At 51.7% G+C, this 57,671-nt stretch carries 56 protein-coding genes and 1 tRNA gene (2 of these 57 running past the window's edge); 19 read left to right on the top strand and 38 right to left on the bottom strand.

From position 1 onward, the window contains the following. The 11 genes from AB8809_RS07265 to pdxB form a co-directional block, all read right to left on the bottom strand. A protein-coding gene (locus AB8809_RS07265) for a lysine/arginine/ornithine ABC transporter substrate-binding protein (RefSeq protein ID WP_015840982.1) crosses the window boundary here: on the bottom strand, window positions 1-745 show its 5' portion. 35 nt of this gene lie to the left of the window's left edge; 745 of the gene's 780 nt are visible here — the first part of the coding sequence; the start codon lies at window positions 743-745; its stop codon lies beyond the left edge, outside the window. Window positions 746-1,159: 414 nt separating this feature from the next. After that, complete coding sequence (locus tag AB8809_RS07260; protein WP_180777637.1) at window positions 1,160-1,732, bottom strand: UbiX family flavin prenyltransferase; 573 nt, start codon at window positions 1,730-1,732, stop codon at window positions 1,160-1,162. 214 nt (window positions 1,733-1,946) lie between these two features. Then, the gene (purF, locus tag AB8809_RS07255; protein WP_015840985.1) at window positions 1,947-3,464 is read right to left on the bottom strand and encodes an amidophosphoribosyltransferase; all 1,518 of its coding nucleotides are present in this window, start codon (window positions 3,462-3,464) and stop codon (window positions 1,947-1,949) included. A 21-nt stretch (window positions 3,465-3,485) separates the two neighbouring features. Beyond that, window positions 3,486-3,986, bottom strand: a complete 501-nt coding sequence (cvpA, locus tag AB8809_RS07250) for a colicin V production protein (protein ID WP_015840986.1) — start codon at window positions 3,984-3,986, stop codon at window positions 3,486-3,488. A 317-nt stretch (window positions 3,987-4,303) separates the two neighbouring features. Continuing rightward, window positions 4,304-5,059 carry a cell division protein DedD gene (gene dedD, locus AB8809_RS07245; RefSeq protein WP_349855775.1) on the bottom strand — a complete coding sequence of 252 codons (756 nt, stop codon included), beginning with the start codon at window positions 5,057-5,059 and terminating at the stop codon, window positions 4,304-4,306. Next, complete coding sequence (folC, locus tag AB8809_RS07240; RefSeq protein WP_349855777.1) at window positions 5,049-6,317, bottom strand: bifunctional tetrahydrofolate synthase/dihydrofolate synthase; 1,269 nt, start codon at window positions 6,315-6,317, stop codon at window positions 5,049-5,051. The genes dedD and folC overlap by 11 nt, the downstream gene beginning before the upstream one ends. Window positions 6,318-6,422: 105 nt before the next feature. Next, window positions 6,423-7,340 (bottom strand): acetyl-CoA carboxylase, carboxyltransferase subunit beta, encoded by a 918-nt coding sequence (accD, locus tag AB8809_RS07235; RefSeq protein WP_015840990.1) that lies wholly within the window; start codon window positions 7,338-7,340, stop codon window positions 6,423-6,425. A gap of 224 nt (window positions 7,341-7,564) precedes the next feature. Then, a complete protein-coding gene (locus AB8809_RS07230) occupies window positions 7,565-8,227 on the bottom strand; it encodes a DedA family protein (protein ID WP_015840991.1) in 663 nt (220 codons plus the stop codon). Window positions 8,228-8,423: 196 nt separating this feature from the next. Then, window positions 8,424-9,275: a tRNA pseudouridine(38-40) synthase TruA gene (truA, locus tag AB8809_RS07225; protein ID WP_349855779.1), complete on the bottom strand. Its 852-nt coding sequence runs from the start codon at window positions 9,273-9,275 to the stop codon at window positions 8,424-8,426. Continuing rightward, window positions 9,275-10,285, bottom strand: coding sequence for an aspartate-semialdehyde dehydrogenase (locus AB8809_RS07220; RefSeq protein ID WP_015840993.1), 1,011 nt, complete (start codon window positions 10,283-10,285; stop codon window positions 9,275-9,277). Before AB8809_RS07220 ends, truA begins: the two co-directional genes overlap by 1 nt. Window positions 10,286-10,398: 113 nt before the next feature. Continuing rightward, a complete protein-coding gene (gene pdxB / locus AB8809_RS07215) occupies window positions 10,399-11,535 on the bottom strand; it encodes a 4-phosphoerythronate dehydrogenase PdxB (protein WP_300993642.1) in 1,137 nt (378 codons plus the stop codon). A 298-nt stretch (window positions 11,536-11,833) separates the two neighbouring features. Here pdxB and AB8809_RS07210 point away from each other — a divergent pair, with 298 nt between their 5' ends. Together AB8809_RS07210 and flk are read left to right on the top strand one after the other, a co-directional pair. Beyond that, window positions 11,834-12,727, top strand: a complete 894-nt coding sequence (locus AB8809_RS07210; protein WP_349855781.1) for a DMT family transporter — start codon at window positions 11,834-11,836, stop codon at window positions 12,725-12,727. Window positions 12,728-12,832: 105 nt separating this feature from the next. After that, complete coding sequence (gene flk / locus AB8809_RS07205) at window positions 12,833-14,077, top strand: flagella biosynthesis regulator Flk (RefSeq protein WP_349855783.1); 1,245 nt, start codon at window positions 12,833-12,835, stop codon at window positions 14,075-14,077. 113 nt (window positions 14,078-14,190) lie between these two features. Here the strand turns inward: flk and fabB are convergent, their stop codons facing one another. Beyond that, the gene (gene fabB / locus AB8809_RS07200; protein WP_015840997.1) at window positions 14,191-15,408 is read right to left on the bottom strand and encodes a beta-ketoacyl-ACP synthase I; all 1,218 of its coding nucleotides are present in this window, start codon (window positions 15,406-15,408) and stop codon (window positions 14,191-14,193) included. A gap of 172 nt (window positions 15,409-15,580) precedes the next feature. Between fabB and mnmC the strand changes: the two genes are divergently transcribed. Next, window positions 15,581-17,608: a bifunctional tRNA (5-methylaminomethyl-2-thiouridine)(34)-methyltransferase MnmD/FAD-dependent 5-carboxymethylaminomethyl-2-thiouridine(34) oxidoreductase MnmC gene (gene mnmC, locus AB8809_RS07195; RefSeq protein ID WP_349855785.1), complete on the top strand. Its 2,028-nt coding sequence runs from the start codon at window positions 15,581-15,583 to the stop codon at window positions 17,606-17,608. Between the two features lie 66 nt (window positions 17,609-17,674). Here mnmC and AB8809_RS07190 read toward each other — a convergent pair whose 3' ends face one another. From AB8809_RS07190 to prmB, 6 genes are all read right to left on the bottom strand, one after another. After that, window positions 17,675-17,959 (bottom strand): YfcL family protein, encoded by a 285-nt coding sequence (locus AB8809_RS07190; RefSeq protein ID WP_010285074.1) that lies wholly within the window; start codon window positions 17,957-17,959, stop codon window positions 17,675-17,677. Between the two features lie 34 nt (window positions 17,960-17,993). Continuing rightward, entirely contained in the window at window positions 17,994-18,539 is a 546-nt protein-coding gene (locus tag AB8809_RS07185) for an elongation factor P hydroxylase (RefSeq protein ID WP_180777630.1), read from the bottom strand. Between the two features lie 28 nt (window positions 18,540-18,567). Then, on the bottom strand, window positions 18,568-19,368 hold the full coding sequence (locus tag AB8809_RS07180) for a sulfite exporter TauE/SafE family protein (RefSeq protein ID WP_015841000.1): 801 nt from the start codon (window positions 19,366-19,368) through the stop codon (window positions 18,568-18,570). Between the two features lie 9 nt (window positions 19,369-19,377). After that, window positions 19,378-20,223 carry a penicillin-insensitive murein endopeptidase gene (mepA, locus tag AB8809_RS07175; RefSeq protein WP_015841001.1) on the bottom strand — a complete coding sequence of 282 codons (846 nt, stop codon included), beginning with the start codon at window positions 20,221-20,223 and terminating at the stop codon, window positions 19,378-19,380. Window positions 20,224-20,229: 6 nt separating this feature from the next. Continuing rightward, window positions 20,230-21,315 carry a chorismate synthase gene (gene aroC / locus AB8809_RS07170; protein ID WP_015841002.1) on the bottom strand — a complete coding sequence of 362 codons (1,086 nt, stop codon included), beginning with the start codon at window positions 21,313-21,315 and terminating at the stop codon, window positions 20,230-20,232. A gap of 83 nt (window positions 21,316-21,398) precedes the next feature. Then, window positions 21,399-22,331: a 50S ribosomal protein L3 N(5)-glutamine methyltransferase gene (gene prmB / locus AB8809_RS07165; RefSeq protein WP_015841003.1), complete on the bottom strand. Its 933-nt coding sequence runs from the start codon at window positions 22,329-22,331 to the stop codon at window positions 21,399-21,401. 171 nt (window positions 22,332-22,502) lie between these two features. Here prmB and smrB point away from each other — a divergent pair, with 171 nt between their 5' ends. Next, window positions 22,503-23,045 carry an endonuclease SmrB gene (smrB, locus tag AB8809_RS07160; protein ID WP_014699114.1) on the top strand — a complete coding sequence of 181 codons (543 nt, stop codon included), beginning with the start codon at window positions 22,503-22,505 and terminating at the stop codon, window positions 23,043-23,045. Window positions 23,046-23,127: 82 nt separating this feature from the next. Here smrB and sixA read toward each other — a convergent pair whose 3' ends face one another. Further along, window positions 23,128-23,610 (bottom strand): phosphohistidine phosphatase SixA, encoded by a 483-nt coding sequence (sixA, locus tag AB8809_RS07155; protein ID WP_320703700.1) that lies wholly within the window; start codon window positions 23,608-23,610, stop codon window positions 23,128-23,130. 1,099 nt (window positions 23,611-24,709) lie between these two features. Between sixA and AB8809_RS07150 the strand changes: the two genes are divergently transcribed. The 5 genes from AB8809_RS07150 (at window position 24,710) to AB8809_RS07130 (ending at window position 30,227) form a co-directional block, all read left to right on the top strand. Beyond that, complete coding sequence (locus AB8809_RS07150; RefSeq protein ID WP_015841005.1) at window positions 24,710-25,258, top strand: spore coat U domain-containing protein; 549 nt, start codon at window positions 24,710-24,712, stop codon at window positions 25,256-25,258. A gap of 183 nt (window positions 25,259-25,441) precedes the next feature. Then, window positions 25,442-25,978, top strand: coding sequence for a spore coat U domain-containing protein (locus AB8809_RS07145; protein WP_181829012.1), 537 nt, complete (start codon window positions 25,442-25,444; stop codon window positions 25,976-25,978). A 35-nt stretch (window positions 25,979-26,013) separates the two neighbouring features. Beyond that, entirely contained in the window at window positions 26,014-26,787 is a 774-nt protein-coding gene (locus tag AB8809_RS07140) for a molecular chaperone (protein WP_015841008.1), read from the top strand. Window positions 26,788-26,845: 58 nt separating this feature from the next. After that, the gene (locus AB8809_RS07135) at window positions 26,846-29,212 is read left to right on the top strand and encodes a fimbria/pilus outer membrane usher protein (protein ID WP_349855790.1); all 2,367 of its coding nucleotides are present in this window, start codon (window positions 26,846-26,848) and stop codon (window positions 29,210-29,212) included. Between the two features lie 4 nt (window positions 29,213-29,216). Beyond that, window positions 29,217-30,227, top strand: coding sequence for a spore coat U domain-containing protein (locus AB8809_RS07130; RefSeq protein WP_180777625.1), 1,011 nt, complete (start codon window positions 29,217-29,219; stop codon window positions 30,225-30,227). On the opposite strand, the gene fadJ is transcribed toward AB8809_RS07130, so the two are convergent. From fadJ to AB8809_RS07095, 7 genes are all read right to left on the bottom strand, one after another. Beyond that, window positions 30,220-32,403, bottom strand: a complete 2,184-nt coding sequence (fadJ, locus tag AB8809_RS07125; protein WP_349855792.1) for a fatty acid oxidation complex subunit alpha FadJ — start codon at window positions 32,401-32,403, stop codon at window positions 30,220-30,222. The two genes, AB8809_RS07130 and fadJ, sit on opposite strands and share 8 nt — an antisense overlap. Beyond that, window positions 32,400-33,713 (bottom strand): acetyl-CoA C-acyltransferase FadI, encoded by a 1,314-nt coding sequence (gene fadI, locus AB8809_RS07120; RefSeq protein WP_349855794.1) that lies wholly within the window; start codon window positions 33,711-33,713, stop codon window positions 32,400-32,402. The genes fadJ and fadI overlap by 4 nt, the downstream gene beginning before the upstream one ends. 190 nt (window positions 33,714-33,903) lie before the next feature. Next, window positions 33,904-35,103 (bottom strand): M20 family metallopeptidase, encoded by a 1,200-nt coding sequence (locus AB8809_RS07115; RefSeq protein WP_182099871.1) that lies wholly within the window; start codon window positions 35,101-35,103, stop codon window positions 33,904-33,906. A gap of 61 nt (window positions 35,104-35,164) precedes the next feature. Next, complete coding sequence (locus AB8809_RS07110) at window positions 35,165-36,019, bottom strand: MetQ/NlpA family ABC transporter substrate-binding protein (protein ID WP_349855796.1); 855 nt, start codon at window positions 36,017-36,019, stop codon at window positions 35,165-35,167. A 70-nt stretch (window positions 36,020-36,089) separates the two neighbouring features. Beyond that, window positions 36,090-36,752 (bottom strand): methionine ABC transporter permease, encoded by a 663-nt coding sequence (locus tag AB8809_RS07105; RefSeq protein WP_129705454.1) that lies wholly within the window; start codon window positions 36,750-36,752, stop codon window positions 36,090-36,092. Continuing rightward, a complete protein-coding gene (locus AB8809_RS07100; RefSeq protein WP_349855798.1) occupies window positions 36,742-37,758 on the bottom strand; it encodes an ATP-binding cassette domain-containing protein in 1,017 nt (338 codons plus the stop codon). The genes AB8809_RS07105 and AB8809_RS07100 overlap by 11 nt, the downstream gene beginning before the upstream one ends. A gap of 254 nt (window positions 37,759-38,012) precedes the next feature. Next, window positions 38,013-38,309 carry a YfcZ/YiiS family protein gene (locus AB8809_RS07095; protein WP_015841013.1) on the bottom strand — a complete coding sequence of 99 codons (297 nt, stop codon included), beginning with the start codon at window positions 38,307-38,309 and terminating at the stop codon, window positions 38,013-38,015. A gap of 388 nt (window positions 38,310-38,697) precedes the next feature. On the opposite strand from AB8809_RS07095, the gene fadL reads away from it, so the two are divergent. Further along, complete coding sequence (gene fadL, locus AB8809_RS07090; protein WP_349855800.1) at window positions 38,698-39,984, top strand: long-chain fatty acid transporter FadL; 1,287 nt, start codon at window positions 38,698-38,700, stop codon at window positions 39,982-39,984. A 121-nt stretch (window positions 39,985-40,105) separates the two neighbouring features. Here fadL and mqo read toward each other — a convergent pair whose 3' ends face one another. Then, the gene (gene mqo, locus AB8809_RS07085) at window positions 40,106-41,689 is read right to left on the bottom strand and encodes a malate dehydrogenase (quinone) (RefSeq protein ID WP_180777622.1); all 1,584 of its coding nucleotides are present in this window, start codon (window positions 41,687-41,689) and stop codon (window positions 40,106-40,108) included. 362 nt (window positions 41,690-42,051) lie between these two features. Next, window positions 42,052-42,813 carry a phospholipid-binding lipoprotein MlaA gene (gene mlaA / locus AB8809_RS07080; RefSeq protein ID WP_015841016.1) on the bottom strand — a complete coding sequence of 254 codons (762 nt, stop codon included), beginning with the start codon at window positions 42,811-42,813 and terminating at the stop codon, window positions 42,052-42,054. A 615-nt stretch (window positions 42,814-43,428) separates the two neighbouring features. Here mlaA and AB8809_RS07075 point away from each other — a divergent pair. Then, window positions 43,429-44,349, top strand: a complete 921-nt coding sequence (locus AB8809_RS07075; RefSeq protein ID WP_349855802.1) for a formate/nitrite transporter family protein — start codon at window positions 43,429-43,431, stop codon at window positions 44,347-44,349. Between the two features lie 93 nt (window positions 44,350-44,442). After that, window positions 44,443-44,517 (top strand) — tRNA-Arg (locus AB8809_RS07070). A gap of 120 nt (window positions 44,518-44,637) precedes the next feature. Here AB8809_RS07070 and AB8809_RS07065 read toward each other — a convergent pair. Then, window positions 44,638-44,940: a hypothetical protein gene (locus AB8809_RS07065; protein ID WP_349855803.1), complete on the bottom strand. Its 303-nt coding sequence runs from the start codon at window positions 44,938-44,940 to the stop codon at window positions 44,638-44,640. 114 nt (window positions 44,941-45,054) lie between these two features. Between AB8809_RS07065 and AB8809_RS07060 the strand changes: the two genes are divergently transcribed. From AB8809_RS07060 to AB8809_RS07045, 4 genes are all read left to right on the top strand, one after another. Further along, on the top strand, window positions 45,055-45,516 hold the full coding sequence (locus tag AB8809_RS07060; protein WP_225182260.1) for an N-acetyltransferase: 462 nt from the start codon (window positions 45,055-45,057) through the stop codon (window positions 45,514-45,516). Between the two features lie 83 nt (window positions 45,517-45,599). Further along, complete coding sequence (locus tag AB8809_RS07055; protein ID WP_349855804.1) at window positions 45,600-46,226, top strand: hypothetical protein; 627 nt, start codon at window positions 45,600-45,602, stop codon at window positions 46,224-46,226. Window positions 46,227-46,248: 22 nt separating this feature from the next. Then, a complete protein-coding gene (locus tag AB8809_RS07050) occupies window positions 46,249-47,046 on the top strand; it encodes a lysozyme inhibitor LprI family protein (protein ID WP_349855805.1) in 798 nt (265 codons plus the stop codon). After that, complete coding sequence (locus AB8809_RS07045) at window positions 47,043-47,846, top strand: hypothetical protein (protein WP_349855806.1); 804 nt, start codon at window positions 47,043-47,045, stop codon at window positions 47,844-47,846. The genes AB8809_RS07050 and AB8809_RS07045 overlap by 4 nt, the downstream gene beginning before the upstream one ends. A gap of 90 nt (window positions 47,847-47,936) precedes the next feature. On the opposite strand, the gene AB8809_RS07040 is transcribed toward AB8809_RS07045, so the two are convergent. Then, window positions 47,937-48,434 (bottom strand): Lrp/AsnC family transcriptional regulator, encoded by a 498-nt coding sequence (locus AB8809_RS07040; protein ID WP_180777616.1) that lies wholly within the window; start codon window positions 48,432-48,434, stop codon window positions 47,937-47,939. Between the two features lie 82 nt (window positions 48,435-48,516). On the opposite strand from AB8809_RS07040, the gene AB8809_RS07035 reads away from it, so the two are divergent. Next, on the top strand, window positions 48,517-49,713 hold the full coding sequence (locus AB8809_RS07035; RefSeq protein ID WP_182099862.1) for an MFS transporter: 1,197 nt from the start codon (window positions 48,517-48,519) through the stop codon (window positions 49,711-49,713). A 103-nt stretch (window positions 49,714-49,816) separates the two neighbouring features. On the opposite strand, the gene AB8809_RS07030 is transcribed toward AB8809_RS07035, so the two are convergent. The 3 genes from AB8809_RS07030 to AB8809_RS07020 form a co-directional block, all read right to left on the bottom strand. After that, complete coding sequence (locus AB8809_RS07030) at window positions 49,817-50,608, bottom strand: NPP1 family protein (RefSeq protein ID WP_015841027.1); 792 nt, start codon at window positions 50,606-50,608, stop codon at window positions 49,817-49,819. Window positions 50,609-50,819: 211 nt separating this feature from the next. Next, window positions 50,820-51,575 carry a hypothetical protein gene (locus AB8809_RS07025; protein ID WP_015841028.1) on the bottom strand — a complete coding sequence of 252 codons (756 nt, stop codon included), beginning with the start codon at window positions 51,573-51,575 and terminating at the stop codon, window positions 50,820-50,822. A gap of 125 nt (window positions 51,576-51,700) precedes the next feature. Beyond that, window positions 51,701-51,967, bottom strand: coding sequence for a hypothetical protein (locus tag AB8809_RS07020; protein WP_181845358.1), 267 nt, complete (start codon window positions 51,965-51,967; stop codon window positions 51,701-51,703). 526 nt (window positions 51,968-52,493) lie between these two features. On the opposite strand from AB8809_RS07020, the gene AB8809_RS07015 reads away from it, so the two are divergent. Continuing rightward, the gene (locus AB8809_RS07015) at window positions 52,494-52,841 is read left to right on the top strand and encodes a hypothetical protein (RefSeq protein WP_349855807.1); all 348 of its coding nucleotides are present in this window, start codon (window positions 52,494-52,496) and stop codon (window positions 52,839-52,841) included. Between the two features lie 35 nt (window positions 52,842-52,876). Continuing rightward, a complete protein-coding gene (locus AB8809_RS07010; RefSeq protein ID WP_349855808.1) occupies window positions 52,877-53,071 on the top strand; it encodes a hypothetical protein in 195 nt (64 codons plus the stop codon). Window positions 53,072-53,176: 105 nt separating this feature from the next. On the opposite strand, the gene AB8809_RS07005 is transcribed toward AB8809_RS07010, so the two are convergent. The 5 genes from AB8809_RS07005 to AB8809_RS06985 all read right to left on the bottom strand — a co-directional run. Beyond that, a complete protein-coding gene (locus tag AB8809_RS07005; RefSeq protein WP_349855809.1) occupies window positions 53,177-53,749 on the bottom strand; it encodes an alpha/beta hydrolase in 573 nt (190 codons plus the stop codon). A gap of 66 nt (window positions 53,750-53,815) precedes the next feature. Next, window positions 53,816-55,198, bottom strand: a complete 1,383-nt coding sequence (gene dbpA / locus AB8809_RS07000; protein WP_015841032.1) for an ATP-dependent RNA helicase DbpA — start codon at window positions 55,196-55,198, stop codon at window positions 53,816-53,818. A gap of 120 nt (window positions 55,199-55,318) precedes the next feature. Then, on the bottom strand, window positions 55,319-56,053 hold the full coding sequence (locus AB8809_RS06995) for a molybdate ABC transporter substrate-binding protein (protein WP_349855810.1): 735 nt from the start codon (window positions 56,051-56,053) through the stop codon (window positions 55,319-55,321). Beyond that, on the bottom strand, window positions 56,050-56,820 hold the full coding sequence (locus AB8809_RS06990; RefSeq protein WP_349855811.1) for an ABC transporter ATP-binding protein: 771 nt from the start codon (window positions 56,818-56,820) through the stop codon (window positions 56,050-56,052). The genes AB8809_RS06995 and AB8809_RS06990 overlap by 4 nt, the downstream gene beginning before the upstream one ends. A 1-nt stretch (window position 56,821) precedes the next feature. Next, on the bottom strand, window positions 56,822-57,671 hold the 3' portion of the coding sequence (locus AB8809_RS06985; protein ID WP_349855812.1) for an iron ABC transporter permease. 188 nt of this gene lie beyond the right edge of the window; 850 of the gene's 1,038 nt are visible here — the last part of the coding sequence; its start codon lies off the right edge, out of view — the gene reads right to left on this strand; it ends in the stop codon at window positions 56,822-56,824.

Here is a 57,671-nt window from a genome sequence, read left to right as displayed (position 1 = left end):
TCGCGAAGGTATCGTAGGTACCGTCTTTACGCATCTCTTCAAAGGCTTTATCCAGCGCAGCTTTCAGCTCGGTATCCGCTTTACGCAGCCCCATCCCCGTCCCCACACCGAAGAATTTGTCATCTTTCACCGCTGGGCCAGCAAACGCGTAGTCTTTGCCCATATCAAGCTTCAGGAAACCTTCGCTTCCTGCGACTTCATCCTGAAAGGCGGCATCGATACGGCCTGCGGTCAGGTCTGCATAAATCAGATCCTGGTTTTGGTAAGCCACAACCTCAACGCCTTTTGGCTGCCAGTTCGCATTAGCAAATGCCTCCTGCGTTGATGCCTGCAAAACGCCGACACGCTTGCCGCCCAGAGACGCCAACGTTGGCTCGATGCTAGCGCCCTTCTTCGCAATCAGGCGCGCGTTGGCGGCATACAGCTTCTCAGTGAAGGCAATTTCCTGCTGGCGTTTTTCGGTGATGGACAGAGAAGAGATGATGGCATCAATTTTTTTAGCTTTAAGGGAAGGAATTAGCGCGTCAAAGTCACTTTCCACAAAGGTACAGTTAGCCTGAATACGTTTGCACAGCTCTTTCGCCAGATCGATATCAAACCCAACCAGTTCACCGCTGGCATTTTTGGATTCAAAAGGCGCATAGGTAGGATCGGTGCCGATTTTAATGTTCTTAGGAATCTCCGCCATCGCGCTGCCCGCAGCCAGAATGAGTGCCAACGGCAAAACTTTGATCAGTTTCTTCATATTGCTACCCTTATCATGAGTGATTGATGTCATGTGTCGTCAATGTCGGAACAGATATCGATTTATTGCTTTAAAAATGAACGATGTAAGTGCTATTTGTTTTATAACGCCGACTATTACCCTTTTCATAGCAGTTTTCATGCCACAATGAACGCAGGGGCATTGTAGAAACCCCATGATCAACACATAGGAAAGCAAATGAATAACTGTTTGATTATGAAATATTTTCCGAGAAACTTTTTGGCGTATAACAATAAGGATAGATAACATTGCCATGAATACAAAAACGCAAACGCACCATTTAAGTGCTTTTGCGATCAAAATTGGTGCAATGTGATAAAAAGGCACAAAAAAAGGGCAGTAACGCTTTACTGCCCGCAGAGAAGAAAATAGAACGAGTTAGCATCTAGCCTGCTATGACGCACCTTGCCAACGGGTAAAGAGATCTTTCGGCAGGTCGATATCAAACTGGTCCAGAATGCGGTTCACCGTCTGATCGACAATATCCTGCACACTTTCTGGGCGATGATAGAACGCAGGCACAGGCGGCATGATTATCGCCCCGAGTTCAACGGCGGTGGTCATCAGCCGTAAATGTCCTAAATGCAGCGGCGTTTCACGTACTCCCAGCACCAAAGGACGACGCTCCTTCAGCACCACATCGGCCGCGCGCGTTAATAAGTTATCGCTGTAACTGTGCACAATGCCAGACAGGGTTTTTATTGAACAAGGTAAAATCACCATCCCCGCCGTTTTAAACGACCCCGAAGAGACGCTGGCCGCGATATCACGCGTGTCATGCACCACATCGGCCAGTGCCTGTACATCACGCAGGCTAAAATCGGTTTCTAACGCCAGCGTCTGCCGGGCGGCCTGACTCATGATCAGGTGTGTTTCGATACCTTCCAGCGCCTGTAAAATCTGTAGCAGCCGGACGCCATAAATGACGCCGCTCGCGCCGGAAATCCCTACAATCAGTCGCTTCATTCGTACTGCCTCTGGCTGACCGCGTAAGCAAAAACGCGGAAAAATTATCTGCGCAAACTTTGCCGCATTGATTGGCGATAAGCAAGGAGAAGCGCCGAAACGGCGTTTTTATAAACAACCCAGTTTTCTATATACAACATGTTTTCTATATAAAAAGGGGGAAGACACTTTCGCGTCCTCCCCCTTCGATGAAGCGTTAACGAACAGCTAGCCGTTAACCTTCGTTATGCAATTCCAGATCTTCGACTTCATTCTGGCTACGCAGCGCTTTGGCATCGTCATTGCGTAATACTTCCAGATAATCCAGATAGCCTTGATCAACATCCTTCGTCACATAAATCCCGTTGAACACCGAGCATTCAAACTGAGCGATATCCGGGTTATCTTCACGCGCTGCGTCGATCAGATCGTCGAGATCCTGGAAAATAAGCGCATCAGCGCCAATAATCTTACAGATTTCGTCCACTTCGCGACCGTGAGCAATCAGCTCGTTGACGCTCGGCATGTCGATGCCATACACGTTAGGGAAGCGAATTTCCGGTGCCGCAGAGGCCAGATACACACGCTTGGCTCCTGCTTCACGCGCCATCTCCACAATCTGCTCCGACGTTGTACCACGTACAATGGAGTCATCCACCAGCAGCACGTTTTTGTCACGGAATTCAGCACGGTTGGCGTTCAGCTTACGGCGTACCGATTTCTTACGCGCCTGCTGTCCCGGCATGATAAAGGTACGGCCAACATAGCGGTTTTTCACAAACCCCTGACGATACGGTTTGTTAATGATACGCGCGATTTCCAGCGCGATATCACAAGAAGTCTCAGGAATCGGGATCACGACGTCAATATCGAGATCTTCCCACTGGCGCGCAATTTTTTCACCGAGCTTCTGACCCATGCGAACGCGTGCGCTGTAGACCGAGATTTTATCGATGAAAGAGTCCGGGCGCGCGAAGTAAACATATTCGAACAGGCACGGGTTGCTCTTCGGATTCTCTGCACACTGGCGGGTAAACAGCTGCCCTTTTTCCGTAATGTAGATCGCTTCTCCCGGCGCCACATCACGTAAAAATTCAAAGCCCAGCGTATCCAGCGCGACGCTTTCTGACGCCACCATGTATTCGCTGCGACCATCTTCCAGATCGCGCTTACCAATCACCAGCGGACGAATCCCGTTAGGATCGCGGAAAGCCACCATACCGTGTCCGATAATCATGCCAACACAGGCATAGGCACCGCGAATTTGCTGGTGCGTCGCGGCAACGGCCGCAAAAATATTATCGGCTTCCAGCGGATAATGCTGGAAACGGTCCAGCTCTCTGGCAAAAATGTTCAGCAGAATTTCAGAATCAGACGTGGTGTTAACGTGACGACGCTCCTGCTCGAACAGCTTTTTACGCAGTTCATGGGCGTTAGTCAGGTTACCGTTGTGGGCCAACGTGATACCGAACGGAGAGTTAACATAGAAAGGCTGTGCTTCCGAGGCGCTGGAGCTACCTGCGGTTGGATAACGCACATGGCCAAGCCCCATGTTTCCCTGTAGGCGTTGCATGTGCCGCGCTTCAAACACATCTTTCACCAGGCCATTGGCCTTACGCAGGCGAAAACAATTAAAGGCATCGATGGTTACAATACCCGCTGCATCCTGCCCACGGTGTTGCAACACCGTTAACGCGTCATAAATCGACTGGTTGACCGGTGTAAAACCGGCGATACCGACAATACCGCACATGGTGTCTTTTCCTCATCAGCGCTACCGCAGCGGTAAATGCTGCGGCAAGAAACTTGACGTGCTTTGCAGGTAGTCAAAAAACCACCTGATAATATAACTGAACTGCGGGATTAACTGGGACTGCTTCCAGTCATCACTTTGTGAAAAACCGGTGAAAGTATCCAGAAAGAATAGCAGTGCGGAAACGATCAGCACCCCGCGTAGCGCACCAAAACAGATGCCCAGAACGCGATCGGTGCCGGATAATCCGGTACGTTCAACCAGCGAACTAATCGCATAGTTGACGATAGCCCCCACAATCAGCGTTGCAATAAACAGAATGGCAATCGCAATGCCGTTACGCACCAACTCATCATCAAAACGGGTGAAGTAGACCGCGAGGTAAGCGTAGTAATGGCTGGCGACAAAAAACGCACATCCCCAGGTTACTAACGACAGCGCTTCACGAACAAACCCCCGGATCAGGCTAACCAGAGCCGAAAAACCGATGATGCCAATAATGACGTAATCAACCCAAACCATGAACGATCCTAATAATGAACGATGCTACCGATAAGCCGCTACGTCATCCTGTTCGCGGCGCATTCTAACAGAAAAAGAAAACGTTTGCGTAGCGTATTTCCGCCGATTTCATCAATAGATAATCAGGCGAAAAAACCAGCAACTCGCTATGCCTGATTCTATTCACTGTCGGCATAACAAAATCAACAACAGGCCACTCAAAACGAGTGCGGGGCGAAGCATCACGCATATGAGCCTCATCCCCGCAGCCTGCTTCTTCTACTATTACGCGGCAGACAACAGACAATCCACCCCGTTATTTTCACGCTTAACCAGCCTTAACGAACGGAATGTGCACGCACCTGCCCGCTGAGTCCGCTGAGCTGTTGCAGCTCACCCAGCGACGACTCCAGCTTCTGCTTCGAGGCATCCGGCCCCACGTAAATACGGGTGATTTGCCCTGAAACCGGCGTTGACGGTACGGTATACGCACGATAGCCAGAGAGACGCAATTTGGCGACAATCTCGTTCACCTTATCCGCGTTTTTCAGCGCACCGAGCTGAACAATATAAGCCTGTCCGACGGGCGCTTGCTGCGTCGGCTGTGTTTCAGGCTTCACTTCCGGTTTGGGTTCCGGTTTAGGCTCAGGCTTCGGTTTTACTTCCGGTTTCACCTCAGGTTTTGGCTGAGGCTTCGGCGTCTGAACCGGCGGACGTTCCACCACAACCGGCGGTGCCGTCATCGCTGGCGTATTCGCGCCAGAATGGGATGATGGCGGTGTCTGCGTCGTGGTTTCAGGTGCTGTCGCTGCCGATGAATTAGCTGTCGATGATCTCGCATCAGGCGCTTCGGCTTCCGGGCTGTTCTGCATCGCCGCCTCCGCCCCTTCCGGTGGCTGACTCGGCAGCGACGGGTTCAACGCAGGCAGCGATTCCATCTCATTACTATCACCCGGTTTAGGGATTAGCGGAATCGACGCAAACTCGTCCTCGTAGTGCTTTTTCTTACCATCCAGCAGGCCGGGTAAAATGATCACGCCCAGCGCGACCAGAATGACCGTACCCACCAGGCGGTTCTGAAATTTACTCGCCATTCGCCTTCTCCTCATCCAGCGCTTCCATTACATGCGCTACCGTATGAAAAGATCCACATACAATGACGATATCCTGCTGCTCCGCCTCGGACATCGCCTGCTGCCAGGCCGCCACGACATCAGGGAACGATTGGCTGCGCGTCAGGTGCTCGGCAATCTGCTGTGCGGTGGCACCACGCGGCCCTTCCAGCGGTGCGCAATACCACTCATCCACCAACGGTGTTAAGTAGGCCAGCGTACCGGCAATATCTTTATCCGACAGCATGCCGACGACAGCCCGTATTTTTCCGGTGGTCGGCAACGCGGCCAACCGATTTGCCAGATACACCGCCGCATGGGGATTGTGTGCAACATCAAGAATCAATCGCGGTGACTCCTGCACCGTCTGAAAACGCCCCGGTAATGTCGCGTGCTGTAACCCTTGCCTGATCGCGTCTTCGCTCACATTAAGTGACGAATAGTGCAATGCAGCCAGCGCCGTGGCGGCATTCGCCAACGGGACATTAGGTAATGGCAGCCGTGATAACTCACGCTGCTTATCCTGCCAGCTCCACGTTTCGCGCTGAACGGAATAGTCCCAGTCGCGACCACGGCGGCGCAGCTGCGCCCCTTTCTCAGCGGCAACATCGGCAATCGTTCCCGGCATATCCGGCTCGCCGACAACGGCAGGTCTACTCTGTCGGAATATCCCGGCTTTCTCACGACCGATGCTTTCCCGATCGTTACCTAACCAGTCGGTATGGTCGATAGCTATGCTGGTAACGACGGAGACATCCGCATCCACGATATTGGTGGCGTCCAGGCGCCCACCAAGCCCCACTTCCAGGATGACGACATCCAGGTTCGCCTGCTTAAAGAGTTGCAGCGCCGACAGCGTACCGAATTCAAAATAGGTGAGCGATACCGCCCCTCGTCCTGCTTCGATATCCGCAAATGCCTGAGTGTGTTGCGCTTCAGGCAATTCTTTGCCCTGAATACGCACCCGCTCGGTATAGCGAACAAGATGGGGAGAGCTGTAAACGCCAACCCGCAGCCCTGCGGCCAGCAGAATGGATTCCAGCGTACAGCAGGTGGTTCCCTTGCCGTTCGTCCCCGCGACGGTGAAAACCGTTGGGGCAGGCTGTAGCAAATGGAGATGTTCAGCAACCTGCTTAACGCGCTCCAGACCTAAATCAATGGCCTGAGCGTGCAGGTGCTCAAGATAATGAAGCCACGTGACCAAAGGTGACGTGGCTTGAGGTGTTTGAAGTGTATCCATGAGTCCCGTTCACTGGCTTACGGTTCATTGCGGGCAGAGCGTGCGCATTATTACCCCGTCGAGAACGACATGGTTGAGTGCCACACGCCCAGCCCATCATGTCAGTTATGCGTCATCCTGTGATGATTCCGACGGCGCATCGCTGCGGATTTCCACGTCATCATTGCCCGGTTCTGGATGATTCGTCAGTTTGGCAAGAATAGTGGCCAGCTTGTAGCGCATTTCCGGACGACGAACGATCATATCGATCGCCCCTTTCTCGATCAGGAATTCACTACGCTGGAAGCCCGGCGGCAGCTTTTCACGCACGGTTTGTTCGATAACGCGTGGACCGGCAAAACCGATCAGCGCTTTCGGCTCGGCAATATTCAGGTCACCCAGCATCGCCAGACTTGCGGAAACACCGCCCATCGTCGGGTCAGTCAGCACGGAGATATACGGCAAGCCGCGCTCACGCATTTTTGCCAATGCCGCACTGGTTTTCGCCATTTGCATCAGCGACATCAGCGCTTCCTGCATACGCGCACCGCCACTGGCAGAGAAGCACACCAGCGGACAGCCATCTTCCAATGCCTGCTCAACGGCACGCACAAAACGCGCACCGACAACAGAGGCCATTGAGCCTCCCATGAAAGAGAACTCAAAGGATGCAGCCACAATCGGCATGCCGTAGAGCGTGCCTTTCATGACGATAAGCGCATCTTTCTCATCGGACTGTTTCTGCGCAGAAACCAGACGATCTTTATATTTTTTGGAATCCCGGAATTTCAGGACATCCTTCGGTTCCAGTTCACTTCCCAGTTCGACAGTGTTTTCTTTATCCAGAAACGCCTGTAGACGGTTACGTGCGGAAAGACGCATATGGTGATCGCACTTCGGGCAGACCCCCAGATTGCGCTCCAGCTCAGCACGATAAAGAACCTGACCGCAGCTATCACATTTTGTCCAGACCCCTTCAGGGATGTTCGCTTTACGGGTCGGTGTGATGTTGCTTTTGTTAAGAATTCGTTCAATCCAGCTCATTGATAACCTTTCTGCTTGAACCTGGCAAATGCCAGTCCGCTGTTCATGTTATTCCCTGACAACATTGCCAATGAAAAAATGCCTGAGACGCACGACAATCGCGGTACAAAGGCATCGGCACTCAGGGTGTTCCCAAGAACAGACCATAAATGCTGCCCATTAAACCATAACGTTCCGGGACTGTGGATAAAAAACTGGTCAAACCGGATGTTAAAATACTTCACTTATTTCACATTGCCGCGCGCGGCTGCTCTACGATGGCGGACAATCTCAATAACGCCCGGCAGGATAGAGAGAAAAATAATCGCGACAATCAGTAATTTCAGATTTTCCTGCACTACCGGCAAATCGCCAAACAGGTAGCCCGCATAGGTGAACGATAGCACCCACAACAGCGCACCAATGACATTATAGGCCGCAAAATGCCGATAGCTCATGTGCCCCATCCCGGCGACAAACGGCGCAAATGTTCTCACAATCGGGACAAAGCGCGCCAGAATTATCGTCTTACCGCCGTGACGCTCGTAAAACGCGTGCGTTTTATCCAGATAGCTGCGGCGAAAAATCTTCGAGTTCGGGTTGCTAAACAACTTTTCACCGAACAGCCGTCCAATAGTGTAGTTCACTGCATCCCCCGTGATTGCAGCAACAATCATCAGGAACACCATTGTATGCACATTCAGATCGTTCGACGGTAACGCCGCCAGCGCCCCTGCAACAAACAGCAGTGAATCGCCCGGCAAAAACGGCGTCACCACCAGCCCGGTTTCACAGAACAAAATCAGGAACAAAATGGCATAAACCCAGACACCATATTGCGCCACCAGTTCCGCCAGATGAACGTCAATGTGCAGAATAAAATCAATAATAAACTGTATAAATTCCATCACAACTTCTTCTCCCCAAAGTGTATACCGATTGCACGCGGTCGATATACGCAAGGCAGCCGGAATTCCCGCGTTGCCTTGCGTATAGCACGCCAAACAGCATCGTCCTTAATACGCACCGCACACGGTCAGATGGCCATAGGTCAACAGGCCCCGTGCGATACGACAAAAAACGCACAACTCACACCAATAAGCACTAGTCCGCCAAAAAGAGTGGACCCATCGTGGGCTGTGGCAAAGCAAAACGCGCCGGGTAATCCACCGCCACTAAATACAGCCCTTCGGCTCTGGCCGTCGCTGCCGCCAGCGTACGATCCTTGGCCGCCAGCAGCTCTGCAATCCACGACTCCGGGCGATTGCCACAACCGACTTCCATCAGGCTACCAACAATGTTGCGCACCATATGATGAACGAACGCATTGGCCTTAATATCTACCACGATATAGTCACCGTGACGTGTAACCTTTAAATGATTTACATAGCGCAACGGCGTGCGCGACTGGCATTGCACCGCCCGAAAAGAGGTGAAATCATTCTCCCCCAACAGACACTGCCCGGCACGCTCCATCCGTTCCACATCCAGCGGATGATAAAAGTGCGTCATGCCATGTGAAAGCACAGCAGGACGATAGCGGTGATTATAGATGACATAGCGGTAGCGACGTGCCGTCGCGCTGAAGCGCGCATGGAAATCCTCCTCCACCGTTTTCACCCAGCGCACAGCGATATCTGGCGGTAAATTCGCATTCACCCCCATCGTCCAGGCGGCATCTTTTCTGATCGCCTGCGTGGTGAAGTGCACAACCTGTCCGGTACCGTGAACCCCAGCATCGGTTCGGCCGGCACAAAACACTTCTATCGGTTCATCCGCGACTTTGCTCAGCGCCTTTTCAAGACAAGCCTGCACGCTAGCGACATCACTCTGGCGCTGCCAGCCATAATACTGGCTACCGTCATACTCAATGCCCAACGCGATTTTCAGCGGGGCGCGTTCGTTTTCCGCAACGGCGTCGGCCTGAATCGCCTCCGCCTGAGTGGTTTCCGACATTACCCGAGATACTCCCTCACCAGACATTCTGCCGTTTCCACCGCCATCAGCGCACCGCCAAAACGAGCATTATCAGCAACCGACCAGAATTGCAGCAGTTCAGGAATCCCGTAATCGTTACGCAGACAGCCGACGCTCAGTTGTCCATTGCCGGACGCATCACCGACCTGCGTCGGGTAATCCTGTTCGTCACTAACTTCAATATTTCCAGCATTGAGCAGTTCATCGCGTGCCTCTTCCGCAGACAGCGGACGCAGCGATTCAAGATGGACAACCTGCGCGTGTCCATAGAACACAGGAGACTGGATGCAGGTCACTGAAATCGGCAATCCTTCGTCCTGCAAGACTTTACGCACCTGATCCACCAGACGACGTTCTTCACGTACGCTGCCGGCTTCATCCGGTAGTAAAGGCAACAGATTGAACGCCAGCTGTTTCGGGAAAATCCCGGCTTCTGGCGGAATACCGTTCAGCAAACGCGCACTTTGCCCAGCCAGATCGTCTACCGCCGCTTTGCCGAGGGCGGAAACCGCCAGCATATTGACGACATGCAGGCGTGAAAGCCCTGCCGCATCGGTCAGCGGTTTAATCGCCGTCAGCAGTTGGCTGGTCAGACTGTCGGCCACCGCAACAATATTACGGTTACGGTAATCTGCCAGCGTATGTGCATTAACGCCGGGCACGACCAGCGGGACATCCGGCTCCAGCGCAAACAGACCGCTGCTGTCGATAACCAGACAGCCTGCATTCCCTGCTTCTTCTGCATAGCGGGCGCTGACATCCTGACCAGCGACAAAAAACGCCAGCTGTGCCTGTGACCAGTCAAAATCAGCCACATCGGTGACCAGACAGGACTGGCCGTTAAAACGTATGGTTTCACCCGCGCTACGTTCGCTGGCCAGCAGATACAGTTCACCCACTGGGAATTCGCGTTCCTGCAATAATTCCAGTAACGCCGTGCCTACTGCGCCCGTGGCACCCAGCAGAGCAATATTCCAGCCGTCAGACATTTGGTTCTCTCCCAAATTTTGAATGAAACACAAATCATAAATGGAACCAACAGACGATCGCGACGCCGTCTGTTGGTTCATGAATAAAAAAGTGATGCTCGCGCGAAACGCCGTTAGCGTGCGCCCCGCACTGACGCCGTGAATCCCAGCGCGTTCAGGCAATCTGCGCTGTCAGCATCAGCGCAGATAACATGGAGTGACGACCATTCGCGTCGTTCCTGATAATGTTTGCGCAGGCGATCGAATTCGCCTTCCTGATGCGCAACGTGGCGCAACAACGCATCATCCCGGCGCACATCATACACCAGATGCACCAGACGTTTTAGCAGCGCCTCATCCAGCGGCACGGTCAGTGTCACTTCGGCATACTCTGGCTCAGGCAAAAGCGACGAAAGCGCCACCTTCTGGGGGGTTCCAATAAACTCGCTCCAGGCTTCAAAGACCTGCGTAGTACCGCGCGCCTTCCCTTCCAGCGTATAACCAGCGATATGCGCCGTGCCAATATCGACGCGTGCCAGCAGATCGGTTGATAATTCAGGCTCGGGTTCCCATACGTCAAGAATGACGCTGAGTTTTTTACCCCGTTGCAAGGTCTCAAGCAGTGCCGCATTATCTACCACCGGGCCACGGCAGGCGTTAATCAGAATACGTCCGTCGGCAAACGCGTCCAGCACGCTGGCATCAACCAAGTGATGGGTACGGTATGGACCATCGAGATACAGCGGCGTATGCAGCGTCAGAATGTCAGCATCGCGCACCAGCGTCTCTAGCGGCAGGAAATCCCCCGCATCACCGCGATCGGCACGCGGCGGATCGCACAGCAGCGTTTTAACGCCCCAGGCTTTCAGACGCGCATCCAGACGTCGGCCAACGTTTCCCACGCCGACAATCCCGACGGTTTTATCACGCAGTTGGAAGCCATCACGCTCGGCCAGCATCAGCAAAGAAGAAAACACGTACTCCACTACCGCGATGGCATTGCAGCCGGGCGCAGCAGAAAACGCGATACCGTTGGCGTTAAGCCAGGTATCATCAACATGGTCGGTGCCAGCCGTCGCGCTGCCGACGAATTTTACCGCCGAACCAGACAGCAGATCCGCATTCACCTTCGTGACCGAACGCACCATCAGCGCATCTGCGCCTGCCAGCAGATCGCGCGGTAAAGGACGTCCCGGCACAGCCTGCACGTCGCCCAGACGGCTAAAAAGTTCGCGGGCATACGGCATATTCTCATCAACCAGAATCTTCATTGTCTTCTCCGACATCGGTAGCCAGCCAAAAAAAGCGGGGAGATATTTTGCCACCGAATGGGGCAGAAACCCAAGGCAATTACGACGCGATGTCTTTCCTTCCTCTGCTCACATCAACATCACGCGGCTCCCATCCCCGCATGAGGCGGCCATTTACCGCAGCAAAACCAAACCGTGTTAAAGGACATCCCGAGTTGATAGTCGCCGTGTGGCTCTGCTATGTTGTTTGCCGTTGCGGCACTTGCCCTATCTTTACCTCCCAGCTCAGACAACCGATGCGTTCTCTGTCTGGTCTGTTATGAGAAATCCAACGTTGAACGCCTTATTCCCCACCATTGCCGTGCTGATCTGGTCAGTGAATGTCATTGTCAACAAGCTCTCCGCGAGCGTCATCGACCCGGCTGCTATCTCATTTTATCGCTGGCTACTGGCATTTCTCGTCATGACGCCATTCATGCTGCCAACCCTGCGTCAGCATGCAACGGCCATTCGTCAACACGCCTGGAAATTGCTGGTGCTGGGGTTACTCGGCATGGTGCTGTATCAAAGTTTGGCCTACTACGCAGCGCACTCGATCAGCGCGGTGATGATGGGCATTATGGGGTCGCTCATTCCACTCCTCACGGTCCTGCTCAGCATACCTCTGCTACGCATCGCCCCCACATTGGGCGTGCTGCTCGGCAGCATCCTGTCGCTGGCAGGCATTATCTGGCTGATTGGAGAAGGACATCCAGAACAGATTCTGGCGCAGGGCATCGGCCCCGGTGAATTCATGATGTTTTGTGCGTCGCTGTCCTATGCACTCTATGGCGTGTTAACCAAACGCTGGAGCATCCCGTTACCCAACTGGGTATCGCTCTATGTGCAAATTGCCTTTGGCGTGGTGGTACTGATTCCAAATTTCCTGCTGACGGACAACGTGCAGCTTAATGCCCAAAATCTGCCGCTGGTGATTTTCGCTGGCATCATGGCCTCAATCATCGCGCCTTTTTTGTGGATTCAGGGCGTTATGCGTCTGGGAGCCAGCAAAGCCGCCATCTTTATGAATCTGACTCCCATTTTTACAGCAATGATCGCGATTGGATTTTTGCACGAGCCTTTGCACCATTACCATCTGATTGGCGGTGGCATCACACTACTCGGTGTTATCCTCGCCCAGCGTCTGCGTACGCCGCTGGGACGCCCCTCATGAGACCCCGTCATGAGATTCGTGCCTTTTAAGCAGTGCATGACTATCGGCGGTCACAGGAGATTGCTATGATTCCTCTCAATCATAACGGCAGTGAGGATAACCGATATGCAACCTGTAAGTGGCCCGGGTGCCCCGCTGCCCGGCGAGCGCCCGGTTACGTCGACAACCACATCCTCAGCCTCGAATACCACAGGCTCCGCCAACGGCGATCGACCGCTCACGCTGGCACAGCGCACCACGCTGGAAAATCTGGTGCTTAAAGTTGCCGCACTGACAACATCAAAAGCAGCGGAAGTCTGGACGACGGTAAAAACAGGATTAGGTCTGGCAGAAAATAGCGAATTGCAGTCCCGCCACTACCAACCTGCCGAGCAGATACTCCAGACGCGTTTAACGCAGGCACAAGATAGCGGTGGACGCCAGCAACTGCTTCAGCGCCTGACGGATATGCTGTCTCAGGGAAATAATCGTCAGGCAGTCAGCGATTTTATCCAGCAACGGTTCGGCAGCACCACGCTAAGCGCATTGAATAAAACGCAGCTACAGCAGGTTGTGACGCTGCTGCAAAATGGGCAAATCCCACAGTCAACGACACCGGCCAGTGCGACACAAACCGCTCAGGCTGCCAACTCGCCCGATCGTCCCCTCAATCCTGCTGAACAGCGCGGCCTGAATCAGTTAGTCACCCGATTGGCGACCATGACCGGTGAACAACCAGCAAGAGTGCTGAGTAATCTGATGATGATGCAGAATCTTAATGCGGGTGACACCATCCCGTTAAAACACCTGCCGTTGCTCACGCAGTTCCTGCAAGCGCAGGTAGAGCTGCAACAAACACAGACGCTGCTGCGCGCCACCTCACCGGCATCGCAGGGGACACCGACAAATGCGGGAACCGCAGGCGCAGCACCAGAATCGCTGACAGCCAACACGGCTAATACGACAAACGCGAATCTGTCATCTACAGCGAACCTATCATCACAGCCGCTATCGGCACAGAACGCGCTGCTTTCCCCAAACCTCGCCCCGTTGCAGGCTTTGCTACAACAGCCAATGACCGCGCAGGAACAGCACCTATTGATGGATTACACGCAGAATCGCTTCAATATCGGCTTACAAACGCCGCTGACGCCGATGCAGGTCAGCGATCTGCTGACGTTCCTGTTTACACAGCGCATTCAGCGTGCGCAGGAAACGGACTGGACAACGACTTCACAATTGCTGCACCCGCTGTTCAACCCCCTGATTGCCTCACTGCCGCTCAGTTGGCAATCCCTGTTCCATAAGCCTATGTTTCTGGTGATTGTCAGCACCTGCGTGGCCGCATTTCTACTCTGGGTGTTGATCTAAGCACCGTTCTCATTACGGCCAAGGCGGCTCATAGTATTGCCCACAAAAAACCCCGCGGCTTGCGCCAGCGGGGTTTGATTACTTTTCATAATAATACGCGAATGAAAAACCGATTATTTATCGAGTTTTCTCATTACCAGCGTCGCATTCGTACCACCGAAGCCGAAGCTGTTAGACATCACCGTGGTCAGTTTACGCTCCGTCGGCGTCGTCACGATATTCAGGCCAGCAGCCTGCTCATCTAAATTTTCCACGTTAATGCTTGGCGCAACAAAGCCGTGTTCCAGCATCAGCAATGAGTAAATGGCTTCCTGAACGCCTGCGGCTCCCAGAGAGTGACCGGTCATTGCTTTCGTCGCGGAGATCGCTGGCGATTTGTCGCCAAACACTTCACGAATCGCACCCAGTTCCTTCACATCGCCAACCGGCGTAGAGGTACCGTGAGAGTTCAGGTAATCAATTGGCGTATCAACACCGTTCATCGCCATCTTCATGCAGCGAACGGCACCTTCACCCGATGGGGCAACCATATCTGCACCGTCAGACGTCGCACCGTAGCCGACGATTTCTGCGTAGATGTGCGCACCGCGCGCCAGCGCGTGTTCCAGCTCTTCGACAACGACCATACCGCCGCCGCCTGCAATCACGAAACCATCGCGATCGGCATCATAGGTACGGGACGCTTTTTCTGGTGTTTCATTGTATTTGGTCGACAGCGCGCCCATCGCATCAAATTCACAGGCCAATTCCCAGCACAGCTCTTCAGCTCCACCAGCGAATACGATGTCCTGTTTGCCCATCTGAATTTGCTCAACGGCGTTACCGATACAGTGTGCAGAGGTCGCACAGGCAGAACTGATGGAGTAGTTCACACCGTGGATTTTGAACGGCGTTGCCAGACAGGCAGATACCGCGGAACCCATGGATTTGGTCACAACATAAGGACCAACGGCTTTCAGGCCACGCGGGCTGCGCATCGCGTCAGCACCAAACACCTGATAGCGCGCAGAACCGCCGGAACCGGCAATCAGGCCAACGCGTGGGTTATTTTGATAAACTTCATCAGACAGGCCGGAATCCTGAATCGCCTGCTCCATGGATAAGTAGGCATAAATCGATGCATCACTCATAAAACGCACAATTTTGCGATCGATGAGGCCAGTGGTGTCCAGTTTGACATTCCCCCAGACGTGACTACGCATACCGGAATCTTTCAGCTCTTGAGAGAAAGTAATACCCGAGCGGCCTTCCCGCAATGATGCCAGAACTTCCTGCTGGTTATTACCGATGCTTGATACGATCCCCAGGCCAGTAATCACTGCACGTTTCATTTAATACCTCTTTTTCCACTTATAGAGTTTGGGATTTCGCTTCGCACTTTAGCGTACAGTTGTAAGCTGAACAAGTCCGATCAGCCGAACTATCGCGAAATTATTGCTAAATTTGCGCCACGATATTCCGCTCGTTAAAATCTCGCCATCACTTGAATAATGAGCTTTTGCCGTGACGAACCTCCCCATCCAACATGCGTCGTTAAGTTGGAACGCTCAGGGTACACCTGTATCGCAACAGTTTGATGACGTCTATTTTTCGAATCAGGATGGGTTAGCTGAAACCCGTTATGTGTTTTTAAAGGGCAATCAGTTTCCTGAGCGTTTCGCCACACATCCACGCACTGCCTGCGTGATAGCAGAAACCGGCTTTGGTACGGGTCTGAATTTTCTGACGCTGTGGCAGGCGTTTGCCGACTTTCGTCAACAGCAGCCGCAGGCGACCTTGCACCACTTGCATTTCATCAGCTTCGAGAAATTCCCTCTGCGTCGGCATGATTTAGCGGCCGCACATGCTCAGTGGCCGGAACTGGCCGCCTTTGCGGATGAACTGCGTGAGCAATGGCCGCTGCCGCTGCCGGGTTGCCACCGCTTGATTCTGGCGCAAGGCGCTATCACGCTCGATTTATGGTTTGGTGACGTCAACACGTTGCTGCCTGAGTTGGATGACACCCAGAATCATCAGGTCGACGCCTGGTTTCTGGACGGCTTCGCCCCCGCCAAAAACCCGGACATGTGGACAGATAATCTGTTTCAGGCAATGGCTCGTCTGTGCCGTCAAGGAGGCACGTTTGCCACCTTTACCGCTGCGGGCTTTGTACGTCGCGGTCTGCAACAGGCGGGGTTTCAGGTCAGTAAGGTCAAAGGATTCGGACAAAAACGCGAGATGCTGAGCGGCATCCTTCCCGAGACGCTTCCCATCACCTCACCGACACCGTGGTATGCGCGTCCTGCGGCCAGCACGACTGACGATATTGCGATTATCGGCGGCGGCATCGCCAGCGTGCTCACCGCACTGGCGCTGCAACGGCGCGGAGCAAAGGTCACGCTCTACTGTGCGGAAGCCCAGCCTGCCACGGGCGCCTCCGGCAATCGTCAAGGTGCGCTGTATCCTCTGCTGAATAATCGACACGATGCGGTATCCCGCTTTTTCTCCCTTGCTTTTGACTTTGCCCGCCGCAGTTACACGGCACTGGCGCAACAGGGTCTGGCATTTGAGCACCAGTGGTGCGGAGTTAGCCAGCTCGCCTGGGATGAAAAAAGCGCGCGTAAGATCGAACAGATTCTGCAAGGAGAATGGCCGGAAGAGTTAGTCATTAGCGTGGATGCACAACAACTGGAAAACCAAAGCGGTCTGAATCCCGGCGTAAACGGCATCACCTACCCCGACGGCGGCTGGCTGTGTCCGGCAGAACTAACAGCCGCTGCGTTGAAGCTGGCACAGCAGAACGGCCTGTCGGTACAGATGAATACCATCGTTTCCACACTGGAGAAAACGGACGACGGCTGGGCGCTCACCCTCAGTACCGGCCAACGGGTAAGCCATGCGGTTGTGGTGCTGGCAAATGGCTATCACATTACTGATTGGTCGCAAACTCATCATTTACCCGCCTACGCCGTGCGCGGGCAGGTCAGTCATATTCCCACTAACCCCGTGTTGGGGCAGCTTAAACAGGTTCTGTGCTACGACGGCTATTTGACGCCGGTCAGCCCGCGCCATCAAACGCACTGCATCGGAGCAAGCTATGTACGGGGAGAAACCCGCTGTGATTATCGGGAAGAAGAACAGCAAGAGAACCGCCAGCGGCTACTGAACTGCTTGCCCCACGCAGAGTGGGCCAAGACGATCGATGTCAGCGATGCGCAAGCACGTCAGGGTGTGCGCAGTGCGCTACGCGATCATCTGCCGCTGTTAGGAGCCGTGCCGGACTATGAACAAACGCTGGCAGAATATGAAGATCGGCTGCATCCACAGCACCGTGCCGACACCGTGCCGAACGCGCCTTATTGGCGAGATCTGTTTATTATCGGTGCGTTAGGCTCACGCGGGCTCTGCTCTGCCCCACTCGCGGCAGAAATTTTGGCTTCGCAAATGTATGGAGAACCGCTGCCGCTGGATCGCGACACGCTTGCTGCGCTAAACCCGAATCGCTTCTGGATAAGGAAACTGCTGAAAGGCAAACCCGTCACTCAGGATTAATGAGGAAGAAGATGTGCTGGCTTGACTAAGCCAGCACTGATTGCTTAACGATGAGCACTGATGAAATCAGTGTGTACTGTTCTGCGCTTGCTGGAAAAGTCGTTCCCACATTCCGTTAACCAATACCTGATCCGGCGGTGACAGTTCACCATTTTTAATAGCGTTATTAATACTGTCGCTAACGCGCACATGCAGTGCTTCAAGCGTGTGTTCCCCGTTTTCTTCCGCTTCTGCAACCGACACTGTCAGATGACCGCGCAAGTAGCCACCAGCAAAAAGCTCGTCGTCGCTGGCATGTTCTACCATGTCATCAATCAGCGCCAGAATGCGCGTTTCAAATTCTGCGATCATTTCTTATCCTCAAATTTTTTGCAGTTCCCGCTCATCACAGATCGGCTGGATACGGGAAGCTCGCCGCCGTCAGCGGGGGCGTATTGTAAAACGATTGTAGCGCACGAATAAAGCTCGCCGGACGCGCAGGAATCCCCTCGTCCAGATACTGCATCACTTGCGCATGCACACGCCGTTGGAAATCAATGCGATCGGGCTCGCAATCGCCGTTCAGGTTGTCGCAGCTGACATTAAACGGAAAACCCGCCGCAACACAGAACAGCCAGTCGAAGGCCTGGGGTTTAATCTCTACCACTTCGAACTGGCTTTGCGTCGTGGCATCGCGGCCATCCGGGCAGTACCAGTAGCCGAAGTCGACCTGCAAACGCCGCTGGGCACCGGCAATACACCAGTGGGAAATCTCGTGCAGCGCGCTGGCATAAAAACCATGCGCAAACACAATCCGGTGATACGGAATGTCATCATCCGCTGGCAAATAAATCGGCTCATCGTCGCCTTTTACCAGACGGGTGTTGTATTCATCGCCAAAGCAATCATTAAAAATATCAATAAGTTGCTGATAATGGTGCGTCGTTGTCATGTTATCTGTTGTGATCATAAGATTGTTATCATAAAAACTGTCCCAGCCAGGCAGCAATCTCGTGTCCGTGGCTGTCATAAATCAGCTTGCTGCTCATAATGGCGGAAACCAGCACCAGCATAGGACGAATCAGCTTTTGCCCTTTCGTCATCACCATTTTAGCCCCAAGCCGCGCGCCGAGGATCTGCCCGATCAGCATGACGCCCCCAACTACCCAGACCACTTTTCCGCTAAGCATAAAAAACAGCAGCCCGCCGAAGTTGGAGGTAAAGTTCAGGATTTTGGCATTCGCCGTCGCTTTTGCCAGATTGAAACCATACAGGGTGACAAACGCCAGAGCATAAAACGACCCGGCACCGGGGCCAAAGAAGCCGTCATAAAAACCGACGCAGCCGCCTGCCACAATCGCAAACGGAAGCGGCGACAGGCGGCGTTGCCGATCGTCATCACCAATTTTTGGCGTGAGTAAAAAGTAGAGACCAATACCAATAATCAGCACCGGCAGCAGTTGGCGCAAAAAGTCGGCATGGATTTGCTGGATCAGCCAGGCACCAAAGGTCGAACCGATAAACGTCAGCGCAATCGCCAGCTTCTGCTCGCCCAGATTGACCGCGCGGCGACGGATGAAATACAGGCTGGCGGAAAAGGATCCTCCGACGGCCTGAAGTTTATTCGTCGCCAGCGCCTGCGCAGGGGATAAACCCGCCGCCAGCAAGGCTGGGATCGTCAATAAACCGCCACCGCCCGCAATCGAATCAATAAACCCTGCCAACGCCCCAACAAAAAACAGCACGGCCAGCATCTCTGGCCCAAGAACTAACCAGTCCATCGTTATTCGTTATCTCGCAGCAAAATGTCTGTCGAGCAATGCCTGACAAGAAGGAGGCAATGGCGGCGGCGTGGTTTTTTCTGGGGCTTCGCTACTCGGCTGCTTCGGCTGGAACCAGCTGGTTAACTCGGCACCGCATCCGTCACCGATGGGGGGTTCACTCTGTTCCTGACATTCCAGACTGTCCGCCGGGCAGCGCAGGCGCACGTGCATGTGCGCGCGATGCGCAAACCAGGGGCGGACTTTACGCAGCCAGTCACGATCGTGGCCCGCTTCGGCACACAGCTGTTTTTTAATCGCCGGATTGACGAAGATACGCGTCACATCGTTATCCAACGCGGCGGTTTTGATCAGGGTGGTGATTTCCGGTCGCCAGACGCGCGGGTTAACGTTAAGTCCGCTGGCGTTAACCAAGTCGATAGGCTGCGGCTTCAGCAACTGCTGCTCGCTCCAGCGCTGTCTGGGTAATTGCAGCCAGATGTCGACATCCAGCCCGGATTGGTGACTGGCGTGGCCGCTGCTGAAACGTCCACCGACAGGCATGCCCATATCCCCCACCAGCACATTACCCGAGGTCGTACGTTTCACCTCGTTGCTCAGGCGGTGAATAAATGCCAGCAGATCGGGGTGGCCGAAATAGCGGCGCTGATCGACACGCATCACCTGATAATCCAGCGACTGCAATGGCAGCGGCTGGGCACCGATGATACAGCCATTGGAAAAACTACCAATTGACTGCGGCGCGCCCGCAACCGGATGTGCGATCTCCTGCCAGGGCGTTTTCGCCCACGCGACGTTCGACCACAGCGGCGCGCTCAGCGCCAGCGCGAGAACCCCGATTAACCCTTGTTTCATTATTTTTTACCAGCGAGGAACCTGACTATTCACATCCCCACACTGTGCGCGTTGGCGCAGCAGGTGATCCATTAACACAATCGCCATCATGGCTTCGGCAATCGGCACCGCACGAATACCGACACAGGGATCGTGACGGCCGCGTGTGACCATTTCCGTCGCTTCGCCCTGACGGTTGATCGTTTTCCCCGGCACCATAATGCTGGAGGTCGGTTTCAACGCCAGATGCGCAACGATATGCTGGCCGCTGCTGATCCCGCCTAAAATGCCGCCAGCGTGGTTGCTTTGGAAACCGTCCGGCGTGATTTCGTCACGGTTTTCGCTGCCACGCTTGGTGACAACCGCAAAGCCATCGCCAATTTCAACGCCTTTCACAGCATTGATGCTCATTAACGCATGAGCCAGATCGGCATCAAGACGATCAAAGACCGGCTCACCTAATCCGGCGGGCACGGATTCCGCCACGACGCTCACCTTCGCGCCAATGGAGTCGCCCTCTTTTTTGAGCGCACGCATCAGTTCATCCAAGGCTTCCAGCTTGTCGACATCCGGGCAGAAGAACGGGTTTTGCTCAACCTGATCCCAATCTTTCAGTTCGCAGGTGACATCGCCAATCTGCGACAGATAGCCACGTACCTTCACTCCGTATTGCTGCTGCAGGTATTTCTTCGCAATCGCGCCTGCGGCAACGCGCATCGCGGTTTCACGTGCGGAAGAGCGACCGCCACCGCGGTAATCGCGCAGGCCATATTTTTGCTCATAGGTGTAGTCCGCATGACCGGGGCGAAAGACATCTTTAATCGCGCTGTAATCCTGAGAGCGCTGATCGGTGTTTTCAATCAGCAGACCAATGCTGGTCCCTGTTGTCACGCCCTCAAAAACGCCGGACAGGATCTTGACCTGATCGGGCTCGCGGCGCTGCGTCGTATAGCGGGATGTCCCCGGACGGCGGCGATCCAAATCGTGTTGCAGATCCGCTTCGGTCAGCGGGATCCCCGGCGGTACGCCATCAACAATACACCCCAGAGCAATACCGTGGGATTCACCAAATGTAGTGACGCGGAAAAATTGCCCAATACTGTTGCCTGCCATCACAACTCCTTCGCATATGTTCTGTTTCTGTCCCACCGCGCAGCCAGATGCACGATAGGACTAATGAATATCGTTATGACCGCTTAGTCGCGGTAAGCGCTAAAGTGCGCTTTGCAATCAACCAGTTGTGATTGCGTGAGCATAAATACGCCGTCACCGCCATTATCAAACTCCAGCCAGGTGAACGGAATCTCTGGATATTGCTCGATCAGGTGCACCATGCTGTTGCCCACTTCGCAAATCAGCACGCCGTCGTCGCTAAGATAGTCTGGCGCGCAGGCCAGAATACGACGAACCAGATCCAGACCATCGTTGCCCGCTGCCAGCCCCAGTTCCGGTTCGAAACGGAACTCCTGCGGTAGATCGGACATATCTTCTTCGTCCACATACGGTGGATTGGTCACGATCAAATCATAGCGAATCGCAGGCAAATCGCGGAACAGGTCAGACCGAATCGGCGTCACGCGGTATTCCAGGCCGTGCTGCTGAATATTCTGTTCGGTTACCGCCAACGCATCACTGGAGATATCCACGGCGTCAACTTCCGCTTCAGGGAATGCCTGAGCGCAAGCTATTGCAATACAACCGCTGCCCGTACACAGATCCAGAATATGGTTTGGTGCTTTTGGTAACTGCTCATCAAAATAGTTATTGATCAGCTCACCGATAGGAGAACGTGGCACCAGCACGCGTTCATCAACGTAGAATTCCAGGCCGCAGAACCAGGCCTTGTTGGTCAGATAGGCAACCGGAATACGTTCGTTGACGCGGCGGATCACGCGTTCAACAATGCGCTGCCGCTCGCTGGTGATCAAACGAGACGTGTACATATCTTCAGGAATATCGAGCGGCAGATACAGGCTAGGCAATACCAGCTGTATGGCTTCATCCCAGGGATTATCCGTCCCGTGACCGTAATAGACGTTGGCTGCGTTAAACCGGCTGACAGCCCAGCGCAACATATCCTGAATGGTATGAAGTTCACTGACGGCCTCATCGACGAAAATTTTGTCCAAGGGTGTCCTCCGCAGACAGTTCTGAACGGGAAATTGGCGCTTAGTTTGCCATGAAGCCCGCGACAAATCAGCAGATATAACCGACTGAACGCCCCCCGATACAGACTTTTATTTAGCGACAGCAGGCAGACAAGGTAAACTGATCGAATGTTGACGCAAGATGAATGAAATATGAGTAATAAATATTCGCTGAATGACGACGAATTACAGCTTTTTCGCACGTCAATCACTGGCACAAAAAAGTTGCGTCAGGACACCTATACCCACAAACCACTGCGCAGGAAAATAGGCGAATTACCGGCAAAACGGGCATTGCAGGAGCAGGTTGATGCCAGTTTCTATTTCTCGGATGAATTTCAGCCGCAGTTGGATGCAGAAGGCCCTACGCGCTATGTCCGTCCAGGCGCCAGCCACTATGAATTGAAGAAACTGCGACGGGGAGATTATTCACCGGAGCTGTTTCTGGATCTGCACGGCCTGACGCAGCTTCAGGCGAAACAGGAACTGGGCGCGCTGCTGGCAGCTTGCCGTCGGGAGCATGTTTACTGCGCCTGCGTGATGCACGGGCACGGCAAACATATACTGAAACAGCAAACGCCGCTCTGGCTGGCGCAGCACCCCGATGTGTTGGCGTTTCATCAGGCCCCGAAAGAATTTGGGGGGAATGCCGCGCTACTGGTATTGGTGGCACTGGAGGCACCTTCGCTTGAGTAACCCTTGTCATACGTCAAGCATGCGGGCGTGTAGCAGGCTACACGCCTCATCCCCTCTGAATGCCGAGTTTCTCGATTAGCAATCAGGGTTTCGCGGTCAGTTGTGCTGGGCTAACCTGCCAATGCAGCACACCATTGCCGGATTCCGCTTCCAGTTTCACGCAGGCGATGGCGGACGTGGCGAACATCGGAGCCGTTTCATTCCGGCATAATTCTGCAACCAGATAGCCCACCAGCGGCAGGTGCGAAACCACCAGAACCACACTAACGCCTTCTCTCGCCAGCGTTTGCAGGTAATAACCGACAAGCTGGGCATCACCACCGGGCGTCAGTTCATTTAAGCAATCCGCTTCTTCCGGCAGCAGCAGCTCTTTCTTCACCACGTCGAGCGTTTGCTGGGCGCGTAAATAAGGACTCACCAAAACGCGCTCAATATCAATATTTTGCTCGTTCAGCCAACACGCCATCTGGCGAGATTCATCGCGACCAGCGTCGCTCAGTGGCCGAACGGCATCACTCGCTGCATCAAGTACCGCATCACCATGACGCATTATCAACACTTGCATATCACACCGCTATGTTAATGAAATATATGGTATATCCTCATAACCCTGTCGGTATGAGGATTGGCTTTTCTGCAATTGGGCATGCCCGCAACATAAGCCATATAAGGTATAGTGTCTTGCTGTAGGTTACCTGAGTTTCTTGCTATGTAAACTCGCCTGAGATCAGGTTTCGGTAGAAAAACGCATCATCGCCGCGTCTTACCACAGGCAACCAACCGTAATCAGACAAAAATACGACCGAATACTGTTGCAAAATTAACCACCTCAATGCCGCGTTTTTATCCGATCCGTCGCCAAAGAGTCAATTATCGTTATGAATCGATAAAATCAGAAGGCGCACTCAGCTTTCAGTTTTTATCAATAACATATTGATAAATAAAATATTTAAAGACATTTGAGAGATCATTCGCCACCCGAAGAAAATGACCATAATTTTAAAATGGTCATTATAATCAATTACAATAAAACGAATAAATAAGATATAGAATTCAAAAAATAAAAACAAATCAGCATAAAAAACCAAAAAAATAAAAAAAGTCAATTTTTTACACTTTTTTAACACATATTAATTTTGTGATATTGTTAAACAACCACTCTACTTCTATCTTTATCTTAAATAGTGTTTTTTTTACTATTCGTTTTATATAAACAAGGTAATGACACAGAATATAACGTCATATAATAAAAATAGATTGCTCTTCTATTTATGGACGAATGCGCAATTCAGGATAAAGCCCGAAGAACCTCTCTGTTGTTTTATATGCCCGCCATTATTCACGCCATGGAAGAAAAATTAGTAATACATTTCTTTATAGATTTATTCTCACCAAACGGAAAGCACTGAAAATAGTAGTGATATATATTTCAGAAATATGACATTTTTGCGTTCGTGGTTTAGGAAATAAGGAAAAATAACGCCTTTCTCTACATTTTCCTGAATAGCCAAAACCATGCCGCATAAATACCCATATTGATTAAACGACTCGTTATGATTTCTTTCGTAATAATCACTCATAACGAGCAGTTTTCACGGAGACCACGGTACTTTCGTGAAGACACTTTCAATGAAAATAAGTGAGAGGCATATAAAGGAATCGTTATGAATTCTAAACGTATAACATTATCTATTCTGGCGACACTATTCACCACATTCGGCTTTTCCCCCACCGCCAGCAGCGTGACGATTAATGGTCAGATCCCCGTATCACTCACCATTACCGCCGCCTGTACAGTCAATAACGGGGGAGGAGCAGGAACCACATGGGGAACAATAGACTTCGGTTCCCACTCCGACCTGACTGCCGCGATTGATAGCCAGGTGGCCAGCATCGGTGGCAACGGGATCACTGTCAGTTGCTCTGTTGGCACGCCAGCCACATTGCGTATCGGTGAAGGTGCAAACGCCTCCACCACGCTACGCAGACTGGCGCCAGGCACAGGAACCTATAACGTCCCCTACCGTTTATACAGTGACTCAACCCGCACGACTGAAATCCCGCTGAATAGTGCAACGGGTATTGCTATCGTCGCAACAGGCAACCCGCAGATGGTTCCGATTTATGCGCGTATTCAGCCGTCAGACCAGACCGTTCTGGCACCCACCGCTGGGTCTTATACCGATACCGTCACTGCCACTATCGAATGGTAATCTTTTACAGGCCGACATGCCTACGTGTCGGCCTTTTTAGGGTCATTGATCCGTAAGAAAAGGAGCCGTTATGTCACCACGTCTTATACGCGATATCGCGTTTGCTGCCAGTGCCCTGCCGTTCCCCCTGGCGTTGGGTTCTGCCCGCATCGCCATTCAGGCCAAGTAACCACTGGTATTGCGATGCGTTTTCCATCGGTATTGGTTTTGCCACTTCTGCTGTCCGGTTCCATCATCCCCATGGTGGCGATGGCGCTCACCGTTAGCAGCACATTCGATGTCACGGCAACGATACAAAGAGGCTGTGTTTTTGGCACCAGTACGGCAAATAGTCAGCCCAATATGGGCACACTTGACTTCGGAACGCGCAGCGCCACGGCGACCAACGTGGATGTCGCCAGCACGAGCGGCGGCGGCTCGATTGTTGCCACCTGCACACCAGGCACAAGCGCCATCATTGAACTGAGCTACGGTGCCAATGGCGGTAGCAGCGCACAGCGTTATCTGAAAAATGCAGCAGGAACGCGCCTGTTGGCCTATCAGCTTTACCGCGATGCTGCGCGCACGCAGGTATGGGGAACGGGAAGTCTGGCGTTCAGCATTGTCTCCTTTCCCAGCACAACCCAGACCTACACCGTTTATGCCCGCTACTTTGGCGGCACACCTCTGCCTCCCGCAGGGGTTTATACCGATAACGTGACCGTCAGCCTGACTTATTAAAAACAAAACAGGGTGAACACAGGATGAAGAGGAAAATGACGTTTTTTATTCGGGCAATGGTCTTTTTATTAAGCGGATTCGGCTCATCGTGCTTTGCCGCCAGTTCTATCCTCGTGTGGCCGATTTATCAGGTCATTGAATCCGATGAGAACAGTTCAGCCCTGTGGCTGGAAAACAAAGGCAATGCACCCGTTGGTTTGCAAATCCGCATCATGTCCTGGAAGCAAATAGACTTTCAGGATCGTTATGCCGAACAAAATAACGTAATTGCGACACCGCCGTTCATGACGCTGGAACCGGGTAAACGCAATATGGTGCGCCTGATTCGCGTCAACTCAGCCCCCGCTAATACCGAACAGGCTTACCGCATCATCGTTGATGAGATTTCCGCCCCTTATCAACAAAATACCCCGCAGATGGGGCTGCAATTCCAGATGCGCTATCTGCTACCTCTGTTTCTTGATGGTGAAGGCGTCTGGACACATGCTCGCCCGGAGAAACGACGCGCCAACGCCGAACCGACGCTGCCCGTACTCAGTTGGCGAATCAGCGCGGTGGGGGGGAGAAACTATCTTTATGTCCGCAACCGTGGCGTGGTGCATGCCCGGCTGAGTAACGTCTATTGGTCAGCCGACCAGAGCGGGAAAGGAAGCCGAATAAAGATAACCGACGGCTTTTTAGGCTATGTGCTACCGGGGCAAGAGATGCGCTGGCCGTTACCTGCTGGCGTATCCACCCCGAGCGCAGCGATGCAGCTCTTCACCAATCTGATCGATATCACCGATCCCATACTGATTAAACGCGAATGATGGATCGGTTAATAACAGAGGCGAGTCTGTTGGCTGTCCGGTCATGGTGAGATGTAGCATGACGCACAAAACAGGTGCCTTTCTCCTGCTCATGTGCGCCCCGCTTGCGCTGTTTTATTCTGCGACCCTTCTCGCGGAAGAGTATACCGATCTCCCCGCGCCCCCCAGCGCGATGCCCTCGCTCAGCGAATCCGTCTATTATTTAACACTTTCCGTCAACGGACAGAGCGATAACGCGGTAGTCCCTGTCACGTATCGTGCCGGGAACTATTATGTGGATGCGGCCGCGCTGCGCCAGAATCACATTCGCCTGTCAGAGCAAAGCGTGGGGCTGGTCAATATCAGCGCTCTGCCAGACGTCACCGTCGATTACGATCAGGCCATACAGCAGCTAAAACTCACCGTGCCCATGCACTGGCTACCCGAGCAATCCGTTGAAGGCGGAGGGCAGAATATGGCGCGCCTTCCCGCTCGCACCAGTCCCGGCCTGTTATTCAACTATAACCTTTATTACACCTCGCCCCGCAGCAGTTCGGACTCGCTCAGCAGTTGGATGGAACAGCGCTTCTTCAGCCCCTACGGAACCCTATCCAATACGGGGATCTACTATTTCACATCGGGCAATAGTACCTCGCAGCAAGATGGCTATCAGCGCTTCGATACCTATTGGCGTTATAACGATAACGAACGCATGCTCACCTATCAGGTTGGCGATCTGATTAGCAACTCCCTGACGTGGAGCAACTCGGTGCGTATGGGCGGCCTGCGTGTCACCCGCAATTTCGGCCTTCGCCCGGATATCGTGACCTATCCAATGCTGCAATACACCGGTACGGCCGCCGTACCCAGCACGCTTGACTTGTTTATTAACGGTTATAAAGCCAACAGCACGAACCTGAACGCGGGTCCGTTCACCCTCACCAATACGCCTTACCTGAATGGTGCAGGGGAAGCGACGGTGATTACCACGGACGCTCAAGGGCGGCAGGTTTCTACCACGATTCCTTTTTATGTCTCCAACGCCTTGCTGCGGGAGGGATTAAGCGATTTCGATCTGTCCGTTGGTGTTTTGCGCCGGGACTATGGGGTACAGAATAACTCCTACACTGACGATCCTGCCGTCAGCGGCATCTATCGCTACGGGCTGACCAATAAGCTGACGGTATCGACACATGGCGAGGCCGTACAGGATCTGTATCTACTCGGCGCAGGGGTGGACTTTACCGTGGGTCGCTGGGGCACGCTGAGTTCCTCTTACAGTCAAAGTGAAAAGGAAGCCACCGGACACCAATACACCACGGGCTACTCTTACTACAGTTCCGCATTTGGCCTGAGCGTCCAACACGCTAAACGCAGTGAAAAGTACCGCGATTTAGCCTCCGTGCTCACAGAAGGCCGCCTCAGTCGGGAAAGTTATCAGGCGACGCTCAGCAGCCAGTTGTTTGGTGAAGGCAATGGTTCATTCGGCGTGGGTTATTTCGATATCCGCTCGTACGATTCAATCCGTACCCGTCTGCTGAATCTCTCTTTCAGCCGTCAGGTCTGGCAAGACAGCTCCATTTACCTCGCCTTTAACAAAGCGCTGGGAGGAAACGGCTACAGCGCCCAACTCCAGTTCGTGATGCCTTTTGGTCGCAACGGCAGCATCAATGCCGGGGTCCAGCGTGACAGCAATGGCGATTACTCACCGCGCATTGGAGTGAACCGCACCACGCCGACAGAAGGCGGATTAGGCTGGAACGCCGCCTATGGCGCAGGCAGAAACCCTTATCATCAAGGGGCGCTGAACTGGCGCGGCCCTTATGCCATGCTTGCTGGCGGGACGTATGGCAATGAAGGCAATATGACACAGTGGGGGGAACTGAGCGGCTCGCTAATCTACATGAACGGGGGGCTTTTCCCCAGCAACCGCATCAACGATGCCTTTATTGTGGTCGATACCGAAGGATACCCCGATGTCCCGGTGAAATATGAAAATCAGCTCGTGGGGAAAACCAACAAAAACGGCCACTTACTTGTCCCGTGGGTCGTGTCCAACTACCCGGCGAAAGTGGAAATCGATACGCTACAACTGCCAGCCAACGTCACGACACCTCAGGTGGAATCACGCGTGGCAGTCAAAGAAGGCAGTGGCACCATCGTGAAATTCCCCGTTCATGTCGTGCGTTCCGCCAACATCAGGCTGCTCAATTCGGAGGGCAACCCGCTCACCATCGGCACCTGGATCACCGACGAAATCAGCGGCGACACCACGATCAGCGGCTACGATGGTCTGGCCTACTTCGCCAATCTGAGCACCGCTAATCGCTTACGCTTTAAACAAGAAGACGGACGGCTTTGCCGGGTGGAATTCTCGCTGCCGGAATCTCAGAACATGATGGCGACCATCGGCCCGCTCACCTGCCAGACTGACCCAAAAGGATAAAACGATGCTGAATCCGATACCGAAGATTCCTTTCACCTTTTCCGCCAACTGGCAGACTATCCGTTGGTTGCGTCTGCCCTTGCTCATGATGACATTCTATTACGCGCCTTTTGGCTATGCCGCCTGTACCACGCCCCCCAGCAACACCACGCTGGGGCCTTATGGTTCTTCCGTTGTCGGTGTTAACGGATCACCACAGATCGTGGCATCGGGAAGCGGGTTTCGTTGTACGGGGAGTGTGTTGAGTTTAATCAGTCCCAATACCATCACCGCGACGATACAGAGTGACAGCAACCCCAGCGGAACCACCATGCGGCTGCGCAGAGGGACAAGCACAGATTACGTTCCTTACAGCCTGTGTATGGATTCCGGCTGCGGTACGCTCTATAACATCAACTCGTCCTACACCTGGAGCCGGACTACCTTTCTGGACATATTAGGCCTGTTCAATTCCACTGACGGCACAATGCCGATCTATATCCGCACCAGTACCGGTAACAACATTTCCGCCGGTACCTATACCGACACAGTGACCATCAAATGGGATTACCGACTGTGTGCGCTGGGTGCATTAGGCCTCTGCATTTACGATGAGGGCTCAACGACGTCAACCCTCAATATCACCATGAACATCACCAATGATTGCCAGATCACCAACGCACCGAATATCAGCTTTGGTACTGCGGCATTTCCCGCCGATTTTGCGGATGTCAACAATAGCCTCGGCGTTCGCTGTACGCTGCTGGGCGCGTATACCGTCAAGCTGGTCAGTACCCACCCTGACGATGCCAATTGGCGCAGAATGACAGCCACCGTCGGCGGCACGCCCTACTACCTGCAATATCAGTTCTATCGCACCGGGAATATCGCCTGGACCGAGACGAACGATTACAGCGGGACGGGTTCGGGGATTACACAGAGTATCCCGTACACCGCCCGCATTAACGCCAGTCAGGCCAGCAAGCCGGAGGGGGCGTATAAAGACACCGTCACGATCAACGTCACAATTAACTAGCGCTATCGTCCTCATCGGTTGGCGGATAAAACGTCCGCTGACCTTCCCGCATCGCAAGCAAACGCTCACAGGGCGCGAACCGATCGCCATACTGTTGTTGCAGCACCAGTAGTGTTTTCACGACGGTTTCCATCCCCAGACGATCCATGTAGTGGAACGGTCCGCCAAGAAACGGTGGGAAACCAATACCAAAGACCGCCCCGATATCACCATCGCGCGCACATTGAATCACGCCTTCATCCAGACAACGCGCCGCCTCATTCAGCATCATCATTACGCCACGCTGGCTAATTAGCGCAGGGTCGATGTGAGCCTTTGCCGTCACATCCAGCAGCGGGTAAATTGAGCTATCAACCTCCCTCCCCGTCTGCCAGAAACGGCGCGTTTTATTGTATCGATAGAACCCTTTCCCATTCTTACGCCCTTTGCGCCCATCTTTCAGGATCGCATCAAACGCGGGCGGGGAGGTGAAACGAGTGCCCAGTTCTTCACTTAACACTGGCACAATTTTGGTCGCGACATCGATGCCGACTTCATCAAGCAGCGCAAACGGGCCAACGGGGAAACCAAAGCGCACCAGCGCATAGTCTATCGATTCAATTGGCTCGCCTTCCAGCAGGCAGTAAGCCGCTTCATTGATATAAGGAGCCAATATGCGGTTCACATAAAAACCGGCGCTGTCACCCACGACGATCGCGGTTTTTCCCTGCTTTCTGGCTAGAGCAACCGTCGTCGCCACCGTTTCGGCACTGGTATGAGCATGAGGAATCACTTCAACCAGCGGCATTTTGTCTACCGGACTAAAATAGTGCAGCCCAATAACCTGCTGTGGACGGCGCGCGCCCTCTGCAATCTGATGGATCGGCAGCGATGAGGTGTTGGATGCGAAAATCGTATGCGGCGCGGCATGATCTTCAATCTCCGCCACCATTTGCCGCTTCAGCGCCAGATCTTCGAACACGGCCTCAATGACAATATCCGCATGTTCAAACCCGCGATAATCGGTACTGCCGGAAATCAACGTCATCAACCGCTGACGCTCCGTCGGCTTCATCCGTTTACGCTGAACGCGCTGGGTCAACAGTTGCCAGTTGTACTTCAATGCATGGTTGATACCCTGCTCATTGATATCTTTAATCCGCACCGGCAACTGCCCGCGCGTCGCCGTCACGCTGGCGATCCCTCCTCCCATCAACCCGCCGCCAAGAATGCCGACGTAGTGGATCGGTTTCGCGTCAGAGGCTGCACCAGTGGTTTTCTTTAACGCGTTGGAAGCAAAGAACAAATGGCGTAGCGCGGCAGATTCCGGCGTCATCACCAGCTTACCGAACGCTCGCGCCTCCTGTCGGTATCCTTCTTCACGACCCTTTTCCACTCCCCGGCGCACGACCTGAATAATCTTTTCAGTAGCCGGATAGTTGCCGTGTGTTTTCGCACGGGTTTTGCGCTTCACCATCTTGAAAAGTACATGGCGAATGCCCGGACTGCTCAGCAGGCGCGACCGCCAGCCAAGCGGCTCCACTTTACGTTTTCCTTTTTTGAGTATCTCGACTGCGGTATCCAGCAGGATATCGTGCGGAACGGCCTCATCGACCAGCCCCTGCCGTAACGCCTGATTCGCGCGGAGGTGGCGACCGGTCAGAATGAGATCCAACGCGCTATCCAGACCAATCAACCGCGGCAAACGCTGCGTTCCGCCTGATCCGGGAAGGAGTCCAAGCTGCACTTCCGGTAACCCCAGCACCGTTTTTTCATCCAGCGAGCAAACGCGATAATCGCAGGCTAATGCCAGTTCCAGCCCGCCGCCCAGACAAGCGCCGTGAATCGCGGCCACCACGGGGAACGGTAATGCAGCAATCTGCTCAAAGGTTTCCTGTCCCTGCTTTGCCAGATTTTCAGCCTGTTCAGCGCTGCGGCACTGGTTCAACATGGTGATGTCCGCACCCGCGATAAACGAATCAGGTTTGGAAGAAATCAGGATCAACCCCCTGAGCGTCGCATGTTGTCGCGCCAGCTCGAAGACCGAAAGAATCTGCTGCGCAAATTCGCTTTTTAGCGTGTTTACCTTCTCGCCGGGCACGTCAATGCCGATCACACCGATATTATCCGGCCGAATCGTGAGGGAAAAGGCAGAGGGGCTTTCCGTTATGGCAGAGAAAGGCTGTTGATCGTTCATGGCGTCACCTCCAGTACCATTGCCGCACCCAGCCCGCCCGCCGCGCAGGCGGTGGTTAATCCCAGTCCGCCGCCGCGACGGCGCAGTTCATTCAGCGTTTGGGTAATCATCCTCGCGCCGGTGGCCGCAAAGGGGTGTCCATAGGCAATGGAGCCCCCCAGCACATTGAACTTAGCGCGATCTACCTCACCCAGCGCGGCATTCCTACCCAGTTGATGACGGGCGAACTCATCGCTGGCAAACAGTTTGAGGTTTGCCAGCGTCTGGGCGGCAAAGGCTTCGTGCATATCAATGAGCGTCAAATCAGCCAGCTTCACTCCAGCCCTTGCCAGCGCAAGCGGAGAGGCATAAGCCGGCCCCAGCAACATATCACGCTGCACGCCGATAGCGCTGAATGCATAACTACGCAGGTAGCCTAGCGGCGTGAGTCCCAGACTTTTGGCTCGAGATTCACTCATCATCAACACGGCCGCCGCGCCATCCGTCAGCGGCGTACTGTTCGCCGCCGTCACGGAGCCATGCCGGCGATCGAATGCCGGGCGTAAACGGGAATACTGCTCCAGTGCGGAATCATGGCGCACATTGTTATCTTCACTCAGCGCCTTCTCATAAGGCGGGACATAAGCCGTCATCACTTCATCGCGCAGCACGCCAGATTCCCAGGCTTGGGCCGCCAGCTTGTGCGAACGGAGCGCCAACTCATCCTGCTCTTCACGCGTGATGCCGTAGGTTTTTGCCATCTGTTCAGCGGTGTCGCCCATACGCAACCCGGTGGAATACTCCGCCACGGCGGGGGCAACTGGCAGCAGGTCTTTCGGGCGTAGGCCGCTTAACAGCTTTAACTTCTGGCCCAGCGTTCTGGCTTTGTTCATATCCACCAGCGTTCTGGCCAGCGCTTTGCTGACACCAATAGGCAGCACGGAAGAGGAATCTGCGCCGCCAGCAATACCGACTTCCACCGTCCCCGCCATAATGCTTTCCGCCACGTTGGCAACCGCCTGAAAGCTGGTCGCGCAGGCACGCGACACGCTGTAGGCATCGGTATGCACACTCATGCCCGTGCCAAGTACGATCTCTCTGGCGATATTCGGCGCTTCAGGCATTTGAACCACTTGTCCAAACACCAGTAGTTCGATCAATTCAGGATCGATACCCGTGCGAACCAGTAATTCACTGGTGACGAGCTTCCCTAACTCGAGGGCCGGTACGCCATGGTAGGCCGTTGCCTGCCGGGCAAATGGGGTGCGTAATCCGCTCACGAACGCAATGCGATCGCCACGGCGGGTTATCAGAGGTAATACCTCGCTCATAAACGCTCCTGTTAACCGAAAATAAAGTGCACGCACAACAGGTCAGACCTGATTTCATTGTTAACCAGATAGTTACATTACGCAAAGCTGCGCAACATAAAAGTGTGAAGAACATGCCACTGTCCGCGAGGAGAACAGACGAGATGACCGCTGAGTAGTGATTTCAGCAGCCATCTCGGTATTGATTACATCAGGTGAGGGAATGCGTGCGGCGAAAGTCTGCTTTCACACTTTCCAGCAGGGAAGGTTCTGTCAATAAGCGGTAACCCGAGAGCGACAGAGCCTGTGCGGCCACCAGCAGCGCCTGATCGCCCTGTAGGGAAATGGCGGCATCACGAAACGCAGGCGTGTGCGCCACCAGATCGTCAGGGCCAATTTTGATATAGCAATGGCTGACGGGGATAACATGACTGGCGTTACCTGCATCCGTGGAACCAAGGCCACGACGTGGCTGGTCGGAGAGCGTTTCTCCCAACGCCACCAGTTCTTCTCCCACGATGGTATCCAGCGGTCTATTAGTAATCAAATCCTTAACGGGATTTTGGAATCGTTCAACCTTCAGCGTACTCCCCGTTGCCAATGCAGCACCTTCCGCTACCGCCCGAACTCTTTCACTGACGGCCTGCGCACGCTGCCAGGTTGAGGCTCGAATATAAAACCGTGCAGACGCATATTCAGGAATGATATTTGGCGCTTCTCCGCCGTGGGTAATAATACCGTGGATACGCGTATCGCCCGGCAGTTGCTGCCGCAGCGCGTTGATACCGGTAAAGAGTTGAATCACCGCATCCAGCGCGTTAATCCCCTCTTCCGGAGACGCTGAAGCATGTGCCGCTCGGCCAGTAAAATGGAAATCCAACGGATCGACAGCCAGACTGGCAGAGGTCAGTTGCGTTTTACCCGAGCCGTGAATCATCAACGCAGCATCAATACCATCAAATATGCCCGCATCCGCAAAGCTGCCTTTGGCACTGCCGTTAACGCCGCCCTCCTCCGCCGGTGTGCCAAATACCCACACCTCTCCCCCCGTCTGATCCACGACGTGAGAGAGCGCAATCGCGGCCGCCACGCTGCTCGTGCCAATCAGATTGTGGCCGCAGGCGTGCCCCAATCCCGGCAGCGCATCATATTCGGCCAGATAGCCAATCCGTGGCCCGCTGTTCGCCGAACCTTTGTGTGCCACGAAGCCCGTTTCATGCCCGGCGATATCCCGCGTTACGGTAAAACCGGCGTCACGAAGCAGGTCCGTCAGGGTTTCTGCGGCAAAATACTCCTGATTGCCCAGTTCGGGGCGGGCATGGATCTGATGGCTAACCTGGAGATATTTCTGTGCGGTCTGTTCAAAATGCGATCGGATGATGCCCCGATGATGGGAAATTAACTCACTCATTCTTCGCCTCCTGATGTCATCATTACGCTAGCCATATGAATAATTTGAATAAAAGATAGGTTTATTGCTTTCTCAAATCGTCTTCAAGCTGGTTAAGTTTGTCCTGCAAATCTTTAGCGGGTAGATCCACGACGACCGCGACGCCTTTTGTATCCTCTTTCACTGCTGCAATCACATCAGGCTGGTGATATAGCGCCACAATCCGCTGGTAGACCGGATTGTCTTTATCCTTTTCTCGAGCGGCAAACACGTTTACATAAGGTAAAGCAGACGGCGCAGTAGGATCGTCCTGAAATAGGATCTTGTCGGCAGGCAAACCTGCATCCACCGCCACGCCCTGATTGATGACCGATGCTGCCACATCAGCCAGCACGCGCGGGGTCTGTTGTGCTACCACCGGCAGAATTTTCAGCTTGCGTGGGTTCTCGATAATATCGTCAGGTGTCGCGTGCAATCCCGCACCGTCTTTCAACGTGAGCAAGCCGGATGATTCCAGCACCTTGAGTGCACGTCCTTGATTGGACGGATCGTTTGGCAAGGCAATTTGCGCCCCCTGCGGAATATCCTTCAGCTCGCGGTATTTCTCCGAATACAGCGCCATAGGCACAATTTGTGTCGCGCCGATCGGAACAATCGTGAGTTGGTTATTCACGTTGAACTGACTGAGGAAAGCCAAATGTTGAAACGCGTTAAGATCGACATCACCGTTAGCCAGCGCTTTATTAGGTAATGCATAGTCCGAAAAACTGATCAGTTTGATGTTGATGTTCTCCGCTTTCGCTTTTTGCGAAAGCACCTTCCAATATGCGTCTTCACTTCCCGCTACGCCGATGGTTACATCCACAGGCTTTTGTGCTGCGCCAGCCTGTAAGGAGAGCGTCAACAGCGTTCCTAATACCATTTTTTGCCATGTCATTGTTCACTCCTTAATTAAATGAAAACCCAGTGAAATATCGTCAACTTAACTCCACCGTCGCCATGGGGTGTTAGCGCCGCATGATACGGCGGGAAAAATAGTTGCCAGCATGTTGAGCCAGTTGAACCAGCACAATCAGAATCACCACTGTGACAACCATGACCGAGGTGTTAAACCGGTTGTAGCCGTAGGTCATTGCCAAATTGCCCAATCCACCGCCGCCAACCATTCCAGCAACGGCAGAGAAATCGACCAGAGCAACAGTAATAAATGTCAGCCCCATAATCAGCGGGCCCAGCGCTTCCCGAATCAGTACTCCCGTAATGATCTGCAAAGGGGTCGCACCCAGTGCGCGTGCGGCTTCAATCATGCCGGGATCGACCGACATCAGATTGTTTTCCACTACCCTCGCAATCGCGCAAGCGGCAACCAGAATCATTGGGAAAATAGCAGCAGCAATACCGATGGTGGTTCCCACAACCATGCGTGTCATGGGGCTCACCGCCACCAGAAAAATAATGAACGGAATGGGCCGCACAATGTTGATAACCAGATTCAACAACACAAACAGCACGCGATTTTCAAATAATCCTCCCGTACGGCTTAGAAATAGCAACAAGCCCAAACCAATGCCCAGAACGCTGGCAAATAACAACGTCACTAATACCATCGCCAACGTTTCACCAGTAGCGACCAGCAGCGTCTGCCAGAATGTCGTCCAATCAACCCTCATGACTCACCTCCCTGACTTCCACCGTTTGCGCCAGCGTTTCCAGCGCGGCAGCAATACTGTCTGGCGACTCCACAATCAGGCTGCCGAACAACGCTCCCTGTAACTCGCTGATATTGCCGTAAATAATGTTGTAATCGATAAGCGGATGCAGACGTGCCGTTTGTGACAACAGCGGTACACTGGTTGAGCCGTCATGAAAAATGAGCTGGTATAGCGAACCGGAATGGCGTGATTGCAGCGTCTGCAATAACCGAGGAGGTAAACGATCGTTAAAAATTGAGCGCACAAAGTTACGCGTGGTTTTATGCTCAGGACGGGTGAAAATATCGACCACACGTCCCTGTTCGATAACCCGACCTTGTTCCATGACGGCAACCCGGTGGCAAATGCGGCGGATCACATTCATCTCATGCGTAATCAACAAGATCGTGATGTGATATTGGCGATTGATACTCTCCAGCAACTGAAGAATATCCTCCGTGGTTTCGGGATCCAGCGCTGAAGTCGCCTCGTCGCAAATTAGAATATCCGGTGAGCTAACCAGCGCTCTGGCAATGCCGACGCGCTGTTTCTGCCCGCCGGAAAGCTGCTCGGGATAGTGATCCTTCTTATCTTCCAGGCCGACAAAGCGCAGCACTTCGTCAACCCGCTGCTGTATCTGTTGGCGATTCATACGCGCCAAGCGTAGCGGCCAAGCAACATTACCCGCTACCGTTCGCGACTGAAATAAATTGAACGTTTGGAAGACCATGCCAATGCGACGCCGGAGTTGGCGCAGGGCGTCTGAGGAAAGCAAAGTGATATCCTGCTGGTTAATCGTCACTTTCCCTTCCGTTGGCGTTTCCAGCAAATTAACCAGACGCAACAGCGTACTTTTTCCTGCTCCGCTGAACCCGATGATGCCGAAAATCTCTCCTCTATCAATGTCCAATGTGACATCTTTCACGGCATACAGCGTTTTACCCTGTGTCGTAAACGACTTGCTAACATGCTCAAAACTGATCAAAACAGGACTCGATTTTGTATAAAGAAATAATACTGAAATTAAATAGAATCACAGAGTTATCTGCCAGAAACAAAAAATACTATCCAATTGCGATTGTTTGCTAACGGAAGAAGAGAGAGGGAAACACGAGGCGTAATTCGGTACAACACATTATCAATGCGAACAACAGAAAGACCGTAGGAAAGGGAAATACACGTGAGTGGAGAGAAAAACATCTGGCAGGCATAATAAACCAGTGCCTACCAGAAAAATACTTAACGCAGACCGAGCTGGAAAATCATCGTTTCAGCCTGGCAGCTGAACGTAAAATCGATGTCCAGTTTCACGCCGCCGTCTACCTCTTCCAGCGTGCTGACGATGTCGCAAGGTTCAGATTCTACCGCGCGCGCTTTTTCCGTCAACGCGGCCAACGCCGCTTCAGCATCAGAACGATCGCTGAAAACTTTGCTGTAAGACGCCGTGCAATCGGTGTTATCCATGATTGTGCCGACATCGACACAGCAACACGCTGCGGTTTCCTCAGCACTGCATTTGTTGATTACGTTCGTCATGCTACTTTCCTCTTAAGACTTAAGATGCGGGAGATTTGATCCAGTTCAAATATTTGTATCTTCCTTATATTTTACTCCCTCCTCCTAAAGCAGCACCAGCACTTCATGCCACCCTGTAATTTTAGTGATATCAATCACATTAAGGTGTTATGCAGCAGTAAAAACCGGGTAATATCTCTTCACACAAATTAACCAAAACGTTAAGCAGATCTAAATTTTGCATCATTTTGGAAATATTTTTAATACACAAGCGCAACATTGGCGTATTCCCAACTTATACTTTGGCAACTGGTCTGATTTGTCAGGCTGAGTGCGCCCCCTACAATGCGCGTCCCTTGTTACCCCGTGTAACAACGTTAAATAACAAGCATATAAAGAGGTTTTGGTCATGAACCAGAAAAACCTGTTCAAACAATCCACAATTGCTGTTGCGGTGGCCCTGTTTTCAGCAAATGTGTCAGCAGCTGGTTTCCAGCTAAATGAATACTCCTCATCGGGTCTGGGACGTGCATTTTCTGGTGAAGGTGCTGTAGCCGACAATGCGGCCTCCGGCAGCCGTAACCCGGCGACCATGACCATGTTTGACCGCCCGTCATTCTCCGGCGGTGTCACCTATATCAACCCGGATATTGATGTAAGCGGTTCAAACCGACTGACAGGCAATGATGCCAGCGCTAAGAATATCGCGCCGCACGCCTGGGTACCGAACCTGCATTTCATCATGCCGCTGAATGAACAATGGGCGATTGGTGCTTCCGCCACCACCAACTATGGGCTGGCAACGGAATTCAACGATACCTATGCCGCAGGTTCTATCGGTGGAAAAACCGATCTGTTGACATCAAACCTGAACCTGAGCGCCGCTTATCGTCTGAACCAGCATTTTAGCTTCGGTTTAGGGGTTAACGCCGTTTATGCAGATGCAAAAATTACGCGTCATCTCGGCGATCTCAATACGCTACCGCCAATTAATGGCGCTCTGCCTCGCGGTACTGAAATAGCGAAATTAGAAGGCAAAGAGTGGGGCTACGGCTGGAATGCCGGCATCCTGTATGAAATCGATGAAAACAACCGCGTCGGCCTGACTTACCGCTCGAAGGTGGATATCGACTTTAACGGCGATTACAGCAACCAATTGCCGGGTGGTCTGGGCGGTCTTGGTGGTGCAACCGTTCCCGGTAAGCTGACACTCAATCTGCCGGAGATGTGGGAAGCCTCTGCCTACCACCGCGTGGCACCTAAATGGGCTGTGCACTATAGCCTTGCCTATACCAGCTGGAGCCAGTTCCAGGAGCTGAGAGCAACAGGCAGCAACGGGCAGACGCTGTTCCAGAAAGATGAAAGCTTCCACGATGTTTACCGGATTGCACTCGGCACGACCTATTATCATGACGATAACTGGACGTTCCGCGGCGGTATCGCGTTTGATGACAGCCCAGTACCTGCCGACAAACGTTCCATCTCCATTCCGGATCAGGATCGTTTCTGGTTAAGCGCAGGAGCAACCTATGCCTTTAATAAAGATATGTCAGTGGATGTAGGCGTTTCCTACATGCGTGGTAAAAGTGTCAGTGTAGCCGAAGCAGCCCCAGGCGCCTTCAGCGCAGTACACTATGATTTCACGTCTAAAGGTTCTGCCTGGCTGTACGGCGCAAACTTTAACTATACGTTCTAATTGTCCTCAGTCAGAACGTAATAAAGCAGGTAAGGCGACTTACCTGCTTTTTTATTGCTTGAATTGGCACAAAAAAGGCCGCTTTCGCGGCCTTATTGTCATTCTTTCTAGTTAATACCGATTACTCAGGTTTAACCTCAATATAATCCAGACCCAGCGTGCTGCTGGTGTAGCTGCGGATTTTATTGGTCATTTCAATATTGCCGTCAAGCTTCTGACCATAAGACGGAACAATCTCTTTCAGCTTGCTCTGCCATTCCGGTGTCGCGACTTTATCTTTAAACACTTTTTCCAGCAGGCTCAGCATAATCGGCGCAGCGGTAGAAGCACCTGGAGAGGCACCCAACAGCGCAGCAATCGAGCCATCCTGAGAGCTGACAATCTCAGTACCCAGCTTCAGTACGCCGCCTTTATCATCATCTTTCTTGATAATCTGCACGCGCTGGCCAGCAACCGTCAGTCTCCAGTCTTCTTTCTTCGCATTCGGGAAGTATTCCTTCAATGACGCGAAGCGATCGTCGTCATCCATCATGACCTGACCGATCAGATATTTCACCAAATCGAAGTTATCCAGACCGACGTGCGTCATCGGCATCACGTTGGAGAAAGTCACAGAACCGATCAGATCCCACAACGAACCGTTTTTCAGGAACTTGCTGGAGAAAGTAGCAAATGGCCCAAACAGCAGGACTGGCTTGCCGTCAAAAATACGCGTATCCAGATGAGGAACGGACATCGGCGGCGCACCCACGGAGGCTTTACCGTACACTTTTGCCATGTGACGCTTCACGATTTCCGGGTTTTCTGTCACCAGGAATTCACCGCCAACCGGGAAGCCGCCGTACAGATCGGCCTCAGGAATACCGGTTTTCTGCAACAGTTGCAGTGCCGCCCCACCCGCACCGATAAAGACGAACTTCGCCTTAATCACGCTCTCTTTCTCACCGTTCTTCAGATCGGCGTAAGTCACGCTCCAGGTATTGTCCGCATTACGCTTGATATCACGAACTTCTGAATTCAGGTGCAGCGCAAAGTTGGACTTGGTTTTCATCGCGTCAACCAGCTGACGAGTAATTTCGCCGTAGTTCACGTCGGTACCAATAGGCATGCGAGTCGCCGCAATCTTCTGCGCCGGATCGCGACCTTCCATCACCAGCGGCGCCCACTCTTTGATCGTATTAGGATCGTCAGAGAACTCCATGCCACGGTACAGCGTGCTGTGCTGCATCGCATCATAGCGGTGTTTCAGGAAAGTGGTGTTCTCATCACCCCAGACAAAAGCGATGTGTGGCACGCTATTGATGAAAGAGTGCGGGTTATTCAGCACGCCGTTTTTCACCTGATAGGACCAGAACTGGCGCGAGACTTCAAAGGCCTCAGTAATTTCCAGCGCTTTGCTGATATTGATTGGGCCGTCTGGATTATCCGGCGTGTAGTTGAGTTCCATGAAGGCCGAGTGACCCGTACCGGCATTATTCCAGCCGTTAGAGCTCTCTTCCGCCACGTTATCCATACGCTCAACCATATCGATAGACCAGTCCGGTTGCAGCTCCTGTAAATACACACCCAGCGTAGAGCTCATAATACCCCCGCCGATCAGTACCACATCCGTTGTCTTCTCTGTCGTTTTAGCATCTTCAGCCATCGCCAGTGGGGCGTTAACCACCACGGTCAGGCAGAAGAACATAGCAAGTAGTTTTTTCATGCTTATATCTCTATTTTTATAAGTGCAGGTAAATAGAATTCCAGGCATTCATTAACACACGACCGTGCCACCATCAGCAAAAGGCATCATTCTTATGACCTTTTTGTTAATCACCTTGCTAACAAAAAAATCAGCGTGCTGACACATTTCAGCCACCGTGAACATCAATAGCGGTTAACGACGTTGCATTATTGTTATCTGACGAAAGGAAATAAATTTTAGTAAGTAAATAAACGGACAACAAAGTAATAACTTTTAAGAAACAAACCACAGAATCAGTGGGGTAACGATAAGTTTAGCAGTGTTTTATAAAAGCAAAAGGCACCCGAAGGTGCCTGTGAAAGGAGCGAGACGATGCAAGACTATTTCGCTGAATCGATCTCGTCGAGCGAGTCTTCAATCGCTGCAGCATTTGGGTTCTTCTGCGGGGTGATTTGCCCATCGCTGGCAAGGAAATCATGCCGCTGGAAGTAGGCCTCACGCATCATCAGGTAAGGATCGGAAGAGTTACGCAGCAAACCATCGGAATCCAACAGCTGCGCTCGCGTTTCTATCCCTTCGATAGCCCACTTGCCCGCCGACATCCAGAACGTCAGATAGCTCAGCATCGGATACAGCGTGTCTACGACGCCACCGCCGTCTTCGCGAGGTGTTACGCTACCGTAGCCGGGCACCACGACATAAGGCCCGTAACCCACGCCATAATTACCCAATGTGCTACCAAAACGGCGGGACTCTTCTTTCGCCAGTTTCGGATTCGCCATTGACGCGACGTCAATCAGACCGCCCATCCCGAGCAAGGTATTCAGGAAGAAACGGTTAAAGTGAATCATCGCTTTATACGGTTTGCCTTCAACGAAATAGTTCACCATCGTTGCAGGCTCTTCGAGGTTGCTGAAGAAATTCCCCAGTCCATTACGCGCAGGCTTCGGTACATAATCGCGCCAGGCAACAGCAGCAGGACGCACCAGATAAGGATCCAGAACGTCATAGTTAAAGCTGAACATGGTACGGTTAAAGCCTTCAAGCGGATCGGAACGACCTTCTTGATCGCGATCCCCGGAACTGGCGCAGCCGATCAGTAACACGCTGGCAAACACCACCCCACTCAGGCGGTAATTCATATCTGTTCTCCCTGATTTATAGTGTGCTATACCCGTCATACTTCACGTTGCATGTGTGTTGGTTACGTTACTCGGCACACTTACGTGCACCTCGCCCCGTTGGGGCCGCTGCAAGCAGCGTTCAAATCTACCTCTGGCAGATTTGTCACTCACCCGAATCACTTACTTAAGTAAGCTCATCGGGATTCCTTCACTTACCGCCGGCCTGCAACACGAATTATTTAGGGTATATACCCGCGACCGAAAATGGGTATTCCCAGTATCAGCCCCAGCCTATCAGACTGAGCGACAAGGACGGGATATCGGCCAACAGTGTAACATTTTATGGCTCCATCGCTACGTTGGCTTACGTATTACTGTATTTTCAGAGGATTGCCATTTTTCTTATGGGGCAGCTCACGGCATCGTTGCGACACGCGCTCCAGCGTGGACGATGGCCCAGTCTTTCATTGCTCCACTCACAGCATAGCACCGCCAGCCTAAACCAGTGAGCTACGCCGCACCATCCCATAGTGTAAAAACTGACTACGCTTATCAGCAGGGCTGTCGATGCTTGCCCCGGTCTTCAGTTCCGTTAGCCAAGCGCCAACCGACCCACTCGTCGAGAGAATCACTATGAATTCATCTTCAAAATCCAGGCAAACCCAGCCAGAGCAAGAAAAGGACGTTGCGGTAGAGAGCGACGAAAGCACGCAGGGAAAAGCGATCAACGTGGATGAAGATCGCTTACCCTCTCCTGCCGCAGCAATCCACGAAGAGATTCGTCAGGAAGGACAAAAGGAGCTGGAACGCGATGCGATGGCGTTACTGTGGTCGGCGATTGCCGCAGGCATTTCGATGGGAACCTCATTCATGGCGGTCGGCATGCTCCACAACCATCTGGTTGGCGTGCCTGGCGGTTTTCTGCTTGAGTGTTTCGGTTACACCATAGGCTTTGTGATTGTCATTATGGCACGTCAGCAGCTGTTCACCGAAAACACGGTCACAGCAGTGCTCCCCATCATGCATAAACCCACGCGCGGCAATGTCTACCTACTTGGTCGATTATGGTTTGTCGTGCTGGTTGGCAACCTGATCGGCACCGCTTTGGCGGCTCTCGCCTTTACCTACATGCCCGTTTTTGATGGTGAAACGCGGGAAGCGTTAGTCGACATCGCCATGAAAGTCATGAAAAACTCTCCGACGGAGATGTTCGCCAATGCCGTTGTGTCTGGCTGGATTATTGCCACAATGGTGTGGATGCTGCCACGCGCCTACTCCGCCAAACTGTGGATTATTATCCTGATGACCTGGATGATTGCTTTCAGTAACCTGACTCACATCGTGGCCGGTGCCTCCGAGATTTTCTATTTGGTGTTTATTGGCCACATCCCCTGGCAGGCGTTCATCTGGCCGTTTGCCTTGCCTACGCTGGCGGGGAATATCATCGGCGGCACCTTTATTTTCGCCCTCATCAGCCATGCGCAAATTCGTAACGACATGAGCAATCCATACCGCGGAAAACCCCAAAAACGGCGTGAAAACGAGGAAAAATAACGCCAGTACCACGCTGATTGCCGACACTTTGAGCAAACGCGCCGTTAAGTGCTTATTCTCAGAGCGAAAATGCGTATAATGACTCGGCTTCACGTCTCCATAGTTAAATGGATATAACGAGCCCCTCCTAAGGGCTAGTTGCAGGTTCGATTCCTGCTGGGGACACCATTCACACTTCTCGAAGCACTTAATAAACCCCACCTTCCCTTATAAAATCATAAAGTTAAGTGGAATATATCGTCGACTAAAAACTACAGTGTCGCACCAGCATCTGAATAAGAACGCCGCTTATCGTCGGGTTGGGCCGGGAAAGTTATCGACGAGTCTAATTTCGAAATCAGGGTGAACATCGACAATTTTAATCTTAAAATCAGGAAAATTATCAACAATTTCCCATTTCCCTGGGCGGTTAGCGAAGGCGGTGACTTCCTGCACTCTTAGGTGCTCGCGCGAGTCGACAATCCGCACTCTAAAGTCTTCATTATAATCAACAATTTGAATTCTGCCATAAACTTTAGACACATCGACGGCAAGGGAAAATGGCGAGAAAAGAACCGCGCAACAAACCATCGTTAAACCTAAATACCTCATACTTATTTCCTTGATTTATATGTATTCCTGAAGATTATTTGATGGTACTTACCTGATTTTGTCAATATGGAGAGGAATACTCACACAACGTTCATCTAACAATACGAGGGTTATATGGAATGGCGCAATATCACGCTCCGTCCCGCTACATCGGAGGACGAGCGGTTCCTGTTTGAACTTCGCCGAACCACGATGGATGAGCATCTCCAAAGAGCCGGTGTAATTGCCGATGATTCGGCACACTGGCAACGAGTCAAATATCATTATGACGATGCCCATATTGTGCTGATGGGATCTGAACCTATTGGGTTATTCAAACGGCACAAGGGCGTCAATGAGTGGATCATTATACAAATCCAGATGTTGCCAGCCTATCAGGGGCAGGGCATCGCAGCATGGCTATTACACACATTCCTGAGGCAGGCAGATGAAGCCAACGTCCCCGTCACTCTGAGTGTTTTGAAAGGCAACAGAGCGATAACGCTCTACCAACGTTTAGGTTTTCAGACCATTGATAACGCTGATAGCGAATTAAAAATGAAACGCAGCCCGAAGCGTCAACAGCGGCTAGAATAGCAAACAATATATACTTACAACCATGAATAACCTTATAATATCAAAAGGATTTATTCACTATTTGTAAGGAATGCGTGTTTATTATGAAACGGAGTTATATAAAAAGCGTCATTTTGCCTATTCTTTTCCTTCCTCTCGCCAACGGGGTATATGCGCAAGACTTCCCCACTTTTGTGACAGATTTCACCAATGTGTTGCAGAAAAGTAAATTATCACAAAAAGACTATAACCAATTTATTGAACTTACTGATTCCTATTTTATTCCAGCTAGCTATGGTGTAAGCATAGCGAAAAAGGATAAAATAAGTTATAAAAATAACGAAATAATGCCAAAACTTGAATCTGATTCTAGTTTTATCTTCAATGGTTCAAATGGAAAATCAGCTTTTATTTCATTTCTGCAAGAAATAAAAAACCTACCGCCGTCAGAAAAATATTTTGAAAAATCCTACACGGATGCAGGATCGGTCTTCGTCATGAATTACTATATGTTGTCATCAGGTATCATTAATATCCAGATGGACATCGTTTCTCCTCCTGGCCTCAAAGGAATTGTCACCAATCTACTTAACGAAAGGGAATCTGAACTTAGACAAGAAGCAGGCAAAAGCGCTTATATCTACCAATTCAAAAAAACAGATGAGACCTATAAGATGATCGGCGCTAACTCATATCCGTCGTCAGATAAACGAATCTGTATATCCTGCTAACGTGATTTCAATGGAATTGAAAATGATAAAAATCATAATAACATCTCTATTATTGATAGTGCTTTCATCACACTATGTTAATGCAAATAATCTTGTGTGTCGTAGTCCTCTCGTCATTCAGTCGTTAATCAAAGAAGATCAAGAGAAAGCACAACCCATCAGCGACCGGGTCTCTTTAGAGACAATTAAAAAAATTGAATTTGAATACGACATCATTATCACAAAACTTAAAACAAAAAATAACCTAAGCTGCTTTGGCAAAGCCAAGATAAAAATCCCATCCGATGTGTCAAATTTTTTAAAATACTATCCTATTATGGAGAGCGGAGATCCTAAAGCAAAAAGTATTTACCGTTCCAATCTTTACCTCCACAAAAAAGGCGATGAATACATCGCATTAGACCGTGTTTATTATAATGTTCATATTGCTGATAATCAGAAAGAAGCCAATATTATGTATCCACACGATGAGTCAGTCTCACGCACACTTTATGGTTTGGCCTGGTTACAAGAAAATGCGGCAAGGCTGGAAGAACAATCACCACGTTTTAAATATATTAAAGCCATTGTTGAATTCAGAGAGGCTGATAGTGCGTTAAATGCTTACTGGAGTAACCTGCCCGATTATATTAAAGGGCAACTGAAAGAGGATGCACGGCAGTGGATAAAAAACAAAAATAAAAAATGCGGTGCAATAGAAACTATTACGAATAACAACCGCTCAATGGAAGATCAAGCAAAAATTTATACCTGCCAACAGCAGATGACCAGAGAAAGGCTGGTACAGCTTGGATTGACTGAAAACAGGGACAAGAAATGAAAAAGCTCTACTATGTCATGATTGGAATGATCCTTACTTGCACGTCAGCATATGCCAAGGACGACTTTCAATGCAGCGATCTCAACGCGGTGGAAGTCGTTAAAAAAACGTTTGCCGATCGTGCAAAAACACTGTTCTATAATTCCCCTTCTCAATCTGTTGATACTGTGAACGTGATTTATTCTAAATTATCAACTCAACCACGCTGGGGAAAAGCATTCTCGTGTAGCCTGCGGGTTGAAATTCCCGTAAGTCAGGAGGTCATCGATATCATTCTGAATGAAGACAATCTTTTGTACACAAAAGATGAAATGGATAAAATTAGCAATAACCTTTTTACTAAAACAGGTGAAAGCAAAGATAATAGGCTCAGTGATAACAAAATCGTCATTCCGTCATTTGCCTACGATCTCAGTATTCTCGATAATGAAAAAGAAATAAAAGTAGAAAAAAAATCCTATGATGCCCTATCCAGAGCAATTTATGGCGTAGCTTGGCTCAGTGAAAACGCCGAAAAAATCACAAAAGCCGCGCAAGAGAAAACGCTTGAAAATGAAAAAGAACAATATCTTTTCTTTTTCACCGACGTATATGGAATATTGGAAGATGCACCTGAAGACATAAAGAGTAAATTCCATGCGTCTCAAGAAACATGGATTAAAGAAAGAAATAAAAAATGCGGTAATGTCGAATCCTTAGAGGCGAATAATCTTCCTATTAAAGAACAAATTCATGCTTATCGCTGCCATAATGCAACGATGAGTGAACAAGTATCAAGTTTAGATCCAAGCGAAGAGTAATAGTAACGCCGATGTTGCTTCAGGCTATTGCCTGCTATCTTAGCAATGGCCTGAATATAAACCTCTCGTCCTACTGACTCAACCAGACAATCAGCTATCGCTCGGCTGTACAGGCCGCTCAAGATAAGTAGACAACACAATATAGGAACGTGTTGAGCTGACGCCAGGCACCGCGTAAAGCTGAAACAGAAGCTTTTCCAGCGACTGCGCATCTTCCGTGCGAATCTTGAGAATCAGAGCCGCATCGCCAGCAACCGAATGCACCTCTTCAACATCGGAATTATGCGTGATCTCCATCAGTTCTGACGAAACGCCCCAACCGCTGGTGTCCACGTGCACGAAGGCCAGAAGGTTCTTCTTTATTGCAACAGGATCGAGCAGCGCAGCCGTTTTCCGTATCACGCCGTCGCGCCGAAGCCGTTTAACCCGTTCATGCGCGGCGGGAGCAGAAAGCGCGACTTTCTCCCCCAGTTCAGCGTAGCTCAACGTCGCATCATCAACCAATTCCCTTAATAATCTTCGGTCAGTGGCATCAATATCCCGTGTAGGAATGGCTTTTTGCTTAATGTCATCTTTATTTATTTTCATTCTCTCATTCCTTATTTAAAACTAATTCTGTTTGGTTAATAGTATTTTCTCCGAATCATATTAAGCAAAAAGTGAAATTTCAATGTCACAACATCAACATGCCGAATGTCATGCCAATTCACGCACACGTCGTGTTCCTGGCGCAGCCTATGTCCTGACGTTCTGTATCGGCGTGATTGGATCGAATTCGTTACTCATGGGCCCTATCGCTCCTGAGATCGCCGCATCATTTAAGAGTATCGCGCAGTCAGTGATGCTGGCCTCAGCCGCCTTTGGCCTGGGAACCGCACTAAGCGCTCTGTTTCTGGCACGATACATCGATCGATTCGGCGCCTTTAGAATGTTGAAGAACGCCATGATTCTACTGGTCGTCGCCTTGCTTTCCAGCGCGATGGCCTCTTCCGTTGAATGGCTGATCATCAGCCAACTTATTGCAGGGATCGCATCTGGCGTGGCGATTCCCGCGATTTATACCACCGCTGCGGCTATCGCCCCCAAAGGGCTGGAAAGCAAAACAACTGGCGTCGTTCTTACCGGCTGGACGCTGAGCCTTGTCGCCGGCGTTTCACTCGCGTCGATTCTGGCAGAGCAATTTCACTGGCGCGTCGTTTATCTCGGGATCGGCGCACTGGCCGTTTTGGCTGTTGTCATCCTTTCTCGTCTGAGTAATCAGGATGAAAATACCACGCGGGTTTCATCATCACCGCTGGCGGCACTGAGCGTGCCCGGCGTGAAACCGTTGCTGGCTGCCTGTGGTGGGTTCATGACCGCCTTTTATGGGGTTTATGGTTATCTGGGTGACTATCTGTACCACCAACTCCACCAACCTCTCAGTGCTAACGGCCTGATTGCGCTTTGCTATGGCGTTGGGTTTGGTTCAGCAGCTTTTCTGGATACCATGATAAGTAAAGTGAATTCCAGAGTGGCGATGCCAGCCTCATTCCTTACGGTAGCGACGGTGTATCTGATTTTTGCCCTGTCAGGAAATAGCTTACCTGTTGTGTGCGTGCTAATGCTTTTTCTGGGCACCGCGAATCACCTGTGCGTCAATTTGCTGATTACCGGGTTGAGCACAACGGATGTCTCGAAGCGCGGCGCAATCATGGGGCTGAACAGTGCGGTTACCTATTTGGCCGTCTTTGTGGGGAATACGCTTTTTGGTGCTCTTTATCTGCATTGGGGATATGCAACGGTACTCTACGCAGCAGTAGGCTTTGTGGTGATATCCATCCTGTTCACATTACCGCGGCAAACGCCGACAAACGCTGAACGGCATTAATGTATTCCCACACTCCATTTGGCAAGATGTTATTTTACAGGGATTTCATCAGGTAATACGGAAATAGAGAGAGGTATGGGTAACCACACCTCTCTCATCATGATTATTTCGACGCCGTTATACTGGCATCTGTAAATTCCGGATAACCAGCGGGTCGACCATTATTCAGGTTATTCAGAAAGTTATTGTCTTTAAGGGGAATAGACGCTGAATCGTAGTCAAAGGCGTTTAATCGGTTACGTAACTCTTGATTATTAATGCCATCACCATACATCGAGTACCAACTGATAATATCCGGCGTGACAAATTTCTTATACGGATTTTCCGCTTGCTCATTCTCTTTAGAAAAACGGAAAGCATGGGTTAATACGCCATCTTTGTGATAAACAAATTTCAGATGACCATCCTGCTTATCAATACTCGATGCATCTTTGGTCGTCAATTTACCATGCGCACTGTAACTACCGTGCGTCACTACGCCATTTTTAGTCCAGATTGCAACATGTTCCCAATCATGGCGGTGGCCTGAATTGACACCACTTAATATCTGATCTTTTAGAAAATAGAGCGCATAGAAGCTGCCACAATAGCGAGAACCACCGGAATTAACACAGGCGTATCGGTGCAAGGTATTTGACGAGTCGAGAAAGTTACTCCATCGGCACCCGCCCGTAATATTTCCTGTTGGTTTCAGTCCGCCGTTCTGCACACCATTACGGCTGACTCCCGCACTAGGAAGACAACCATCCGTATCAAAATCAAATACCGGTGCAATCGCCCGCGCATCAATTCCTGATGGCAGGGCCTGATTCAATTTGGGGAAATTATCTGCGTGTGAAGAAAAAGTCGCGAACAATATTGAGCATGCCAAAATCGTTTTCTTTCCTGAAAGCATATTAACTCCTTTAGAAAAATAGTCCTTTGAAAAGCAATGTCGCCATGAGTCACAAAAGGTGACTATGATGCGAGAGTAGGAAATAACACTTTTAACAAGAAAGAAAAGGAAATAAAAATCATTTATTTCCAACAATGAACAAAAATATATTTAGCATGCAAAATAATGTGGGGGATTTATATATAACATCAATCCCCTACCGTTAGGATTTTTACTCTCCGACCACGTCATAACGCTGCGTTGCTGCATCAAAACGGTATTCCAGCAGAATATCACCTCCGCCGTGGGAATAGCAGTTCAGCATGATGCTGCGATTATCTGCGCCGTTTTCAATATTCATATATACCGGAGTCATAAAAAAACCAAACTGGCACTGCTGAAAATCAGGCTTAAGAAGCTGGTCAACATTACCACTCTTCTTGTTAATCGCCTTAATCCCCTCAACAACCATTCCCGCATCGCTGTTTTGATACACCCCAACGAAGCTATGAGTCGCGGTTTGTCCCCAGAAAGGAATATCAACTTGCCCTTCCACCTTTGCAGGCTGCTCACTATCATCAAAGGATGCCACACGCCGTAAGCTAACATCATAGCGAGCTTTCCCATTCGACCACTCGCCGCGGAGCTCTTCTCCCATTTCCGTCAATGTAAACGGACAATGTGTCATATCGATGTCAGACTTAACGCCCTGAACGATATACTTATCATAATCCTGCGGAGTATGGATTTCGCAGATCGCAAGCGACGTTCCCGAGAGCCGCCCATATAGCGGGATCGGAGCGCGGTATTTATCGTAAAAGTAGCTTCCCAGCAGGTTCTTATCCTGATCAGTACTGTATTTCTGCAATGAAAAATGCACCGGATAAGGCCCGATTTGGCCTTCGTAATTACTCACGACATACCAGCCGGCATGCGCGGTTGCCGTCCACAGTCCACAGGCTATTAAGGTTGATACCGCTACTCTCATACATTCACCTTGTCTACCCGTCATACTTCAAGCTGCTCATGCGTTGGTTTATCTACCCTTCGCGTTGTGTTGATTATAAGTAAATCATGAAGCTAAACCGTTCAAAAACGGCTTAGCCTATCCGGCTAATCATGGTGACAGCAGGGGCAGATTTCCACTTCAGATGCCGTCATCGCTGTTGTTCCCTCGCAATCCCATTCCACACGCACGGGGAGCGATACTGATCCTGAGTGGTGCAAATATTTGTTAACCGGGGTTTCCGTCATACCAGTAACCACCTCCGTGGCGATGAGTTCATCACCGACAAAAACGCGGGCTGTCGCCTGCGACGCTTCACGCGTTTCACCAGATTGCCGATACAAATAGTTAACCGTCAGTTTAATGCTGGGCATAGCGCTTCTTAAAACAGGGAAAAGACAAGGGAAACAGTGTATCGCGTTCCCCTACGCTTGTAGAGCACATACGCGGCAGCCGTTATCACCGCATCGCGCTAATGCCATGATAGCTTTCTATTTTTTAAAAATGGAGAGATTTGGTCACATAAGATCGCACGATTGGTAATCAAAAAGTTAAATCTTATGCCTTTTGGATATTAATGAAGCAGAAAAAACAGCCGATACCCTTTGCGATAGGGTGTTTTTTAATGCAATTGCATTTTGCATAAATAGTGTTTGGCACAAATACTGTTTTACATTAACCGTGTTCTGAATGAACCACTTCGTTAATGTCATCTTGTTGAATAATAGGAAATGATACCCGGCAGATTGATGCATCTTCTAAGGAAGATAATTATTTTGTCTGTGTTGATGTTCTGACTGTCAACAACTGCGTTATTAACGCATGTGGTTTTAACACACTGAAGTAACTCACTGGTAAAACCATTACCAGCATTAAATAGATATAAGAAGGAGTTATACTGTGGTGATTCCAGATATTCAAATCGTGAGTGCGACAACCCCGGCGACCATGCCTCCCATTGGTGCTGCTGCCAACCCAACCGTTGTTGCAGCTATCAGCCCGGGGAATAAAACCGATACATCAACAAACTCCGACTCTCAAAATATGCAGGGCTCGAACGAGAGCACTAAAGTTACGCTGTCCTCCCAAAAGAAACGTGCAGCTGCAGAGGACGATACTCCCCCGCCTGAACAGGTCAAAGCGCAACAGAAAGCCGCCACTGAATACTCTCTGGCAACAACGGGAATTCCGTTGTACAACGGGAATTCCGTTGTACAACGGGAATTCCGTTGTACAACGGCAAACTGATTTCCGTGATTAAGTACCCGGATGGAAATTCTGAAATGTTTGATGCCTTTACGGGACAGCGCATCACACAAGAAGACCTTGCTCTCATAAGCGCGCTTCATGGTTCAGAGGGTGAACAGGTATTACATTTCGAGAGCAAAACATCCTATAGCAATTTATCTGCGGCCGAAGTTTATCAGCAGATTCAGGAAATGTTGCATGGTTCAGGCAATGGGGAAGAGCTGTCTTAATAAGGTATGCATGCCAAGACAAATAAATCCCTTGCCCTGGCATTAAAGGAAAATATAACGTTACTTTAATAATGGAATGCGGTTACTCAATAGAAAATCGGCCTATTAACGACTAGCAATGAGTGCCTCTGAAAACTCAGCTAATCTTGTCAGGCCGTATTCCCATGGACCAAACCCCGCTTCTGCATTAATGTGCCCTGCCTCACCGACATCAACCAGTTCACTGTCCCACGCCTGCGCCCAATATTGGGCGCGAGTAAAACTCATTAAAGGATCGTTATGGCTGGCAACAGTCAACGCAGGAACCGGCAGCGGTGTAGCCGGAATGCGCTCGTCAATCTCGAAGCGCATGGGCTCGGCAGGCGCCACCAGCATCACTCCAGCAATCCCTTCCTGACCTTGTTGCACAGCATGACAGGAAGCCAGTGCGCCAAAGCTATGGCCGATCAGTATCACGGGCTGTGTACAGACGCTAAGTTCACGACGGATCGCTAACACCCAGCGGTCCAGATCGGCCTGATACCATTCCCGCTGGCGTATACGGTGCCAGTGAGGAAAACGCCGTTCCCAATGGCTCTGCCAGTGCTCGTCATCGCTGTCTCGCAATCCTGGCACCAGCACCATCGTTAGCTGCTGGCTCACTTCCGTCAGCCGCCGATCGATTTCTGTTGTCTGCACGCCCTTAACACTCCTGTCTGTTACCCAGCAACCTCATCCTACCCTGTCTGGTATATCAGCCACCGATTACTTTAACAATCTGGCCTTGCAGCTTTTTCCTTTGATTTTACCTTTCTGGAGCTGCTGCAATGCGCGTTTAGCGCTGGCTTTACGGATAGCGACATAAGCATGCAGCGGAAACATATCAATCTTCCCCACTTCTGCCGCGGTTAATCCTGCATCGCCAGTTAATGCGCCGAGGATATCGCCAGGGCGGATTTTCGCTTTTCTGCCCCCATCAATACACAGCGTCATCATCTCAGGTTCCAGCGTAACCTCGCCAGTGCGGTCAAGGCTATCCGCCGCAGCCCACTTAATTCGCATACCGAGATAGTCTTCAATCAGATTAGCGCGGTTCATTTCCTGTGGCGTACACAGGCTGACAGCCAGACCCTGCATACCCGCACGGCCCGTTCTGCCAATACGATGAACGTGCACTTCAGGATCGAAAGCCAGCTCAAAATTCACGACCAGCTCAAGCTCTTTGATATCGAGCCCACGAGCCGCCACATCGGTTGCTACCAGCACGCGGCAACTGCGGTTAGCAAAACGCACCAGAACCTGATCGCGATCGCGCTGTTCCAGATCGCCATGCAGCGCCAATACGCTAATCCCACGCATATCCAGTGCATCAAACACGCTTTGGCAGTCGCGCTTGGTGTTACAGAACACGACACAGGACGAAGGCTGATGATGACCCAGAATGGAAATCAACAGTGGCAATCGCTGCTCTTTCGTCGTCTCGTAGAAGCGTTGTTCGATGGCCGACTCTTTCACGTCGTCTGCAATCTCGAAACGCTGCGGTTGACGCTGAACGCGCGCGCTGATCTGTTCGATCTCTTCCGGATACGTGGCAGAAAATAACAAGGTTTGACGATCGGACGGCGTATAGGAAATCACATCATCAATCGCATCGGTGAAACCCATGTCCAGCATGCGATCTGCTTCATCCAGCACCAGTACTTTCAGGCTATCCAGAGACAGTGACTGCTTACGTAAATGATCCTGGATACGCCCTGGCGTCCCGACAACAATATGCGGAGCGTGAACCAGAGAATCGAGCTGCTGCCCCATCGGCTGACCGCCGCATAGCGTCAGGATCTTAATGTTTTGCGCAAAACGGGCCAGACGACGCAGCTCTTTGCTGACCTGATCGGCCAGTTCACGCGTCGGGCACAGCACCAGCGCCTGCGTAGTAAAGTCGCTCACGACAATACGATCCAGTAACCCAATGCCGAACGCCGCTGTTTTACCGCTACCGGTTTTCGCCTTGGCACGCACATCTGCACCACTCAGAACGGCTGGCAACGTCGCCGCCTGAACGGGCGTCATGTCGGTATAACCCAGTTCATTAAGATTGGATAACTGCTCTGCTGGCAGCGAGAGGGAAGAAAAAGAGGTTGTACTCACAGTGATTACTCTACCAAGGACGAGATAATGAAAGGTGACGCCGAGCCAAAGAGCGACGCAAATATGCCGCAATCATAGCAGAGTTCGTCATCGTTGACCGATTTACCTCTCGCTCCACGGCTAAAACAGTGAGGCGAATCCTTTGTTCACCAGAAAACTCTGCCCTTCAGGCGATAAAAGGTAGTTCGCCAGCAGCCGCGCTTCACGCCGGGCCGGTTTCATGATAGCCAACATGTATTCGGCATCGATACGATACGGATCGGGCAAATGAACCACATGTAGATCAGGTTGATTAAGCAGTAACGGCAAATAGCTGGCATAGCTAATGTGCATATCGCTCTGCCCGCTCCGAATCAGGTAACTTCCGGCCGTCATGCCCGCCGGAATCGCCTGTTCGAGCCCCCCGCCCACCAGCGGTTTCGCCTTGTCACGTAGTTGATTCCCCCAGCCCCGATGCAAACGTTCGATGCGATCAAAGAGCTGGAACGCATAGTCCCCGCCGGGATCGCTGCCAGGCGTGGAAGTTGACAGCACAAAACGTGGGTCAAGGAGCGCCATCAGCCAGGATTGCGTGGTGAGCTCCGGCACGTTACGCATCACAATACAAAGATGATTGCGCGTAAACACGGTGGTTTCCTCCGCCAGCCCCAGCGCTTTCAAGCGTAAAGGATGCGCGCAGTTTGCCGATGCGAAAATATCTACCGCGTCGCCATGTATTATTTTTTCACTCAGCAGTCCCGCCGGGCCAAAAGTCGGCGCGACATCCACCGCATAGCGTTCGCCGAACGTCGCCAACAAAGGCGTCAAGGCAAGGCGCAGGCTGCCAGCCGCATATAAGCGAAGGGGATCGGTCATAATGGCTCCGTCATCGTCAATATCGGAATCAGCGCACGATAAGGCTGCGGCGACATCTCCACGCAGACCTGCCGCATCGGAATGCCGTACAGGCGCGATAGCGTTTCCTCCGTCACAACCTCATCACAGCGACCATAAAGGTAATGCTGATGATCCATCAGCAGCAGCGCCTGCTCCGCAATGACCAGCGCGTGTGAAGGATCGTGCGTAGTCAGCAGGATGCTCAGGTGCTGCGTTTTAGCCAGATGCTTCAATAACCGCAGCACCTGCGCCTGATTTTGCACATCAAGCGCTGCCGTCGGTTCGTCCAGAATCAGCATTTGACACTCCGAAGCTAATGCACGCGCGATAAGCACGAGCTGCCGCTGTCCGCCGGACAACGCGCTAAACTCACATTCAGCAAGGGACGCGATCCCCAGCATGGTCAGCGCATTCCGGGCAACGGTGATGTCATGCGCGGAAGGCATGGCAAACAGCCGCACATGCGCCGCACGCCCCATCAGCACCATATCCAGAACACTGTAGGAAAACGGCGGTGTAAATATCTGCGGCACAAAGCCAATGTGTCCATCCCGCTGGATCGTCCCGGAAAGTGGTGATAAATGTCCCATCAGCGTATTCAACAGCGTCGTTTTTCCTCTGCCGTTCGCGCCCAGAATCGCCGTGATTTCCCCTTCCCGACAACACAAATTCAGCGGTGCAAAAAAACCTTGCCCCTGCCGGTAACCATACACCAGACTTTCTGTCGATAACCTGATCGTCGGCATGCTAGCGTCCTCTCTCCTGCCGCTGCGTTTTATATAACAGCACGGCAAAAAGTGGTGCGCCAAGCAACGCTGTCAGAATACCCAGCGGAATCTCGGCTTCACTGAGCGTGCGTGCCAGATCGTCCACCAGCACCATAAAACCTCCGCCCAGCCACAGCGACACTGGCAGCAGGCGACGGTGATCGGCTCCCACCAACATACGCGCCACATGAGGAATAACCAGCCCAATCCAGCCAATACTACCGCTGACCGCCACCTGCGCAGCGACTATCGCGGCGCATAGACTCAAAATCAGCCAGCGCAAGGGCTGCACAGCGATACCCAACGCACGCGCATCCTGCTCGCCCATCGACAACACGTTAATGTGCCAACGCAGTCGCAGCAGTAGCCCGCCCGCAAGACCTAGCGGCACCGCAGTTGCGACCAGCGAATTCCAGTGTGCCGTGGCAAAACTGCCCAGCAGCCAGAAAACGATGCTTGGCAGCTTCTCTTCGGTATCCGCCAGATATTGCATCAGGCTGACCAGCGCGCCGAAAAAGCCGCTGAGGATGACACCGGCCAGAATCAGGATCAGCACGTTCTGCTTACCGAATGCGGCGGCCATCATGAAAATCAGCAAGAGCGCCAGCATGCCGAACGTAAATGCAGACAGCAGCAAAAACAGCGGCGTCCAGCTTAATAGAATCGCTAACGTGCCGCCGAAAGCCGCGCCAGCAGACACGCCGATAATATGCGGATCGACCAGCGGGTTACGGAAAACGCCTTGCAGCGTGGCCCCGCTCAGCGCTAGCGCCGCGCCCGCACACCAGGCTAATAACACGCGAGGTAGACGTACGCTCCACACCACTTGC

The sequence above is a fragment of the Pectobacterium aroidearum genome, from assembly GCF_041228105.1.
Classification (GTDB): domain Bacteria; phylum Pseudomonadota; class Gammaproteobacteria; order Enterobacterales; family Enterobacteriaceae; genus Pectobacterium; species Pectobacterium aroidearum.
Note: the sequence above shows the minus strand (reverse complement) of the source record. Positions and strands in the feature narration are given on the sequence as shown.

What these genes read in the sequence shown, in the direction of transcription:
- AB8809_RS07260 (WP_180777637.1), bottom strand. Translation starts at nt 1,732, where the DNA reads ATGAAGCGACTGATTGTAGGGATTTCCGGCGCGAGCGGCGTCATTTAT.
- purF (WP_015840985.1), bottom strand. Translation starts at nt 3,464, where the DNA reads ATGTGCGGTATTGTCGGTATCGCCGGTTTTACACCGGTCAACCAGTCG.
- cvpA (WP_015840986.1), bottom strand. Translation starts at nt 3,986, where the DNA reads ATGGTTTGGGTTGATTACGTCATTATTGGCATCATCGGTTTTTCGGCT.
- dedD (WP_349855775.1), bottom strand. Translation starts at nt 5,059, where the DNA reads ATGGCGAGTAAATTTCAGAACCGCCTGGTGGGTACGGTCATTCTGGTC.
- folC (WP_349855777.1), bottom strand. Translation starts at nt 6,317, where the DNA reads ATGGATACACTTCAAACACCTCAAGCCACGTCACCTTTGGTCACGTGG.
- accD (WP_015840990.1), bottom strand. Translation starts at nt 7,340, where the DNA reads ATGAGCTGGATTGAACGAATTCTTAACAAAAGCAACATCACACCGACC.
- AB8809_RS07230 (WP_015840991.1), bottom strand. Translation starts at nt 8,227, where the DNA reads ATGGAATTTATACAGTTTATTATTGATTTTATTCTGCACATTGACGTT.
- truA (WP_349855779.1), bottom strand. Translation starts at nt 9,275, where the DNA reads ATGTCGGAAACCACTCAGGCGGAGGCGATTCAGGCCGACGCCGTTGCG.
- AB8809_RS07220 (WP_015840993.1), bottom strand. Translation starts at nt 10,285, where the DNA reads ATGTCTGACGGCTGGAATATTGCTCTGCTGGGTGCCACGGGCGCAGTA.
- pdxB (WP_300993642.1), bottom strand. Translation starts at nt 11,535, where the DNA reads ATGAAGATTCTGGTTGATGAGAATATGCCGTATGCCCGCGAACTTTTT.
- AB8809_RS07210 (WP_349855781.1), top strand. Translation starts at nt 11,834, where the DNA reads ATGAGAAATCCAACGTTGAACGCCTTATTCCCCACCATTGCCGTGCTG.
- flk (WP_349855783.1), top strand. Translation starts at nt 12,833, where the DNA reads ATGCAACCTGTAAGTGGCCCGGGTGCCCCGCTGCCCGGCGAGCGCCCG.
- fabB (WP_015840997.1), bottom strand. Translation starts at nt 15,408, where the DNA reads ATGAAACGTGCAGTGATTACTGGCCTGGGGATCGTATCAAGCATCGGT.
- AB8809_RS07190 (WP_010285074.1), bottom strand. Translation starts at nt 17,959, where the DNA reads ATGATCGCAGAATTTGAAACGCGCATTCTGGCGCTGATTGATGACATG.
- AB8809_RS07185 (WP_180777630.1), bottom strand. Translation starts at nt 18,539, where the DNA reads ATGACAACGACGCACCATTATCAGCAACTTATTGATATTTTTAATGAT.
- AB8809_RS07180 (WP_015841000.1), bottom strand. Translation starts at nt 19,368, where the DNA reads ATGGACTGGTTAGTTCTTGGGCCAGAGATGCTGGCCGTGCTGTTTTTT.
- mepA (WP_015841001.1), bottom strand. Translation starts at nt 20,223, where the DNA reads ATGAAACAAGGGTTAATCGGGGTTCTCGCGCTGGCGCTGAGCGCGCCG.
- aroC (WP_015841002.1), bottom strand. Translation starts at nt 21,315, where the DNA reads ATGGCAGGCAACAGTATTGGGCAATTTTTCCGCGTCACTACATTTGGT.
- smrB (WP_014699114.1), top strand. Translation starts at nt 22,503, where the DNA reads ATGAGTAATAAATATTCGCTGAATGACGACGAATTACAGCTTTTTCGC.
- sixA (WP_320703700.1), bottom strand. Translation starts at nt 23,610, where the DNA reads ATGCAAGTGTTGATAATGCGTCATGGTGATGCGGTACTTGATGCAGCG.
- AB8809_RS07150 (WP_015841005.1), top strand. Translation starts at nt 24,710, where the DNA reads ATGAATTCTAAACGTATAACATTATCTATTCTGGCGACACTATTCACC.
- AB8809_RS07145 (WP_181829012.1), top strand. Translation starts at nt 25,442, where the DNA reads ATGCGTTTTCCATCGGTATTGGTTTTGCCACTTCTGCTGTCCGGTTCC.
- AB8809_RS07140 (WP_015841008.1), top strand. Translation starts at nt 26,014, where the DNA reads ATGACGTTTTTTATTCGGGCAATGGTCTTTTTATTAAGCGGATTCGGC.
- AB8809_RS07135 (WP_349855790.1), top strand. Translation starts at nt 26,846, where the DNA reads ATGACGCACAAAACAGGTGCCTTTCTCCTGCTCATGTGCGCCCCGCTT.
- AB8809_RS07130 (WP_180777625.1), top strand. Translation starts at nt 29,217, where the DNA reads ATGCTGAATCCGATACCGAAGATTCCTTTCACCTTTTCCGCCAACTGG.
- fadJ (WP_349855792.1), bottom strand. Translation starts at nt 32,403, where the DNA reads ATGAACGATCAACAGCCTTTCTCTGCCATAACGGAAAGCCCCTCTGCC.
- fadI (WP_349855794.1), bottom strand. Translation starts at nt 33,713, where the DNA reads ATGAGCGAGGTATTACCTCTGATAACCCGCCGTGGCGATCGCATTGCG.
- AB8809_RS07115 (WP_182099871.1), bottom strand. Translation starts at nt 35,103, where the DNA reads ATGAGTGAGTTAATTTCCCATCATCGGGGCATCATCCGATCGCATTTT.
- AB8809_RS07110 (WP_349855796.1), bottom strand. Translation starts at nt 36,019, where the DNA reads ATGACATGGCAAAAAATGGTATTAGGAACGCTGTTGACGCTCTCCTTA.
- AB8809_RS07105 (WP_129705454.1), bottom strand. Translation starts at nt 36,752, where the DNA reads ATGAGGGTTGATTGGACGACATTCTGGCAGACGCTGCTGGTCGCTACT.
- AB8809_RS07095 (WP_015841013.1), bottom strand. Translation starts at nt 38,309, where the DNA reads ATGACGAACGTAATCAACAAATGCAGTGCTGAGGAAACCGCAGCGTGT.
- fadL (WP_349855800.1), top strand. Translation starts at nt 38,698, where the DNA reads ATGAACCAGAAAAACCTGTTCAAACAATCCACAATTGCTGTTGCGGTG.
- mqo (WP_180777622.1), bottom strand. Translation starts at nt 41,689, where the DNA reads ATGAAAAAACTACTTGCTATGTTCTTCTGCCTGACCGTGGTGGTTAAC.
- mlaA (WP_015841016.1), bottom strand. Translation starts at nt 42,813, where the DNA reads ATGAATTACCGCCTGAGTGGGGTGGTGTTTGCCAGCGTGTTACTGATC.
- AB8809_RS07075 (WP_349855802.1), top strand. Translation starts at nt 43,429, where the DNA reads ATGAATTCATCTTCAAAATCCAGGCAAACCCAGCCAGAGCAAGAAAAG.
- AB8809_RS07065 (WP_349855803.1), bottom strand. Translation starts at nt 44,940, where the DNA reads ATGAGGTATTTAGGTTTAACGATGGTTTGTTGCGCGGTTCTTTTCTCG.
- AB8809_RS07060 (WP_225182260.1), top strand. Translation starts at nt 45,055, where the DNA reads ATGGAATGGCGCAATATCACGCTCCGTCCCGCTACATCGGAGGACGAG.
- AB8809_RS07055 (WP_349855804.1), top strand. Translation starts at nt 45,600, where the DNA reads ATGAAACGGAGTTATATAAAAAGCGTCATTTTGCCTATTCTTTTCCTT.
- AB8809_RS07050 (WP_349855805.1), top strand. Translation starts at nt 46,249, where the DNA reads ATGATAAAAATCATAATAACATCTCTATTATTGATAGTGCTTTCATCA.
- AB8809_RS07045 (WP_349855806.1), top strand. Translation starts at nt 47,043, where the DNA reads ATGAAAAAGCTCTACTATGTCATGATTGGAATGATCCTTACTTGCACG.
- AB8809_RS07040 (WP_180777616.1), bottom strand. Translation starts at nt 48,434, where the DNA reads ATGAAAATAAATAAAGATGACATTAAGCAAAAAGCCATTCCTACACGG.
- AB8809_RS07035 (WP_182099862.1), top strand. Translation starts at nt 48,517, where the DNA reads ATGTCACAACATCAACATGCCGAATGTCATGCCAATTCACGCACACGT.
- AB8809_RS07030 (WP_015841027.1), bottom strand. Translation starts at nt 50,608, where the DNA reads ATGCTTTCAGGAAAGAAAACGATTTTGGCATGCTCAATATTGTTCGCG.
- AB8809_RS07025 (WP_015841028.1), bottom strand. Translation starts at nt 51,575, where the DNA reads ATGAGAGTAGCGGTATCAACCTTAATAGCCTGTGGACTGTGGACGGCA.
- AB8809_RS07020 (WP_181845358.1), bottom strand. Translation starts at nt 51,967, where the DNA reads ATGCCCAGCATTAAACTGACGGTTAACTATTTGTATCGGCAATCTGGT.
- AB8809_RS07010 (WP_349855808.1), top strand. Translation starts at nt 52,877, where the DNA reads ATGTTTGATGCCTTTACGGGACAGCGCATCACACAAGAAGACCTTGCT.
- AB8809_RS06995 (WP_349855810.1), bottom strand. Translation starts at nt 56,053, where the DNA reads ATGACCGATCCCCTTCGCTTATATGCGGCTGGCAGCCTGCGCCTTGCC.
- AB8809_RS06990 (WP_349855811.1), bottom strand. Translation starts at nt 56,820, where the DNA reads ATGCCGACGATCAGGTTATCGACAGAAAGTCTGGTGTATGGTTACCGG.